A 57671-nucleotide genomic window follows, 5' to 3' on the forward strand; every position below is an offset into this window, starting at 1 on the left:
CCATCGGCAGCCAGGGTCTGGCCCCCAGGCGTCCGGTCTGCGCCATCGGCAGCCAGGGTCTGACCCCCAGGTGTCCGATCCGCGCCATCGGCAGCGAGAGTCTGCCCTCCAGGCGTCCGATCCGCACCATCAGCGGCCACAGGCTGCTGGTAATCGCTAGCCTGGGTAAAGAAGCGGTCTTGCTGCTGGCTCGGCAGGGCAAACGCACTGACGCTCAGGGCGAAGGTGGTAACGGCGATCAAGGTGTTGAACGTTTTCATGGTAAAGACTCCGGTCATATCAAGGGTTGAGTGCCGGGTCGTTCAGATGTCGTGATCTGCTGAACCCGTTGCAGCGGCGACGGTTGTCTTGCTGCATGGGTTCAGATTAGGGGCGAGGCGGGGGTGGGCGTTAGACGGATACTGTCCTGGTTTTGCCTGATCCTGTTTGTGTGCAGGATCAGGCGCTACTGGCTTGCAGCGCCTGGGCACGCAAACGAGCGATGTCCTTGCTCGGGGAGGCGCCAAATAGACGGCTGTATTCACGGCTGAACTGCGAGGGGCTTTCATACCCCATCTTGTAGCCGATTGACGAAACGTCGCTGTTCTCCGCCAACAGTAACCGTCGGGCTTCCTGCAAGCGCAGTTGTTTCTGGTATTGCAGCGGACTCATGGCGGTCACGGCTTTGAAGCGGTGGTGCAGCGCCGAAGGGCTGAGATTGATCATTTGTGCCAGGCTGTCGATGCTCAACGGCTCGGCGTAATGGGTATTGAGCCATTCGATGGCACGGCTGATGCGATGGGTCTGGGTGTCGGGAATGGCGATTTCGTGCAAGCGCTGGCCTTGGGCGCCACGCAGCAGCCGGTAGAAAATCTCCTGTTGGGCCAACGGCGCGAGGGTGGCGATATCGTCCGGGCTGTCCAACAGCCGCAGCAAGCGCAACACTGCGTCGAGCAATGGCGCATCAATGCGATCCAGGAACAGCCCGCGCCCGGTTCTTTCGGCCGGCACGCCGATAGGGCTGGCGTCGGCAATCAAACGGCAGATCTGTGCCGGGTCGATGTCGAGGCGGATGCACAGGTAGGGGCGCTCGGGGCTGGCTTCAATCACCTGGCCGGCCAGTGGCAGGGTCACCGAGACGACCAGATAGTTGAGCGGGTCATACACGTAGCATTCGTCCGCCAGGCGCACTTCCTTGCGCCCCTCGATAATCACGCATAAACCGGGTTTGTGCACGGTGTGCAGGGCTTCGGTTGGCTTGTCGCTACGGATCAGGTGCAAGGCCTCGATGGCCGTAGGGTGGACGCCGAATTCCGGGGCGAAGCGCTTCATCAGGCTCGCCAGTTCGGCGCGGCGCTGGCTGACGCCGTCGTCTGGCGCAATGTGGATGGACGTGGATACCGACATGCCGATCAATCTCCCTGGCCAAAATGAATAGACCGCGCTAGTAAAGCCGATTGCGCGGCTGTCGACCAGAGTCGGATCTATCGCTACAGGATCGTGCAAGTGCGCAGGAGGATCCGGCTAACCCAGGCCGTGGTCGGTTCCCTAATCTGGACCTGTCAAAACGCTCCCACCGGGGCGAACACATCCAGACGAGGAAACCATCATGTCCGACATTCAAAACAAAGTAGTGGTCATCACCGGCGCCAGCAGCGGAATTGGTGAAGCCGCGGCGCGGTTGCTCGCGGCTCGCGGTGCCCGTGTCGTGCTTGGCGCCCGGCGCATCGATCGTCTGCAAACACTGGTGCAGGAACTCGAAACCGCCGGCCAGCAGGCTGTTTGCAAAGCGGTGGACGTGACCCGCCGCGACGATGTCCAGAACCTGATCGACTTCGCTGTCCAGCGTTTCGGCAGGGTCGATGTGATCATCAATAACGCCGGGGTCATGCCGCTCTCCAAGCTCGAGGCGCTGAAAGTCGAGGAGTGGGACCGCATGATCGACGTCAACATCCGTGGCGTGCTCCACGGCATTGCCGCCGGCCTGCCGCTGATGCAGCGCCAGCGCAGCGGGCAGTTCATCAACATCGCGTCGATCGGTGCCTACACCGTCAGCCCGACTGCCGCCGTGTATTGCGCCACCAAGTTTGCCGTGCGGGCGATTTCCGAGGGCTTGCGCCAGGAGGTCGGAGGGGATGTGCGCGTGACGGTAATTTCCCCCGGCGTGACCGAATCGGAACTGGCCGAGAGCATTTCCGATGAAGGTGGACGTGCCGAAATGCGCGAGTTCCGCAGGATCGCCATTCCGGCCGAAGCCATCGCCCGGGCAATCGCCTACGCCATCGAACAACCAGCGGACGTAGACGTCAGCGAATTGATCGTGCGGCCCACCGCCAGTCCATTCTGATCGACTTGACCGACAGGAGGAGATGTCCCATGAGAAAGGCATTTGGAGACCAGGATAAATTCGTCGGCCTATGGGTGACGGCTGATGGCATGATTCGCCATCGGCTTCTGCCGGGCGGACGCTATGACGAAGCGCGAGGTGCACGTGAGAGCGCATATCAGGGCGACTACTGGCTGCAGGATGACCATATCGAATACCACGACGACACCGGTTTCACCGCCGATGGGGATTTTCGTGAAGGCGTGCTCTACCACGCGGGGATGGTGTTGTATCGCCAGGAGGGATGATGAACCGATAACCTTTGCGGTGAGGGGACAACTCCCCCTCACCACGGATTTCATTTCCATCGGGACTGATCGTTACGCCCGTTCCAAGCGCGCCGCAGCACGCTGGGTGATTTGCGAGCGCACCCGGAACGACTCGGCCGCACGCCGGTTCGCTTCTTCCAGCACGCGCGTCGGCGCGGTGTCCGGGCTGCCGGCGTTGAACGGCGGGGCAGGGGCGTACTCGAGTTGCAGTTGGACCAGCTCGGCGGTGTCCTGGTCGAACAGTTCGGCCGCCAGGGTCAAGGCGAAGTCGATTCCGGCCGTGATGCCGCCACCGGTGAGCAGGTTGCCGTCGCGGACCACGCGCTCCTTGATCGGCGTCGCGCCCAGGGTTTGCAGCAGGCTGTGATAGGCCCAATGGGTGGTGGCGCGCTTGCCTTGCAACAGGCCCGCGGCACCGAGCACCAGCGAACCGGTGCACACGGACGTGATGTATTTCGCCTCGGCGGCCTGCCGCTTGATGAAGGCCAGTGTCTGTTCGTCTTCCATCAGCGGCCCGACGCCGGTCCCGCCGGGAACGCAGATCACGTCGAGCTTCGGGCAGTCCTCGAACGTGGTGGTGGGCAGCAACACCAGCCCGGTGCTGGCAGTGACCGGCGCCAGGTCCTTCCAGACCAGATGGACCTTCACGTCTGGCAATGAGGCCAGTACGTCATAAGGGCCGGTCAGGTCCAACTGCTGGACTTGGGGGAATAACAGCAAACCGATCTGCAGCGTCATGTCGCGTGCTCCTTTGGATGATGCCCGAGGGGTGGACGGTTTTACTTTAGATCCGTAGGCTCTGGCGTATACGCCAATAAGCCCACGAATCACGCCAATATGCCCAACGCTCCGAAAACTGTTCATGTCCTGGCCTTCGCCAACGTGCAAGTGCTGGATGTCACCGGGCCCTTGCAGGTCTTCGCATCGGCCAACGACCTGGCTCGCCAGCAAGGCCTGCCGCTGCCGTACACGCCGACGGTCATCGCCGTGGGCGGTGGCGCGGTGATGTCCTCGGCAGGCTTGGCGCTGATGGCCGAGCCGCTGCCGAGTGAAGGCAGCGACACGCTGTTGATCGCCGGTGGCTGGGGCGTGTACGAAGCGGCGAAGGATCCGGCGCTGGTGGCCTGGGTCAAGGAGCACGGCCTGCGTTCGCGAAGGGTGGCGTCGGTGTGCACCGGGGCGTTCCTGTTGGCCGCCAGCGGCTGGCTGGACGGACGGCGCGTGGTGACGCACTGGACCCGCTGCGAACAACTGGCCGAGCAACATCCGCAATTGCGGGTGGAACCCAACCCGATTTTCATCAACGACGGCCCGGTCTGGACCTCGGCCGGGGTCACGGCCGGCATCGACCTGGCCCTGGCGCTGGTGGAGGAGGACCTGGGCCGTGCGGTGGCGCTGGAGGTCGCCCGGCACTTGGTGGTGTTCCTCAAGCGTCCCGGTGGGCAATCGCAGTTCAGCGTGACCTTGTCGCTGCAAAAGCAGGGCAGTCGGTTTGATGACCTGCATGCCTGGATCGCCGAAAACCTCACCCGCGACCTGGGCCTGTCGAGCCTGGCCGCCGAGGTCGGTATGAGCGAACGCAGCTTTGTGCGGCACTATCGCGCCGACACTGGCCAGACCCCGGCGCGGGCGGTGGAGTTGATTCGCGTGGAAACCGCTCGCCGCCTGCTGGCCGACACGGCGGTGTCGATCAAGCGGGTGGCGGTGCAATGTGGCTTCGGCAGCGAAGAAACCCTGCGTCGCAGTTTCCTGCGGGCCATGGGCGTGACACCCCAGGCCTATCGCGAGCGGTTCGCCGTCAGCCCTCAAGCAGATCCAGCAATGCCTTGAGCGTGGCCTCGGGGGCTTCCTGGGGAATGTTATGGCCAACACCGGGCAGCACTCGGCGCTCATAGAAACCCGTGAAATGTTCGACGTCTTCGTCGTGTTCCGACGCGGGCCCCACGCCGTCGTCGGCACCGCACAGGGAAATGCTCGGCACGCTGATGGCCGGTTGTGCCGCCAGCCGTTCCTCCATCCACTCCAGCGTCGGGTCGCCCGGTGCGTACATGAACCGATGACGGTAGGAGTGGATCACCACGTCGACGAAGTCCGGGTTGTCGAACGACGCAGCACTGAGGGGATACCGTTCGGCGCCACGTTTCCAGGTCGGTGACCACAGGCGCCAGAGCAATTCACACAGTTCACGTCGGTTCTGGGTCAGGCCCTCGACACCCCGCGCCGTGTGGAAATAGTACTGGTACCACAGGCGATGTTCGGTTTCCGGGGCCAGCGGCTGCGTGGAACGTGGAATGTCCTGCAGGTTGTAGCCGTCGCCGGTCACTAGGCAGCGAACGCGCTCGGGCCACAGCGCCGCGACGATACACGCCGCCCGACCGCCCCAGTCGTAGCCGCACAGCGCCGCCTGGGGGATGGAGAGTGCGTGCATCAGGTCCAGCAGGTCCTGGGCCAGCGCGGCTTGCTGGCCGGAGCGCAGGATGGCCGGGTTGTTGAACCGGGTCGGGCCGTAGCCGCGCAGGTAGGGCACGATGACCCAATATCCACGCTCGGCCAAGGCGGGCGCGACTTCATCGAAAGCCCTGGGGTCGTAAGGAAAACCGTGCAGCAGGATGACTGGCTCGCCGCTGGCGGGACCCTGTTCTTCGTAGGCGATGCGCAACAGCGGCGTCACTGCGAAGTTGACCTTGGGATCGAGGTTCATGTTGGCCTCCGGCATTGCTCGGTTGCGGTCAGGCGGGTTCCTGGTTCACGTATTTGGCCCGATCCGGCGTGAACGTCACGATCATGTTCGTGCTGGAACAGGTCAAGGTGCGCTCTTGGCTCATGTCGATGTCCAGGTCCTCACCGCGCAGCCCCTGCCATTGGGCGAGATACTTGAGACAGCCGAATTTTTCGTTTCTCTTCAGGCTGCGGCTGACGCCACCTTTCCAGCCCAGTACCGGCAACTCACCCTCCAGGCAGCGTTGCGCCAGTTCGGGAAACTTCATCGCGCGGTCGCGGCCGATTTCCCAGCATTTGATCAAGCCCCGGTCCTGGCCTTCCCAGAGGTCTTCGCGGGTCAGGCCTGTTCGGGGTGGGGTGGTGATGGGGCGTTTGATATGGGTCATGTCAGGTCCTTGAGTCGGGTTTTTATCGGGCAGCTCCGCTGCACCCGTGAGCATCGATCTTAGGAGGGGTTGGCGGGGCTGGCAACTTCTAACGGGACGTCACGATAAATGGGAAGCCGGTACTGCAATGCTCTTGTGGCGAGGGAGCTTGCTCCCGCTGGGTTGCGAAGCGACCCCACGATTTTTGCGCCTGCTACGCAGTCGAGCGGGAGCAAGCTCCCTCGCCACGGGGTTTGTGTCCTACAAAAAATTAGGTGAACCGGAATTTTCTGACGAGTCGTGTCGGTTGCCGGTTCGGAAGGGGCGGGGATAGGCTTTGCTCGTCGCTGCAAAATCAGCGACCGGGTTTGGTCACCCGTCCAATGTCAGGCGCACACGCGCCAACCTCAGCATGTCGGCGCTTTTTTGTGTGCTTGTCGGTATGCTTTGCGGTGGGCTGTGCGCGGGGCACTTTCGAGTGCGCCGGGTGCCTGACTTCCCGGTTGACCAACCTGCGTATAGCCCACCACCCTCGTTTGGTCACGAGGTGGGTGAGCTCAACTTCAAGTCAGGAGTTTCACAATGGTCAAGATCACCCCCAACCCTCCACGCGCCGAAGACCTTTCTGCCTACACCACCCTCGACACAAAAAAACTCCGCGAAGCCGCCGACCGGGCGCTGAACATTCACCTGTCTCCCACCCCAACCAAACCCGATACCCAGGACGGCCAGGTTTTCACCGTGGTCCCCGGGCTAAACACCGAATCGGTGCTGACCAGCCTCAGCGAAACCCTGGCCTCGGCCGATGCCATGGTCAGTGATCTGGCGTTCGAGCTGGAAGGGTCGCGGCGGCATGTGGCGTTGGGTATTCAGCAGTTGATCGAGCTGGCCAAGTTGCTGGCCAATCGAGCTTTGGATGACATCGAATTGGCCGACTCAACGCGATAGCCAGCGCACCGCTTTCCCTGTGGCGAGGGAGCTTGCTCCCGCTGGGTTGCGAAGCGACCCCCATACCAGACGCTGATTCTTTGGAGGCTGGAAGATTTTGCGCCTGCTGCGCAGTCGAGCGGGAGCAAGCTCCCTCGCCACAGGGACTGTGCCCAGTCTGAAGGGCTACTCAGTTCACGGCTGCCAATGAGTCTTCTCCCCACTCAATTTGCGATCCAGGAAGCTCGCCGCGCTGATCAGTGCCAGGTGGGTCAGGGCTTGGGGCGTGTTGCCCAAGTGGTAGCCGTGGCTGTCGAATTCTTCAGCGTACAGCCCCAGCGGGTTGGCGTAGCGCAGCAGTTGTTCGAATTCCAGCTGGGCTTTTTCCACGCGGCCGGCGCGGGCCAGGCATTCGACGTACCAGAACGAGCAGGCCGCGAATGAGCCTTCGATGCCGCGGAGGCCGTCGATGGGGCTGTCGTCGTTGCGGTAGCGATAGACCATGCCGTCGCGCACCAGGTTTTTTTCGATGGCATCGAGTGTCGAGAGCCAGCGCGGGTCGCGGGCGCTGACGAACCGCACCAGCGGCATCAACAGCATCGAGCCGTCCAGGGCGGTGCTGCCCAGGCGCTGGATGAAGTGCTGGTGTTCGTCGTTCCAGAAGTTCGTCCAGATGTCCTGGTAGATGGCCTGGCGCGTTTCGTCCCAGCGGGCGAACGGGGCGGGCAGGGAGCGTTTTTCGGCCAGGCGGATGGCGCGATCCACCGCGACCCAGCACATCAGCCGCGAATGCAGGAAATGCTGTTTGTCGCCGCGCATTTCCCAGATACCCACATCCTTGTTCTGCCAGACCTTGCACACTTGATCGACCACGTCGACGGTGTGTTTCCAGCCTTGATGGGAGATCGCCTCGCCGTATTTGTTGACCAGGTACACCGCGTCCATCAGTTCGCCGAAAATGTCCAACTGCACTTGTTTGTAGGCCAGGTTGCCGATGCGCACCGGTCGGGCATTGCCAAAGCCGCTCAGGTGCGGCAGCTCGGTTTCCGGCAGTTCCAGCCTGCCGTCCAGACCGTAGAGAATATTGAGTTTGGTCGGTTGATCACAGCAGTCACTGACCCGACTGCGCAGCCAGCGCATGTAGGCGTTGGCTTCTTCGACGAAGCCCAGGCGCATGAACGCATAGACGGTAAAGGAAGAGTCGCGGATCCAGGTGTAGCGATAATCCCAGTTGCGTTCGCCGCCGCGGGTTTCTGGCAGGCCGAAGGTGGCGGCGGCGAGGATGGCGCCGTGTTTGCGCGAGGTCAGCAGCTTCAGCGCCAGGGCCGAGCGGTTGACCACTTCCCGCCAGCGTCCGCGGTAGGTGGACTGGCCGATCCAGCCGCGCCAGAACGCCAGGGTGCGTTCCAGGCAAATCGCGCTGACATCGTCCTGAAGGCGCGGGTCGTCGATGCCACCCAGCAGGAATTCGGCGCTCTGGCCCTGCGCCAAGGTGAACTCGGCCACCGCCGCATTGCCGTCCAGCGTCATGGGCTGGTCGGAGCATAAGCGCAGGCTCGGTTGCCCCGGCGCCTCGAAACAGATGTGGGCAGCGTCCTGGCGCGCAGTGGTGGCGGCCCGGGCGTAGTCATGCCGTACGGCGCAGCGCATGCGAAACGTCGCGCTGCCGACGGTCATGTGCACTTTGCGCATCAGCACCGGTAAATCATCCTCGCTGTCACCGATGGGCAGCAGGTCGGTGACTTCCACCACGGCGCCGTCGCTCAGCCAGCGGGTTTGCAGCACGTTGGTGTCGGGCAGGTAGATCTGCTGGCGGCGGGCATTCGGCAGGTCCGGGGCCAATTGGAAAATGCCCGCTTCGGGCGTATCCAGCAGCGCACAGAAGATCGATGGGCTGTCGAATTCCGGCCAGCAGAAAAAATCTATGCTGCCTTGGTCATTGACCAGCGCGGCGCTGCGCATGTCGCCGATGATGCCGTGGTTCTCGATGGGGCTTTGCGGTTCGTCATGATCAGCCATTGCCGCGAAACCCCGGATAAAGGCTCATCCCGCCATCGATGAACAGCGTGGTGCCCACCACATAATCGGACAGGTCCGAGGCCAGCCAGACTACCGCGTTGGCGACGTCCTCCACAGCGCCGACGCGACCGTAAGGAATCAGCTCCAGCAGTTTCTGTTCCTGCTCGCCCTCGGTGGCGTCATGGTTGATGGGCGTGCGGATGGCGCCGGGGGCGATGCTGTTGATGCGGATGCGTTGGTGGCTGGTTTCCTGGGCCAGGCTCTGCATCAGCAGATCGACCCCGCCCTTGGACGCGGCGTAATTGGCGTGGCCCGCCCAGGGAATGCGCTGGTGCACCGAGCTCATGTGGATGATCTTGCCGGCGGCCCGGGACACGCCCTGGCGAATGCCCTGGCGGGTGAAAATCCGCAGGGCGGCGCGAGCGCAGAGGAACTGGCCGGTGAGGTTGGTGCCGATCACGGTGTTCCAGTCTTCCAGGCGCATGTCGACGGTGGCGGCGTCTTTTTGCAGGCCGGAGTTGGCGACCAGGATATCCAGCGCGCCAAACGCTTCAAGGGTCTGGGCGAACAGCCGCTCGACGTCCGGCTCCTTCGACACATCGGCCCCGACGGCGATGGCGCGGCCGCCGTTGGCGTTGATTTCACGGGCCAGGTCTTGCGCCGGGCCTTCGCTGGAGTGGTAGTTGAGTACCACCGCGGCACCCGCGTCTGCCAAGGCCCTGGCCGCGCCTGCGCCAATGCCGGAGCTGGCACCGGTGACTAGGGCAACCTGTCGGGCGAGGGATATCTGCATGGGCTTAGCACCTTGAGTGGAGGGCTTTACCTGCTGACTGGTGTGAGGTGGTTGGAGTTCACTTGGGTGAAGCGATCTTCACACTTCAGCCACGTACGGACGCTAAACCTGTGGCGAGGGAGCTTGCTCCCGCTGGGCTGCGAAGCAGCCCCAAAACCTGACACCTCGATCATTCAGGTAGATTGAGATTACCTTTGGAGGGCCTGCTGCGCAGCCCAGCGGGAGCAAGCTCCCTCGCCACAGGTCTGTGTTCACACAAGTAGTGTTTGACCGCTACCAACCCCGCCCCGAATTCACCCAGAAATTCACCGACAACGACGTGGACACTGACTCCACCTGATGGAACCAGCCTTCCGGCAAAAACAGCAAATCCCCAGCCTCCAATGTCACGCGCAGGAAGGTCACGTCGCGAGCGTGGGGGAAGCGTTGGTAGTCCGGCGCGTCCGGGTTGAAATCACAGCCGTCCAGCCCACCTTGGGGCGCCGTGGACCAGGTGCCCAGGGCCTCGCGGTGGTGAGGCGCGGCGAGGGTGAAGGTTTTCTGGCCCCAGACCTGGGCGAACAGGTTGTCGGTGTCGTCGCGGTGCAGCGGCGTCAGGGTGCCCTTGGGGCCGATCCAGATGCGCGGTGGGATGAACAGCGACGGGTCGAAATAGGGCGGGTATTGGATCTGCTCCATCAATTGCGCCGGCAGGATGTTGTTGCCCATGTAGGCCGGTGGTTCGCCGTCGGCGCCCTTGACCGCCGGGCTGTCGAGGGAGGCAATGAAGTCGGCCATGGACGTGGAGCGGAAGTCCCGTTCGGTAGAGAAGGTTTTCTTCACGTAGTCGCCGTGACGGGTGATGCCTTGCAGTTCGGCAAAATGCACCAGGGACTCCTCGCGGCTGAGCTTGAACAACGGCCAGTCCTGCAAGGCATCGCTGATAACCACCGGAATGCCATGGGGCAGATAGCGTGCTTGAAACTCCTGCACCGACAGCTCGCTGCGAGGACGACGCTCGACGCTGCGTTGAGTGGGCAGGCTGGCGGTGAGTTTTTCGCTGAAGCGCGACGGGGTGGGGTAGCGCTTGTTCATGTCGACCTTTTCCACCACGCCACCGCCATGCCGGGCATGGTCGATGATCTGCGGCAGCAACGTCGCCAGGCCCATGTTACCGCCGATCTTCAGGCGCCCGCTGGCGAACAGTTCTTCGACATTGGCCATGCCCGCCATGATCCCGAGAAAATCCTTTTCCGCCACCTCGATGGTGACGTCGGGGCTGCTGTGGCGGCCAACCTGGGTGCGACTGCTGGCCTTGACCTCGGACCAGTACGCCTGGTGCGGGCCGAACACGAATTGGAAGACGCCTTCGATACCAACGGCGCCGGCATTGGCGAACAGCTTGCCCAGGATGGTTTGCAGGTCCACGGCGGTCACTCTTGCGGGTTTTTGGTCTTAGTAGGTAACGAGGGCCTGGAGCAGAAATTTAGCCCCCATCGCTGCGTCATCGACCGTCGCCCTAGCGCGTCGCGACCATGAACACCCGGGGAAATGGCAGCAGCACGGTGCCATCGTCCAGGGCGGGATAAGCCTGTTCGATCGCCTTGAGGTACTGCGCCAGATACTGCTCGCGTTGCGCCTCATCCAGCGGTTCGAGAAACGGGCGCAAGCCGCTGCCCTTGAACCACTCCACCACGCCTGCGGCGCCACCGGCCAAGGGGTGATGGTAGGTGGTGCGCCACACATCGACGCGGCTGCAGTGGGGCTTGAGAATCGCGTAATAGGTGCTGGCGTCCTCTACCTCGGTCCGTGAATCAGCCGCCCCGGCCAGTTGACTGGCCCACGGGCCGTTGGCGGCGATTTCCCGCATCAGGCGGTGGGAGGGCTGGTGCAGGGTGTCGGGCATCTGGATCGCCAGGCTGCCACCGGGGGCGAGTTTGCCCACCAGCGAGGGCAGCAGGGTGGCGTGGTCGGGCAGCCATTGCAGCACGGCGTTGGCGAAGATCACGTCGTACGGCCCGGGTTCATCCCATTGGCTGATGTCGGCGGTGTCGAACGCCACGGCGGGCAGGCGTTTGCGTGCGGCCTCGACCATGTCGCTGGAACTGTCCAGGCCGCGCACCGTGGCGCCGCTGAAATGTTCCACCAACAGTTCGGTGGAATTGCCCGGGCCACACCCCAGGTCGATCACCGAACGGGCCTGTGTGGGGGGAATGGCGGCGAGCAGGTCCCGGGACGGACGGGTGCGTTCCTGTTCGAAGGTGACGTATTGCTTGGCGGACCAGCCCATGGCGTTCTCCTGTGCGGCGCAGTGAGTCGAGGTGCCGCCAGTATAAGGTCGGGCGAAGACGATGTAGCGAACGTAACGGTTTTGACTAATTCTGTAGGTTACGATTTCGTTATCCTTCCTACACGACCGATCGGAGAAAACCGCAGTGACCCAACTGACCCTGCTGTGCCTGCCTTATTCCGGCGCCAGCGCGATGGTGTACAGCCGTTGGCGGCGCACATTGCCGCAGTGGCTGCATGTGCAACCGGTGGAACTGCCGGGGCGCGGGGCGCGCTTCGACGAGCCGCTGCACACCGACATGGGCCCGTTGGCGATGCAACTGGCGCGGGAGCTGTCCGCGACGCTCCAGGCCCCTTACGCCTTGTTCGGTCACAGCCTGGGCGCGCTGCTGGCCTGCGAGATCGGCCATGCCCTGCGTGAGCTCGGCTGCCCGGAACCGGTAGCGCTGTTTGCGTCCGGCACCGCGGCACCGACGATGCGGGCCGACTACGACCGCGGTTTCGCCGAACCGAAAACCGACGCTGAACTGATCGAGCAACTGCGCACCCTCAACGGTACCAGCGAGGAAATATTGGCCAACGAAGAGCTGATGGCCCTGACCTTGCCGGTCCTGCGAGCCGACTTCCTGCTGTGCGGACGTTTCCAGTCGCGAATCCGACCGCCGCTCAACTGCCCGGTGCATGTGCTCGGTGGCACCGCCGACAAGGCCACCACGGAGCAACTGATTGGCTGGCGCCGGGAAACCACGGGCAGCTTTTCGGTGGACATGCTGGCCGGTGGGCACTTCTTCATTCATGAGCACGAGGCCAAGGTGTTGCGGCTGATCAAGGATCAGTTGAGCGTGCATCATCGGCGGCATGGGTTGGCCATCAGCGCCTGATCCACTGAGCCCGTGACGATCGTTCCCACGCTCCCGCGTGGGAACGCCGCCCGGGACGCTCCGCGTCCCCTGTGTGACGCAGAGCGTCACCGGATGCATTCCCACGCAGAGCGTGGGAACGATCAGAAATCCTCGTTCTATCCCTCTTCCTGATACAAATTCCCAAACGCTAATTTTTCCGGTCTGCATTCGTTTTATAGGGACGACTTGCCTTTGTGCCTTGTGCCCACTGATTCCGGATACCCCAGAAATGAATGCTGAAGACGCCTTGAAACTTGCTCGCCGGTTTATCGGGTTGCCCCTGGACAAGCGCCGGATGTTCCTCGCGGCGCTGGCCAAGGAGGGCGTGGAGTTCAGCGGTTTCCCCATCCCCCAGGGCGTCGAGGCCGAGGATCGCCAGGCCTTGTCCTATGCCCAGCAGCGCATGTGGTTCCTTTGGCAACTGGAGCCGGACAGTGGCGCCTACAACCTGCCTGGGGCGGTGCGGCTCAGCGGAGTGTTGAGCCTGCCGGCCCTGGAGCAAGCCTTCGCCAGCCTGGTGGCGCGGCATGAAACCCTGCGCACAGTGTTCCAGCGCCAGGCCGACGACCGCCTCCTGCAAGTGCCGGCCAGCGCGCCCCTGGTGATCGACCACGCGGACTTCAGTGCCATGCCGGCCGACGAGCGCGAGCAGGCGGTTCGCCTGGCTGCCGAGGCTCAGTCGATGCGGCCCTTCGACCTGGCCTGCGGCCCGTTGCTGCGGGTCGAATTGCTCAAGCTCGATGAGCAGGAGCACGTGCTGCTGCTGACCCTGCACCACATCGTTTCCGACGGTTGGTCCATGAACGTGTTGATCGATGAGTTCATCCGTTTCTACGACGCCCATGAGGCGGGCGTTGCACCGCAGTTGGCCGACTTGCCGATCCAGTACAGCGACTACGCCCTGTGGCAACGCCGTTGGCTGGAGGCCGGCGAGCTGCAGCGGCAACTCGATTACTGGCAAGCGCAACTGGGCGACGAGCATCCGGTGTTGGAGCTGCCCCTCGACTACCCACGCCCGATGCTGCCGAGCTATCGCGGTCGTCGCCTGGAACAGGTGGTGGAGGCCGAGCTGGTCGAGCAACTGCGCGGCGTGGCCCGGCAACAGGGGGTCACCTTGTTCATGCTGTTGCTGGGTACCTTCAGTATCCTGCTGCACCGTTACACCGGACAAGACGACCTGCGGGTCGGGGTTCCGGTCGCCAACCGCAACCGCCAGGAAATCGAAGGGCTGATCGGTTTCTTCGTCAACACCCAGGTGTTGCGGGTGCAAGTGGATGGCCAGGCCCGCCTTGGCGACCTGTTGCGTGACGTCAAGGAAACCGCCCTCGGCGCCCAGGCCCACCAGGACCTGCCCTTCGAACGACTGGTCGAGGCGCTGAAGCTTGAGCGCAGCCTGAGCTACAACCCATTGTTCCAGGTGATGTACAACCACCAGCCGGAGGTGGCCGACGTCACCACGCTGAAAGTCGGCAGCGGTCTGGAGCTGGGTGTCATCGAGTGGGAATCGCGCAGCACCCAGTTCGACTTGAGCCTGGACACCTACGAAAAGGGCGGCCAATTGCATGCCGCGTTCACCTACGCCAGTGATTTGTTCAACCCCGAAACCATCGAGCGCATGGCGCGGCACTGGACGCTGCTGTTGCGCAACATCGTCGCCGACCCACAGCAGCGGGTCGGCGAACTCGCGTTGCTGGCGCCGGCTGAATATCGCCAGTTGGTGACAGAGTGGGGACGCCACGACACGACCTGGCCGAGCGAGCGCCCGGTACACGAGCTGTTCGAGGCGCAAGCTGAACGCAGCCCGGACGTCATCGCCTTGATCTGCGACGGACAACGATTGACCTACGGCCAGCTCAACGCCCGATCCAATCGCCTGGCGCGCACGTTGGTGGCGGCGGGTGTCGGTCCTGATGTGCTGGTGGGCATTGCCGTCGACCGCAGCCTGGAACTGGTGGTCGCCATTCTTGCCGTGCTCAAGGCTGGTGGTGCGTACGTGCCGCTGGACCCTCAGTACCCGGTTGATCGCCTGCGGTTCATGATTCAAGACAGCGCCAGTCGCCTGCTCCTGACCCAAAGCCATTGGCTTGAACGTCTGCCTGTGCCCGAGGGCGTGCGTTGCTTGTGCCTGGATCAGAGCCCGTCTTGGGAAGACGCCGAGCCCGGCAATCTGCAACGCCAGGTGTGGGCCGACAGTCTGGCCTACGTCATGTTCACCTCCGGCTCGACCGGGCGCCCGAAAGGCGTCGGCATCAGTCATGGCGCGCTGAGCAAGCATGCGTTCGCCTCCCAGCACTATTACGGCTTGAGCAGTGCCGACTGCGTGCTGCAATTCGCCACGTTCAACTTCGATGCCTTTGGCGAGCAACTGTTCGGGCCGCTGACCTGCGGCGCCTCGGTGCTGCTGCGTGGCAACGAGGTGTGGGACAGCGAAACCCTGTACCGCCACATCGTCGAGCAGGGCATTACGGTCATGGACCTGACCACCGCCTACTGGAACATGATCGCCAAGGAGTTCGCCGCTGTCGGCCCACGTGACTACGCGGCGCTGCGCCAGGTGCACAGCGGTGGCGAGGCGATGCCGCCCGAAGGCGTGCAGGCCTGGCGCCGGGCCGGGCTCGATCAGGTCAAGCTGCTCAACACCTACGGCCCGACCGAAGCCACGGTCACCGCCACCACCCTTGATTGCAGCGATTACGTCTTCAATCGCCGTCCGCTGCCGCTGACCTTGCCCATTGGCCAACCGCTGCCAGGCCGGCACACTTATCTGCTCGATGCACACCTTGAGCCCACGCCGGTGGGCGTGGTCGGCGAGCTGCTGATTGGCGGCGAGCTGCTGGCGCGCGGTTACTTCCAGCGTCCGGGCTTGACCGCCGAACGGTTCACTCCCGATCCGTTCTCCACCACCGGCGCGCGTTTGTATCGTACGGGCGACCTGGCACGCTTCAACACCTTGGGCCAGATCGAATACGTCGGTCGCGTTGACCATCAAGTAAAGATCCGCGGTTTGCGCATCGAGCTGGGCGAAGTCGAAGCACGCCTGCTGGAACTGGACGCGGTAAACGCAGCCGTCGTGCTGGCGGTGCAGGGTGGCAGCAGCCTGCAACTGGTGGGCTACGTGGTGCCCCAGGATGCATCGCTGGTGTCGGCCTCGGCCGAGGTGCAGGGCGCGGTGCGGGACACCCTGAAGGCGCAGCTCAAGGATCACCTGCCGGATTACATGGTGCCCACGCAATGGCTGTTTCTGGCGCAATTGCCGCTGAGCCCCAACGGTAAGCTCGACCGCAAGGCCTTGCCTTCAGCCGATGCCAGCCAGCTGCAGCAAGCCTTCATCGCGCCCCGCAGTGAGCTGGAACGAGGCATCGCGGCCATTTGGCAGGACGTGCTCAAGCTTGAACAGGTCGGCCTGACCGACAACTTTTTCGAACTGGGCGGCGACTCGATCATCTCGATCCAGGTGGTCAGCCGTTCGCGACAGGCCGGGATCCATTTCACCCCCCGTGACCTGTTCCAGCATCAAACCGTACAAGGCCTGGCGAGTGTCGCGCAGCAGGGCGGCAGTGGCCTGCAGATCGATCAAGGGCCGGTCAGCGGCGAGCTGCCGTTGCTGCCCATCCAGCAGGTGTTTTTCGAGGACACCATTGCCCAGCGTCACCACTGGAACCAGGCTGTCCTGTTGCGCAGCCACCTGCCGTTGCAGGCGCCAGCGCTGACGCAGGCCCTCAACGCCTTGGTGGCGCATCACGATGCCTTGCGTTCGCGCTTCACCGAAACCCCGACGGGCTGGCGCGCCGACGTGGCGCCGGTGGCGATCGACCCCGAGTTGCTGTGGACCGCGGATAACCTGAGCGCCGCTGAGCTGCAAGACCTCTGTGCCAAGGCCCAGCGCAGCCTGGATTTGCAAAGGGGCCCGCTGCTGCGTGCAGTACTGGCGAACATGGCCGATGGCAGCCAGCGTCTGTTACTGGCCGTGCACCACCTGGCCGTGGACGGCGTGTCGTGGCGCATCCTGCTGGAAGACCTGCAACGGGCTTATCAACAGGCCAGCGCCGGAGCCGCCCTCCAGTTGCCGGCCAAGACCAGCGCCTACAAGGCCTGGGGCGAACATCTGCAGGCCTACGCGAGCACTGAAACGCTGCGCGCCGAATTGACCTTCTGGCAGCAACAACTGCAAGGCGCCATGATGGATCTGCCCTGGGACAATCCCCAAGGCAGCCGGCAAAGCCGATACGCAAAAGTGCTGCACAGCCGACTCGACAAAACCCTCACCCAGCAACTGCTGCAACAGGCCCCCGCGGCATATCGCACCCAGGTCAACGACCTGCTGCTGACCGCCCTGGCGCGAGTGATCTGCCGCTGGACCGGGCATGCCGACACGCTGATTCAACTGGAAGGCCATGGCCGCGAAGAGCTGTTCAGTGACGTCGATCTGACCCGTACGGTCGGCTGGTTCACCAGCCTGTTCCCGGTGCGGCTGACTCCTGCCGATAGCGTGGGCGCCGCGATCAAGCAGATCAAGGAGCAGTTGCGGGCGATCCCGAACAAGGGCATAGGTTTTGGTGTGCTGCGCTACCTGGGCGCCGACGCGGCACAAGCCTGTCTCAAGGCCTTGCCATTGCCGTGCATCACCTTCAATTACCTCGGTCAGTTCGACGGCAGTTTCGATGCCAGCGAGGGCGCGCTGTTCAGCCCGGCGGGCGAAAGCGCCGGGCTCGAGCAGAGCCTCGATGCGCCGCTGGACAACGGGCTGGGCATCGAGGGCCAGGTCTATGACGGCGAGCTCGACTTGCGTTGGACGTTCAGCAGTGAGCAATTCAACGAGGCGACCATCGCCCGTCTGGCCGATGACTATGCCCGCGAACTGGAAGCGCTGATCGGCCATTGTTGCCAGGCCCAATCCATGGGCACCACACCGTCGGACTTCCCGCTGGCGCGCATCACCCAGGCGCAGTTGGACGCGATCCCAGTGCCGGCTGCCGCTATCGAGGACATCTACCCACTGTCGCCGATGCAGCAAGGCATGCTGTTCCACACCTTGTACGAGCAGGGCACCGGCACCTACATCAACCAACTGTGCGTGGATGTCGATGGCCTCGACCCCGAACGTTTCCGCGCCGCGTGGCAGGCGACCCTGGACGCCCATGAGATCCTGCGCAGCGGCTTCATCTGGCAGGGCGAGTTGCAGGAGCAGTTGCAGATCATCCACCGCCGCCTGGTGCTGCCTTACACCTTGCTCGACTGGCGCGGGCGCCATGATGTCGCCCAGGCCCTCAGGGATTTCACCGCCGCTGACCTGGCCAAGGGGTTCGACATGACCCAGGCCGGGCTGCTGCGGGTCACGCTGATTCAGTTGAGCGATGAGCGTCATCACCTGATTTTCACCAACCATCACATTCTGATGGACGGCTGGAGCAGCGCGCAGATGCTTGGCGAAGTGCTGCAACGCTACGCCGGTCAACAGCCGCCGCGTCCGGTCAGCCGCTATGCCGATTACATCCAATGGTTGCAGCGCCAGGACACGGCCCTCAGCGAAACGTTCTGGCTGGGGCAACTGGCCGATCTCCAGGAGCCGACGCTGCTGGCGAACGCCGCCGCGGCGAGTGCTGAAGTGCGCAGCGAAAGCGCTCACGCGCTCAGGCATTACACGCTGGATGCGCCGCGCACGGGCCGTCTCAACGCATTCGCCCGTCAGCAGAAAGTCACCGTCAACACCTTGGTGCAAGCGGCGTGGTTGCTGCTGTTGCAGCGTTATACCGGCAGCGATTGCGTGGCGTTCGGCACCACCGTGGCCGGGCGACCGGCAGAACTGGTTGGCATCGAACAACAGGTCGGCCTGTTCATCAACACCTTGCCAGTGATCGCAGGCTCGCGTCCGGACCAGACGGTCGCTGCCTGGCTGGCCGCCGTGCAAGCCCGGAACCTGAGCCTGCGCGAATTCGAGCACACACCGCTGGCAAACATCCAGCGCTGGGCCGGGCAGGGCGGGGGAGCGCTGTTCGACAGCCTGCTGGTGTTCGAAAACTTCCCGATCTCCGCGGCGTTGCAACGTGGCACCGCCCAAGGCGTGGTGTTCGGCGAAGTCGCCAACCAGGATCAGACGCATTACCCGCTGACCCTGGGCGTGACCTTGGGCGAGACGCTGGCGCTGCACATGAGTTTTGACCAGGCGCATTTCAGCGTCGCGACCATCGAGCGCTTGAGTGCGCAATTGCTGCACCTGCTGGAACGGTTTGCCGAATCCGCCGAGCGTCGCCTCGGCGAGATCGCCCTGGCCAGCGCTGAGGAACACCAGGCGCAACAGGCTGCCAACCACCCGCAACCGTACCCGACCGACATCGCCGTGCATCAACGCATCGCCCATCTGGCGGCGCTGAAACCGCACAGCACCGCGGTGATCTTCGATGGACAACGTTTTAGCTACGGCGACATCGACCGTCGGGCCAACCAATTGGCTCATGCACTGGTCGCCCGTGGCGTGGGCCCGGAAACCCGCGTCGGCGTGGCCCTGCCGCGCAGCGAAGGGGTGATCGTCGCGCTGCTGGCGGTGCTCAAGGCCGGCGCTGCCTACGTGCCGCTGGACACCAGCTACCCCCGTGAACGCCTGGCGTACCTGATCGAGGATTCGGGGCTGGCGCTGTTGCTCACCGATTCTCGCGTGTCGGCGCAGTTGCCCCTGGAACGTGCCGCACAGGTGCTGGAACTCGATCGCCTGGACCTGAGCCTGCAACCCATTCATGCACCTGCGATCGAGGTCGATCCACAGAACCTTGCCTACGTGATCTACACCTCCGGTTCCACCGGCAATCCCAAGGGTGTGAGCGTGGCCCATGGACCGCTGGCGATGCACTGCCAGGCCATCGGCGAGCGCTATGAAATGCAGGGCAGCGATTGCGAATTCCATTTCATGTCCTTCGCCTTCGACGGTGCCCACGAACGCTGGCTCACCAGCCTGACCCACGGCGCCTCGCTGCTGATTCGCGACGACAGCCTGTGGACCCCGGAGCAAACCTACAACGCGATGCGCGAGCATGGCGTGACCGTGGTGGCGTTCCCGCCGGTGTACCTGCAACAACTGGCCGAACACGCCGAGCGCGAAGGCAACCCACCCAAGGTGCGCATCTATTGCTTCGGCGGCGATGCGGTGCCCAACGCCAGTTTCGAACGGGTCAAGCGCGCCCTCGATCCGGACTTCATCATCAACGGCTATGGCCCGACCGAAACCGTGGTCACGCCGCTGATCTGGAAGGCCGGCCGTGACGTGACGTGCGGCGCCGCGTATGCGCCCATCGGCAGCCGCATCGGCGACCGCAGCGCCTACGTGCTGGATGCTGACTTGAACCTGCTGCCCCAAGGCATGGCCGGCGAGTTGTACCTGGGCGGCAGCGGCCTGGCTCGGGGCTACCTGAACCGCTCGGGGCTGACGGCCGAGCGGTTTGTCGCTGATCCATTCAGTGCTGAAGGCGGCTTGCTGTACCGCACCGGCGACCTGGTGCGCCAACGCGCCGACGGCACCTTCGATTACCTGGACCGTATCGACAACCAAGTGAAGATCCGCGGTTTCCGCATCGAACTGGGCGAAGTCGAGGCCAGCCTGCAAGCCCTGGATGGCGTGCGCGAAACGGTCGTCGTGGCCCAGGAAGGCCCGGCTGGCAGTGGCAAGCGTCTGGTGGCCTATGTGGTGGCCGATGCGTCGGCGGCCCCGCGTGAGGCGTTCGCCGAGCACCTGCGCGAACAGCTCAAGGCGACCCTGCCAGCGCACATGGTCCCGGCCTATCTGCTGCTGCTTGAACGCTTGCCGCTGACCCCCAACGGCAAGCTCGACCGCAAGAACCTGCCCAAGCCCGACGTCAGCCAATTGCAGCAAACCTACGTGGCGCCGCGCAGCCCGCTGGAGCAGCAACTGGCGACCATCTGGCAGGACGTGCTCAAGCTTGGGCAAGTCGGCCTGCAGGACAATTTCTTCGAACTGGGCGGCGATTCCATCGTCTCGATCCAGGTGGTCAGTCGCGCCCGCCAGGCCGGTATCCAGTTCACGCCGAAGGATCTGTTCCAGCACCAGACCATCGAGGCCCTGGCCGCCGTGGTCCAGACGGGCGCGCCGCTGCAACCGATCGACCAGCAACCCGTGACCGGCGAAACCGCACTGCTGCCGATCCATCAATGGTTCTTCGCCCAACCGATCCCCGACCGTCATCACTGGAACCAATCGGTGATGCTCAAGCCGACGCAGGCGCTGGATGCACAGGCGCTGGAGCAGGCCTTGGGCGCGCTGATCGAGCACCACGACAGCTTGCGCCTGGACTTTATCGAGCAGGGCGAAGGCTGGACCGCGCGTTACCGTGACGTCGAGGCGCAGGCCGCTGGCACGCTGCTGTGGCAGGCCGACGTCGCCGATCTCGCTGAGCTGGAAGTGCTGGGCAACCGGGCCCAGCGCAGCCTGCAACTGGACGGCGGCCCGCTGCTGCGCGCGCTGCTGGCGAACCTCGCCGATGGCACGCAGCGGCTGTTGCTGATCGTGCATCACTTGGTGGTGGACGGGGTGTCCTGGCGGATTCTGTTCGAAGACCTGCAAAGCGCTTACCGGCAGATGCTCGCGGGCACGGCGGTGCAACTGCCGGGCAAGACCAGTGCGGTCCAAGCCTGGAGCGCCGCGTTGCAGGACTACGCGGCCAGCGCACCCTTGCAGGCCGAACTGGGCTTTTGGCAGCAACAGTTGCAAGGCGCTTCGGCGGGGTTGCCGTGGGATAATCCCCAGGGCGGGCAGCAACACAGCCAAGCCGTGACGATTCGCACGGCACTCGATAAAACCCTCACCCGGCAACTGTTGCAGCAGGCCCCGGCGGCCTACCGCACCCAGGTCAACGACCTGCTGCTGACCGCGCTGGCGCGGGTGATGGTGCGCTGGACCGGCGACGACAGCGTGTGGGTGCAACTCGAAGGCCACGGCCGCGAAGAGTTGTTCGCCCACGTCGACCTGACTCGTACCGTCGGCTGGTTCACCAGCCTGTTCCCCGCGAAGCTGACCCCGGCTGCCGATCTCGGCGCCTCGCTGAAGCAGATCAAGGAGCAACTGCGCGCCATTCCCAACAAGGGCATTGGCTTCGGCGCCTTGGCGCACCTGGGCGATGACTCTGCGCGCCAAACCCTGCAAGCCTTGCCGAAACCGCAACTGACCTTCAACTACCTCGGCCAGTTTGACGGCAGCTTCGATGGGGCCGACGAGGCCTTGTTCGTGCCGACCACCGAGCGCGGCGGCGAAGAAGTGAACCTGCAAGGCCCGCTGGGCAGCCCGCTGGCCCTCGACGGCCAAGTGTTCGGCGGCGAGCTGGACTTGAGCTGGACCTTCAGCGGCGACAGGTTCGACGCCGCGACCATCCAGCGCCTGGCCGATGACTATGTACAGGAACTCACCGCGCTCATCGCCCATTGCTGCGACGACAACAGCCGTGGCGTGACGCCGTCGGATTTCCCCTTGGCGCGGCTGACCCAGGCGCAGCTGGACACCCTGGTCCAACACCCCCAGGCCATCGACGACATCTACCCGCTGTCACCGATGCAGCAGGGCATGCTGTTTCATACCGTGCTCGAGCAGGGCAGTGGCGACTACATCAACCAGATGCGCCTCGACGTCGAGGGCATCGACCCACAGCGTTTCCGCGCCGCCTGGCAAGCCGTGGTCGATGCCCATGACGTCCTGCGCAGCGGCTTCTTCTGGCAGGGCGACCTGGCGCAGCCGGTGCAGATCGTGCAGCGTCAGGTCGAGGTGCCGTTCCGTGTGCTCGACTGGAACGGGCGCACTGATATTGATGACGCCCTGCAAACCCTCGCCGACGCAGAACGTGCCCAAGGCGTGGATCTGACCCGGGCGCCGCTGATGCGCCTGGTGCTGGTGCGCACCGCCTCCGACCGTCATCACCTGATCTACACCAACCATCACATCCTGATGGACGGCTGGAGCAGCGCGCAGTTGCTCGGCGAAGTCTTGCAGCATTACCGGGGTGACAGCGTGGCCCGTCCGGCCGGGCGTTATCGCGATTACATTGCCTGGCTGCAACGTCAGGACGAGGCCGCCAGCGAAGCGTTCTGGACGCCTGCGCTGCGACGCCTGGAAACCCCGACGCGCCTGGCCGACGTCATGGCGAAGCCGGCCCAGGCCCAGGCCGGTCATGGCGATCATGTCCAGGTGCTGGACGAAGCGCTGACCCGACGCCTGGAAGCCTTTGCCCGTGCCTCGAAAGTCACCGTCAACACCTTGGTGCAGGCGGCATGGTTGCTGCTGTTGCAGCGTTACACCGGTCGAGACACGGTGGCCTTCGGTGCGACGGTCGCCGGCCGCCCGGCGGATGTGCCCGGCATCGAGCAGCAGATCGGTCTGTTCATCAACACCTTGCCGGTGATCGCCAGCCCGCGGGCCGAGCAATCCCTGGACAGTTGGCTGCAGGCCGTGCAAGGGCAGAACCTGGCGCTGCGGGAGTTCGAGCACACCGCGTTGCTGGACATCCAGCGCTGGGCCGGGCAGGGCGGTGAAACGCTGTTCGACAGCCTGCTGGTGTTCGAGAACTACCCGATTGCCCAAGCCTTGGAGCAAGGCGCGCCAGACGGCCTACGCTTCGGCCCGGTGGCCACCCAGGAGCAGACCAACTACCCGCTGACGCTGTTGGTGGGCCTCGATCGGCAGTTGTCAGTGCACATGAGCTACCAGCGGGCCAGTTTTGAGCCCGCCAGCGTGGCACGGCTGGCGGCGCACCTGGCTCAACTGTTGGGGCAGATGACCGCCCATGGCGAGCGCTGCCTGGGTGAACTGTCGATGCTTGAGTTCGATGAGCATCAGCGTCTGACCCATGACTGGAACCCGGTGGACGCCCCGTTCGAGCAAACGCTGTGCATTCACCAGATGATCGCTCGTCAGGTCGAAGCCACGCCAGATGCCCTGGCGGTGACCTTCGCCAACACCCGTCTGAGCTACCGCGAATTGGACGGCCAGGCCAATCGCCTGGCCCATAGACTCATCGAACTGGGTGTGGGCCCGGAAGTGCGAGTGGGCGTGGCAATGCCGCGTTCCGAGCAGTTGCTGATTGCCTTGCTGGCGGTGCTCAAGGCCGGTGGCGCCTACGTCCCGCTGGACCCGGACTATCCGGCCGAACGTGTGGCCTACATGCTCGACGACAGCGGCGCGCGGGTGCTGCTGACCGAGCAAGCGGTGGCGGCGACGCTGACCGTTGCGACCGAGACCGCTGTGTTGATGCTGGATCAACTCGACCTGACGCACTACCCGCTGAGCACACCCCACACCCAGGTCATGCCAGACAACCTCGCCTACGTGATCTACACCTCCGGCTCCACCGGCCAGCCCAAGGGCGTGGCGATTGCCCATCGCAACGTGCTGGCGCTGATCGACTGGTCGAAATCGGTCTACAGCTGCGACGATATCCAAGGCGTGCTCGCATCGACTTCCGTGTGTTTCGACTTGTCGGTGTGGGAGCTGTTCGTGACCCTGGCCAATGGCGGCTCGCTGATCATCGCTCGTAACGCGTTGGAGTTGCCGCACCTGCCGGCCCGGGATCAGGTGCGCCTGGTCAACACCGTGCCATCGGCCATCGCCGCGTTGCAGCGCAGCGGTGAAATCCCGGCCAGCGTGCGCATCATCAACCTGGCCGGTGAGCCGTTGAAGCAGAGCCTGGTGGAAGCGCTGTACCAGTGTGGGAGCAAGCACGTCTACGACCTCTACGGCCCTTCGGAAGACACCACCTATTCCACCTGGACCCGCCGCACTTCCGGCGGCACGGCAAACATCGGCCGACCCCTCAAGCACACCGCCAGCTACCTGCTGGACGCTAACCTGCAAGCCGTGCCTCAAGGTGTCTCGGCCGAGCTGTACCTGAGCGGCGCGGGCATCACCCGTGGCTACCTCGGCCGTGCCGCGATGACCGCCGAGAAGTACGTGCCCAACCCGTTTTCCAGCAACGGCGAGCGCTTGTACCGCACCGGCGACCTGAGCCGTTATCGCGTCGATGGCGTGCTCGAATATCAGGGCCGGATCGACCATCAGGTGAAGATCCGCGGCTTCCGTATCGAGCTGGGGGAAATCGAAGCGCGGCTGCTGCAACAACCCGAGGTGCGTGAGGTGGCCGTCCTGGCCCAGGACGCGGCGGGAGGCCAGCAACTGGTGGCCTACGTGGTCGCCCCAGCGCTGAACCTGGACGCCACCGAAGCGCAGCGCGCCCTGCGCGATCAACTCAAGGCCGGTCTCAGGGAACACTTGCCCGACTACATGATCCCGGCGCACCTGCTGTTCCTCGATCAACTGCCGCTGACGCCCAACGGCAAACTCGACCGCAAGGCCTTGCCGGCCCCGGAGACCGGCTTGCTGCAAACCGGTTATGTCGCGCCGGCCAGTGAACTCGAGCAGCAGGTCGCGGCGATCTGGGCCCAGGTGCTCACGGTGGAACGCGTGGGTTTGAACGATCACTTCTTCGAGCTGGGCGGCCATTCGCTGCTGGCGGTCAATGCCGTCTCGCGTCTGGCCCTCGAATTGGGGCTGAGCCTGACCCCGCAACTGATTTTCCAGCATCCCGTCCTGGGGGATTTTGTCGCGCAACTGGACATCGGGGACGGGCCAATCAACGAACAGAAACTGAACAAGCTGGAAGCCCTGCTTGATGAAATGGAGGAAGTCTGATGGATAAGAGTGTTGCTTTGAGGATTGCCAAGCGCTTTATCACTCTGCCGCTGGACAAACGCCGGCTGTACCTGGAAAAAATGCTCGAAGAGGGCGTCTCGCCGGCCAACCTGCCGATCCCCGAGGTGCGCTCCGGGTTTGAACACATCGCGCTGTCCTATGCCCAGGAACGCCAGTGGTTCCTGTGGCAGATGGACCCGCACAGCTCGGCCTATCACATCCCCAGTGCCCTGCGCCTCAAGGGGCCGTTGGACGTGGCCGCCCTGGAGCGCAGCTTCAACGCCCTGGTCGAGCGCCACGAGAGCTTGCGCACCACTTTCATCGAGCATGGCGAGCAGGCCGTGCAGGTCATCCACCCGCACATGCCGCTGCGTATTGCGGTCCACGCGTTGCCCGCCGGTTCGCCAGCCAGCCAGGACGACAGCATCAAGGCCTTCGTCGAGGCGCAAAGCGCGCTCCCATTCGATCTGCGCCAAGGGCCGCTGCTGCGGGTTTCACTGTTGCAAATCGCCGAAGACGACCATGTGCTGGCGCTGATCCAGCACCACATCATCTCCGATGGCTGGTCGATGCAGGTGCTGGTGGATGAACTGGTGCGCTACTACGCCGCCGACACTGCCGGCCAGCCACTGGAACTCCCGGAACTGACCGTGCAGTACGCCGACTACGCCATCTGGCAGCGCCACTGGCTCGAGGCCGGTGAGCGCGAGCGGCAACTGGCCTATTGGCTCCAGACCCTGGGTAGCGAACAACCAGTTTTAGAGCTGCCCCTCGATCACCCACGCCCACCCGTGCAGAGTTTTCGCGGTGCGCGCCTGGACCTGAACCTGTCGCCGGAACTGGGCGCGGCGCTCAAGCAACTGGCCCAACGTGAAGGGGCCAGTTTGTTCATGGTGTTGCTGGCCTCGTTCCAAGCGTTGCTGCACCGCTACAGTGGCCAGCCACAGATCCGCGTCGGCGTGCCCGTGGCCAACCGCAACCGGGTCGAGACCGAGGGCCTGATCGGCTTTTTCGTCAACACCCAGGTGCTCAGTGCCGATGTCGATGGGCAGTTGCCGTTCGATCGTTTGCTCCATCAGGTCAAGCAGGCGGCCATGGCCGCCCAGGCTCATCAGGACTTGCCCTTCGAGCAGTTGATCGAAGCCCTGCAACCGGAACGCAGCCTGAGCCACAGCCCGATTTTCCAGGTCATGTTCAACCACCAGACAGCCGGCGATACCCAGGACCGGCAGTTGCAGCTGCCACGGCTGAGCATCGAGGACCTGGTGTGGGAAGGGCGCACCGCCCAGTTCGACCTGACCCTGGGCACCTATGAAACCGAGCAGGGTGTTGCCGCCGAGCTGACCTACGCCACCGACCTTTTCGAAGCGCAGACCATCGAACGCCTGGCCCATCACTGGCAGAACCTGCTGCAAGGCATTGTCGAGACGCCGCAACAACGTATCGGTGAGTTGCCGTTGCTTGACGCCGCCCAGCAGCGCCTGACGCAGCAAGACTGGTACCGCGTGGCCGACCACGGTGCCGGAACCGGATGCGTGCACTGGCGCATCGCCGAACAAGCGCGCCAGACCCCCGACGCGCTGGCGCTGACCATCGATGGACAGACCCTGACCCATGGGCAACTGGACGCGCGCGCCAACCAGCTCGCCCACCGCTTGATGGCCCTGGGCGTGACGCCTGACCAGCCAGTGGGCATCGCGGTGGAGCGCAGCGTCGAGATGATCGTCGGCCTGCTGGCGATCCTCAAGGCCGGTGGCGCCTACGTGCCCCTGGACCCGGCGTATCCCGAGGATCGCCTGGCCTACATGATCGAGGACAGCGGCATCGAACTGCTGTTGACCCAGGCCCGTTTGCAGGCGCTGCTGCCGATTCCGGCCACCCTGCAGACCCTGTTGCTGGACCAGCCCGACGCCGCGCTGCAGGCCGCACCGCGCAGCTGTCCGGTGGTGCCACTGAGCGCCGAACACCTGGCCTACGTCATCTACACCTCCGGTTCCACCGGCAAACCCAAGGGCGTGATGGTACGCCACGGTGCGCTGAGCAATTTCGTCGTCAGCATGATCGCCCAGCCAGGCCTTGTGGCCAGCGATCGCATGCTTTCCCTGACGACGTTTTCCTTCGACATTTTTGGCCTGGAAATCTACGGCCCGTTGTCGGCCGGGGCCAGCATCGTACTGACCGGCCAGAACGTCCACCAGGATCCGCAAGCGGTGCTGGCGCTGATCGAGCGCCATGACGTGACCGTATTGCAAGCCACCCCTTCGAGCTGGCGCATGCTGCTGGATCACGAGCAGTCTGCGCTGTTGGCCGGGCGCACGTTCCTGTGTGGCGGCGAGGCGTTGCCCCTGGAACTGGCGCAACGCTTGTTGGCCCTTTCGCCGAAGGTCTGGAACCTCTACGGTCCGACCGAAACCACGATCTGGTCGGCGGTGCATCCCTTGAGCCCGGAAAGCAGCCGTCCGTTCCTGGGCAAACCCCTGGACAACACGGCGCTGTACATCGTTGGCAGCGACCTGACGCTCAACCCACCCGGTGCGCCGGGTGAGCTGCTGATTGGCGGTGAAGGCCTGGCCCGCGGCTATTTCCAACGCCCGGCCCTGACCGCCGAACGTTTCGTGCCCGATCCGTTTTCGCGCACGGGCGAGCGGCTGTACCGCACTGGCGACTTGACCCGTTATCGGGCCGAAGGCGTGGTCGAGTACATCGGCCGTATCGACCATCAAGTGAAGATCCGTGGCTTGCGGATCGAACTGGGGGAAATCGAAGCGGCGTTGCTGGCCCAGGCGAGCGTGCGTGAAACCGTGGTGGTGGCCCATGAAGGCCCGACCGGGGCGCAACTGGTGGGCTATGTGGTGCCGGTCACGGCTGAGGTGTTGGACGCCGAGGCCGAGGCCGCGTTGCGCGCCTCGCTGAAAACCGCGCTCAAGGCGCAGTTGCCCGAGTACATGGTTCCGGCGCACCTGTTGTTCCTGGCGCAACTGCCGCTGACGCCCAACGGCAAGGTCGATCGCAAGGCGTTGCCGGCCCCGGATGCCAGCGAATTGCAACGTGCCTACGTGGCGCCCCGCAGCCAGCGCGAGCAGCAAGTGGCGCAGATCTGGCAGGAGGTCCTCAAGCTTGAGCGTGTCGGGCTGCACGACAACTTTTTCGAGTTGGGCGGACACTCGTTGCTGGTGACCCAAGTGGTCTCGCGGGTTCGTCGGCTGCTGGACATCGAGGTGCCGCTGCGCAGCCTGTTCGAATACAGCACGTTGCAGGATTTTGTCGCGGCCCTCGACGCCGGGCCGGGCGTACAGCCCCAGGCCATGGTCGCCGTGGCGCGGGACCAGCCGCTGGCGCTGTCGTTTGCCCAGGAGCGCCAGTGGTTCCTGTGGAAAATGGACCCGGACAGTGCCGCCTACAACATTCCCACGGCGCTGCGATTGCGCGGCACCCTGGACAAAGTCGCCCTGCGCCGCAGCTTTGAAGCGCTGGTGCAACGGCATGAAAGCTTACGCACCGTGTTCGTGGAGGACGATGGACGCACCTGCCAGGTGATTCGCCCGCAGGGGCAGGTCAGCTTCGTCGAACAACGTCTGAGCGCAGCGGATGAGGCCAGCATTCAGGCCTTCCTCGAGGAGCAGACACAACGCCCGTTCGACCTCTTGAACGATGCGCTGCTGCGCGTGGCATTGCTGGAGCTGGGTGAGCAGGACCACGTCCTGGCGCTGACCCTGCACCACATCGTTTCCGATGCGTGGTCGTTGCAGGTGATGGTCGACGACCTGATGAGCCTGTATTCGGCGTTCGCCCAGGGGCAGCCCGCGCAGTTGCCCGGGCTGGAAGTGCAATACGCCGACTATGCCGTCTGGCAGCGCCAATGGATGGCCGCCGGCGAACAGGATCGGCAACTGGCCTACTGGACCGCGCAACTGGGCAGCGAGCAACCCCTGCTGGAACTGCCCACCGACCATCCGCGCCCGGCCCAGCAAAGCCTGCGCGGGGCGCGGCTGCCGATTGTGCTGGATCCTGCGTTGAGCGATGCCCTCAAGGCCCTGGCCCGGCGGGAAAACGTCACGCTGTTCGTGCTGTTGCTCGGTTCCTTCCAGGCCCTGCTGCACCGCTACAGCGGCCAGGCCGACATCCGCGTCGGGGTGCCGATTGCCAACCGTCAACGCCTGGAAACCGAACGGTTGATCGGTTTCTTCGTCAATACCCAGGTGCTGCGCGCCGAGTTCCACAGCGATCTGACCGGTGCCGATTTGCTGCAACAACTCAAGCAGACGGCCATGGCGGCGCAGATGCATCAGGACCTGCCGTTCGAGCAATTGGTCGATGCCTTGCAGCCCCAGCGTAACCTGAGCCACAGCCCGTTGTTCCAGGCCATGTTCAACCACCGCAACGAAACCGCCTCGGTCTTTGAAGACGCATTGCCGGGCCTGGCGGTCGAACCCCTTGGCTGGGCGCAGCGCACCGCGCAGTTCGACCTGAGCCTGGAGACCACCGACAGCCCGCAGGGCCTGCACGCTGCGTTGATCTACGCGACGGACCTGTTCGAGCCGGCCACCCTCGAACGCATGGGCCAGCATTGGCTCAACCTGTTGCACGGCTTGGTGCAGGACCTGCATCGCCCGGTTGCGCAGTGGACGTTGCTGGACGCTGTCGAGCGTCGGCGCCTGCTCGTCGACTGGAATGCGACGGCGGTTGCGTATCCGCTCGATCGCAGTGTCCAGGGTTTGATCGAAGAACAGGTACGCCGGACCCCGGATGCCCCGGCGCTGGTGTTTGGCGAGCAACGCCTGAGCTACGGCGAACTCAACGCCCAGGCCAATCGCCTGGCTCACACCCTGATCGAGCATGGCGTCGGCCCGGATGTGTTGGTGGGCATCGCCGTGGAGCGTTCGGTGGAAATGGTCCTGGGGCTGTTGGCGATTCTCAAGGCCGGCGGTGCCTATGTGCCCCTGGACCCGGAATACCCCCGGGATCGCCTGGCCTACATGTTCGAGGACAGCGGCATCGGTTTGCTGCTGACCCAGCAGCATTTGCTCGATCAGTTGCCGATTCCGCAGGGGATCGACAGCCTGGTGCTGGACCTGCCTGATGGCGGGGTGTACGCAGGTTGCGACACGAATCCGGACGTGGTGGTCGACGGCGAGAACCTGGCCTACGTGATCTACACCTCCGGTTCCACCGGCAAGCCCAAGGGCGCGGGCAATCGTCATTCGGCGCTGGTCAACCGTCTGTGCTGGATGCAGCAGGCTTATGGGCTCGATGCCACCGACAGCGTGCTGCAAAAAACGCCGTTCAGTTTCGACGTGTCGGTGTGGGAGTTCTTCTGGCCGCTGCTGACCGGCGCGACCCTGGTGGTGGCCGCGCCGGGCGTGCATCGCGACCCGACGCAACTGATCGAGTTGATCACCGCACAGCGCATCACCACGCTGCACTTCGTGCCATCGATGTTGCAGGCTTTTGTGCAAGACCCCCACGTGGCCGAATGCACCAGCCTCAAACGCATCGTTTGCAGCGGTGAAGCCCTGCCGGTGGACGCCCAGCAGCAGGTGTTCGCCAAACTGCCGAACGCCGGCCTGTACAACCTCTATGGCCCGACCGAGGCGGCCATCGACGTGACTCATTGGACCTGTGTCGAGGAAGGTCGCGACAGCGTGCCGATCGGCCAGCCGATCGCCAACCTGGGCACCTACATCCTGGATGACGAGCTTTCGCCGGTTCCGGTGGGCGTGATCGGCGAGTTGTACCTGGCGGGCGAGGGACTGGCCCGTGGATACCACCGCCGCGCCGCGCTGACGGCCGAGCGGTTCGTGACCGGCCCCTTTGGCCACGGCCAGCGGCTGTACCGCACTGGCGACCTGGCGCGCTACCGCACCAACGGTGTGATCGAATACGCCGGGCGCATGGACCATCAGGTGAAAATCCGTGGCCTGCGCATCGAACTGGGGGAAATCGAAGCGCGCCTGGCCGAGCACGATGACGTGCGCGAAACCGTGGTGATCGCCCAGGGCGGTAGCCTGCTGGTGGCCTACGTGGTGCCGACACGCGCTGAATTACTGAGCGCCGAAGAGGCCGTGCGCCAGGCGCTGCAAGGCCGCCTCAAGGCGCATTTGAGCCAGTCCTTGCCCGACTACATGGTGCCGCAGCACTGGTTGTGGCTGGAAAAAATGCCGGTCAGCCCCAACGGCAAACTGGAGCGCAAGGCGCTGCCCCCAGCCGATCTCAGCGCCAGCCCCAAGGCTTACGTCGCAGCGCATACCGCCATGGAACAGGCACTGGCCGGTATCTGGCAAAGCGTGCTCGGGCAAGCGCAAGTGGGTGTCAGCGACAACTTCTTCGAACTGGGGGGCGATTCGATCATCTCCATCCAGGTGGTCAGCCGGGCCCGTCAGGCCGGGATCCATTTCAGCCCCAAGGATTTGTTCGTCCACCAGACCATCCAAGGCCTCGCCAGCGTGGCCACCCTGGATGACAGCCGCCCCGGCATCGACCAGGGCCCGGTGACGGGGAACGCGGTGTTGCTGCCGTTCCAGCAGTTGTTTTTCGAACAGGACATGGCCGAGCCTCACCACTGGAACCAGTCGGTACTGCTCAAGGGCTTGCGACCGATCCACGGCGGGCACCTGGAGCAGGCGCTCCAGGCCTTGGTGACCCACCACGATGCCTTGCGCCTGGCCTTCAAACGCGAAAATGGTAGCTGGACCGCGCACCATCAAACCCTCGCCGAGCAGCAGGCGGCTTGGCAACGTTCACCGCTGTTGTGGACCGCCGAAGTGGCCGATGCCCCGGCGCTCGAACGCTTGGCCGAACAAGCCCAGCGCAGCCTGGAACTGGAAAGTGGCCTGCTGTTGCGGGGGGTATTGGCAAACCTCGCCGATGGCAGTCAGCGGCTGTTGCTGGTGATTCATCATCTGGTGGTGGACGGGGTGTCCTGGCGCATTCTGCTGGAGGACCTGCAACAGGCTTACCAGCAGTTGCAAGCCGGCCAGGCCCTGGAACTGCCGGCCAAGACCAGTGCCACGCAGGCCTGGGCGCAACGCTTGAAGCTGCACGCCGACAGCGCGGCGTTGCAAGCGCAGATGGCTTACTGGCAAGCGCAACTGGCGGGCGCTCGTCACGATCTGCCTTGCGACCGACCTCAGGGCGAATTGCGCAGGTGCGATGGGGCGCAGGTCCAGACGCGGCTGGACAAAGAGCAGACCCGCCGGCTCTTGCAGCAAGCGCCGGCGGCCTATCGTACCCAGGTCAACGATCTGCTGTTGACCGCCCTGGCCCGGGTCATCGGTCGATGGACCGTAGAGGCCTCGACCTTGATTCAACTGGAAGGCCATGGCCGTGAAGCGCTGTTCGATGACGTGGACCTGAGCCGCAGCGTTGGCTGGTTCACCAGCCTGTTCCCGGTACGCTTGACACCGGCAGCGACCGCTGAAGATTCGATCAAGGCCATCAAAGAGCAATTGCGGGCGATACCCGACAAAGGCCTCGGATTCGGTGTGTTGCGCTACCTGGGCGATGAGCAGACGCGGCGCACCCTCCAAGCGCTGCCGAAGCCGCGGATCACCTTCAACTACCTGGGTCAGTTCGACAGCGGTTTTGCCGAGGAGGCCGACGGGCTGTTCAGCCCGGCCAGTGAAGCGGCTGGCGAGCCACAGAGTCCCCTGGCGCCGCTGGACAACTGGTTGACGCTCAACGGCAGCGTCTACGCGGGCGAGCTGAGCATCGACTGGACATTCAGCGCGCAGATGTTCGACGCCTCGACGATCCAGGCGCTGGCCGTGGACTACGGTCAAGAGTTGCAAGCGCTGATCGAGCACTGCTGCCAGGCGCAGCACCAGGGCTTCACGCCGTCGGACTTCCCCCTGGCCGGGTTGTCCCAGGCGCAACTGGACGCCTTGGCGCTAGCGCCGCGACAGGTCGAGGATATCTATCCGTTATCGCCCATGCAGCAGGGCATGTTGTTCCACACGTTGCTCGAGCAACAGGCCGGCAACTACATCAATCAGTTGCGGGTGGATGTCGAAGGCTTGGACGTCGAGCGCTTCCGCCAGGCCTGGCAGGCGGCCATGGACGCCCATGACGTGCTGCGCAGCAGTTTTGTCTGGGAAGGTGAATTCAAGCGCGCCTTGCAGGTGGTGCACAAACGCCTGGACGTTGCGTTTGTGTCCCATGACTGGCGCGCCAGGACGGACTTGGCCCAGGACCTTGAAACCCTTGCATCGGCACAGCGCCAGGGCTTTGCACTGGATGCGGCGCCGTTGCTGCGGCTGGTGGTGGCGCGCGTGGCGGAAGACCGCTATCACTTGATCTACACCAGCCATCACATCCTGATGGATGGCTGGAGCAACTCGCAGTTGCTCGGCGAAGTGCTGCAACGCTACAGCGGCCAAGTCCTGGCCCGACCATCCGGACGCTACCGCGACTACATCGAGTGGCTGTCGGCTCAAGACACACGGGCCAACGAGCAATTCTGGCAGGCGCAACTGGCCGAACTGGACGAACCGACGCTGCTGGCGGGGGCTTTTGCCCGGGACAACTGCACCGATGCCAGCCATGGCCACGGCGAACACGAGCAGTTGCTCGATGCCCAAGTCACGGCGCGGCTGCAGCGCTTTGCCCGTGAGCAGAAAGTCACGGTCAATACGCTGGTGCAAGCGGCCTGGCAATTGTTGCTGCAACGCTGTACCGGACATTCCAGCGTTGCCTTCGGCGCCACCGTGGCCGGACGTCCGGCACAGATTCCCGGCGTGGAGCAGCAGATCGGCCTGTTCATCAACACCTTGCCGGTCATCGGCCAGCCACGGGCCGAGCAGAGCGTCGGCCAATGGTTGCAGGAGGTCCAGGGGCGCAACCTGAGCCTGCGCGAACACGAACACACGCCGTTGTTCGATATCCAGCGCTGGGCCGGGCAGGGTGGTGCGGCGTTGTTCGACACGCTGCTGGTGTTCGAGAACTACCCGGTGTCCCAGGCGCTGCAAGAGGGCGCGCCGGCCACGTTGCGCTTCGGCGAGGTGGCCAATCACGAGCAAACCAACTACCCATTGACCCTGGCGGTGAACCTGGGGGAAACGCTGTCGTTGCTCTTGAGTTACAGCCACGACAGCTTCACGCCGGCCGACGTGAGCCGTATCGGCGGGCACCTGCGCCATCTGCTGGAGCAATTGACCCTGGGCGGCGAGCGTTCGGTCGGGCAATTGTCATTGCTCGATGCCGAACAGCAACAGGTCCAGCAGGGTTGGAACGCTACCGCGATGGATTACCCCCTCGATGGCAGTGTGCATCGACTGATTGAAGCGCAGGTGGATAAAACCCCCGACGCCTGTGCCCTGGTTTTTGCGTCCCAACGGCTGAGCTATGCCGACCTCAATGCCCAGGCCAACCGCCTGGCCCATGTGCTGATCGAGCACGGGGTCGGCCCGGATGTGCTGGTGGGCATCGCGGCAGAACGCTCGGTGGAAATGGTGGTTGGCCTGTTGGCGATCCTCAAGGCCGGCGGCGCTTACGTGCCACTGGACCCGGAATATCCCCAGGATCGCCTGGCCTATATGTTCGACGACAGCGGCATTGGTTTGCTGCTGACCCAGGGGCATTTGCTGGAGCGACTGCCGCTGCCCACCGGCCTGCGCAGTCTGGTATTGGACCAGCCCGGCGACTGGCTGGCCGGCCGCAGCGACAGCAATCCAGCGGTCGCGGTCGATGGCGAAAACCTCGCCTACGTCATCTACACGTCGGGCTCCACCGGTAAACCCAAGGGCGCGGGTAACCGTCACTCGGCGCTGGCCAACCGGTTGTTCTGGATGCAGGACGCCTATGGGCTGGAGGCGAGCGACCGTGTGCTGCAAAAAACGCCGTTCAGTTTCGACGTGTCGGTCTGGGAGTTCTTCTGGCCATTACTGACCGGTTCGACCCTGGTCATGGCGCCACCCGGTGCCCACCGCGACCCGACGCAGATGATCGAGTTGATCAGCGCGCAGCAGATCAGCACCTTGCACTTCGTCCCGTCGATGTTGCAGGTGTTCATGCAAGACCCGGCGGTCGGTCGTTGCCAGAGCCTGAAGCGGATCATTTGCAGTGGCGAAGCCTTGCCGGTGGATGCCCAGTTGCAGGTGTTCGCCAAACTGCCCGCTGCCGGCCTGTACAACTTGTACGGCCCCACCGAAGCGGCCATCGACGTGACGCATTGGACCTGTGTCGACGAAGGCCGGGACGCGGTGCCGATTGGCCAACCGATCGCCAACCTGAGCACGTTTATCCTCGACCCGGACCTGTCGCCGTTACCGGTAGGCGTCACTGGCGAGCTGTACCTGGGAGGCGAAGGCCTGGCGCGGGGTTACCACCGTCGCCCGGCGTTGACCGCCGAGCGCTTCGTCACCAGCCCGTTCGGTGACGGCGCGCGCCTGTACCGTACCGGCGACCTGGCGCGCTACCGGGCCGACGGTGTGATCGAGTACGCCGGGCGCCTGGATCATCAGGTGAAAATCCGTGGCCTGCGCATCGAACTGGGCGAGATCGAGGCGCGCCTGGCCGAACATGCCGAGGTCCGCGACAGTGTGGTGATCGCCCAGGACGGCACGCTGCTGGTGGGCTATGTGGTGCCGCAATCCTCGGCGCTGTTGAATGCCGAGGCCAGTATCGGCCTTGCCTTCGAGCAGGCCTTGAAGACCCACCTGAGCCAGCACCTGCCGGACTACATGGTCCCGCAGCATTGGGTATGGCTTGAGCGCATGCCGGTGAGCCCGAACGGCAAACTGGAGCGCAAGGCGCTGCCCCGATTCGACGCCAACCAGTCGCAGCAAGGCTTCGTGCCGCCCGAGGGTGAGCTGGAGCAACGGATTGCCTGCATCTGGCAAGAAGTACTGGAGGTAGAGCAGATCGGGCGCAACGATCATTTCTTCGAACGCGGCGGCCATTCGTTGCTGGCCACCCAGGCCGTCTCACGACTGCGCAAGCTGACGGACTATCCGCTGAGCCTGCGGGACCTGTTCAATCATCCGCAGCTCAAGGCGCTGGCGGCCCTGATGGCTGGGAGTGCGGATGGAGCGGTTCGGGCGGGCGACTCCAGTGGGATCCGGCTCAAGGCCCATGGGCCGCGGCGTTCGGCACCGTTGTCGCTGGTGCAGCGGCGCCTGTGGATCGCCGAACAATTGTCCGGCGGCACCTCGGCCTATGGCATGCCCCTGGCGTTGCGCTTGTCTGGCGAGTTGTCGGTGGAACACCTGTTGAGCAGCTTCGCCGAAGTGGTCCGCCGCCATGACGTGCTGCGCACGGCGTATACCCAGGACGACGAAGGCGATCCGCTGGCGCTGATTGCCGATGAGATCGAAGGGGACTTCCCGGTGATCGATTTGTCGGGCCTCTCGCCCAGCGCCCAGCAAGAACAGGTGGCCCGGGCGACGCTGGAAAACGCGCGCACGCCGATTGACCTGCAACAGGCTCCGCTGTGGCGCGGGCGGATCCTGCACCTGGGACCGACCGAGCATGTGTTGTTGTATGCCATGCACCACATCATCTCCGATGGCTGGTCGATGGGGTTGTTGATCAACGAGCTGGTGCAGGTCTACGAAGCGTCCCTCAACGGTCAGCCGATGCCGCTGCCGCCCCTGGACGTTCAGTACTACGACTTCGCGTTGTGGCAGCGGGCGCTGGAAGACCAGGGCGTGCTGGCGCGTCAGGCCGACTACTGGAAACACCGGCTCAGTGGCTATGACGGTCGCCTGAGCCTGCCACTGGAGAACCCTCGGGGGCAGACAGCCTCCTATGACGGCGATGCGTTGCAGTTCCACCTTTCCCCCGGGTTGACGGCGGCATTGCGGCGCTTGTCGAGCGAGGCCGGTGTCACGCTGTACAGCACGCTGCTGGCGTCATTCCAGGTGTTGTTGCACCGGGTCTGCGCGGCGCAAGACATCGTCGTGGGTGCCGACGTGGCCGGTCGTGAACAGCCTGAGCTTGAACGCCTGATCGGTTTCTTCGTCAACGTGTTGCCCCTGCGTTCGCGCTTTGACGCCGAACTCACGTTTGCGGCGTTCCTGGCCCACACCCAGGACCACCTGCTCGGTGCGCTGGAGCATCAGGACCTGCCATTCGACCAGATTGTCGAGGCGTCGGGCGTACCGCGACACAAGGGGATGAATCCGTTGCTCCAGGTGTTGTTCGTGATGAACAACGTACCGGTACGCAGCCGAACCGTGGCCGGATTGAACGTTGAGGCCCTGCCGGCCCTCGAGACCCATTCTAAATTCGACATGGCGTTGTTCGTTGACGAAGAAGAAGGGCAACTGCGCGGTAATTGGCAGTTCGCCACAACCTTGTTCGGACATGAGCGCATTCAGCACCTGATTCAGGCCTGGACAGCCCTGTTGGAACAGATCGTCGCTGACCAGGACATTCAATTGGGAGCTATCCGCATGCCAGTCAACCACTTGGCGGCAGCCGCCAGGCCTGCCACCGTCCCGGGCCCTAAGGCCGATAAGCTGGGCAAGTTTCTCAAGCGTTCCGCGACACTGGTCGCCGGGCCCCGGCCAACGCGGGTGCGCGAATCCCTGGTGGCGGCGCCGCAACGATTCCCGCTGATGCTGGAGCCGGGCGAGCCCCATCTGGATGTCATCGAGTGGATCCAGCAGAACCGGCCGTTCATCGAACAAAAGCTGGCCGAACATGCGGGCATCCTGTTTCGCGGTTTCGAGCTGGACGGCATCCAGGGCTTTGAAGCGTTCGCCGAAGCAATCCAACCGGGCCTTTATGGTCAGTACGGCGACCTGCCCAAAAAGGAAGGGGGCAAGAACACCTACCGTTCCACGCCGTACCCCGAGCGCAAGATGATCCTGTTCCACAACGAGAGCTCCCATCAGGACCGCTGGCCGCGCAAGCAGATGTTCTATTGCGAGCAAGCCGCGCCCGTGGGCGGCGCGACCCCGGTGGTGGATTGCCGCTTGATGTATGAAAAGCTGCCCGCGGACCTTCGCGAAAAGTTCGAGGACAAAGGCCTGCTCTACGTGCGCACCTTCACCGACAAACTCGATGTGTCGTGGCAGCACTTCTTCAAGACTGAAGATCGCCGCGAAGTGGAGGCCCGCTGTCGGGCGGGCGGCATCCAGTGGCGTTGGCTCGATAACGATGAGTTGCAAACCCGCACACCGGGCCCGGCGATCATCACCCACCCGATCACCGGCGAGAAGTCGTTCTTCAACCAGGTGCAGTTGCATCACATCTACTGGCTGGAGCCGGACGTACGGGAAGACCTGTTGTCGATGTTTGGCCTCGAGCGCATGCCACGGCAGGTGTATTACGGCGACGGCACGCCGATCGAAGACGAGGTGATGGCGCGTATCGGTGAGTTGTACGAAGCCTGTGCGGTGCGTTTCGACTGGCACAAAGGCGACGTGATCCTGCTGGACAACATGCTGGTGGCCCACGCCCGCGACCCGTTCGAGGGGCCCCGCAAGATCGTGGTGGCCATGGGCGATATGTACGACCACAGCAGTCTTGAGCACCGGCCTGCCGCCGGGCAAACCACCCAGGGCGCACTCAATACCGAGGAAACCGGAGCATGAACGAGGTCACGATGGACGCGCACGATTCGGGTTTCGCCCTGACGCCCGAGCAACAAACAGTGCTTGAGCAACTGTCGACCACGGCGACCTGTGGCGACGCCTTGCGCTGGCTGAACGTGGTCATTGACGGCGACCTCGATCCGCAGCGCTTGCAGGTGGCGTTCGATACGCTACTGGCGCAGCAGCCGATGCTGCTGGCGCAACTGGGCAAAGTCGCTGGGTTCCACGGTTTGCGTCAGGCCGCCGCCGGTGCCGGGCGCTTCCCATTGACGGTGCGGGGGGGCGAGCAAGGGGCCGAGGAGGTCCAGGCGCAGATCAAGGAATCGATGGGCCGCGCGTTTGTGGTCGGCGAATCGGCAAGCGTCCAGGCTGTGCTGTATCGCCTCGGGCCCCAGCAATGGCAACTGCTGCTGGGCATCGCCCGCTACAGTGCCGATGGGCAGTCGCTGAATCTGCTGCTTGAGCAAGTACAGCAGGCGTACGCCGGGGTTCTGGCATCGGAAGACGAAGCACCGGGCGAGTTTGCCCAGTACCTGGAGTGGCGCAGTGAAGTGGTTCTGGATGAGGATGCCGCCAGCGCGCGTACCTACTGGCAGCAGCACCTGCAAGGCCAGCAGACAGACATCGCCACGCCATGGTTGGCCGCCCGCAGCGCCAGCCGCGAGACCCGCGTCGCCGACGCGTGCGTGGCCCTGACACTGGAACCTGCCCAGCGTGAGGCTTTGCAACGTCTGGCTGCGCAGCTCGGGCAGCCGCTTGCCACGCTGCTGCAAGGCGCCTGGTGGGTGTTGCTGGGCCGTTTGAGTGGACGTGAGCAGGCGCTGGTCGGCGTGCGCCATGACAGCCGCAGCGACTACGAATACTTCGCCAATGCCGTGGGTGTGTTCGAGAAAAACCTGCCGCTGTGCATTTCATTGCCCGCCACCCAGTCGTTCAATGAGTGGCTGGTGACGCTGGCGGCTCGCCTCGAAGAACACCGCACCTGGCAGGAATACTGGACGCCGGAACTCAGCCCTGACGCGGCGCGCCCGGTCTACGGCTTTACGGTTGCCCAGGCGAGTCGTGCCCAGGACAGCAGCGGTCTGCACTGGGCGCCGGTGTCAGTACCCGTGCGGGACGATGGATTCGAGTGCTTGTTGCAGGTGCAATTGAACGGTGTCGAGCAGCTTGCCGGGATCGATCTGTATTACGCCAGCGCGCTGTATTCGCTAGCCTCGGCCAATGCCGTGCTGGAGCAGTACGGCGTGCTGCTGGCTTCGATCCTTGCGGCTGGGCACACCCCACTGGCGCAGCTCAACCTGTTGAGTCGTGCCGAAGAACAGCGCTTGCGAGCGATCAACCCGCCGATGCAGGCCTTGGTCGATAGCCGCTATCTGCCCCGGCGCATCGCCGATTGGGCGACTCATACGCCGGATGCCATCGCCCTGACCGACGCCCATCAGCAATTGAGCTATGGCCAGTTGCAAGCCCGGGTCGACAGCCTGGCCCAGGGCCTCAAGCAGCAAGGCCTGGGCGAGGGTTCGATTGTCGCGCTGGCGTTGCCGCGCTCGGCGGAGCTGGTGATTGCAATGCTGGCGAGCTGGCGCGTGGGGGCGGCGTATCTGCCCCTTGATGTGCAATGGCCCCAGGCGCGCCAGGCATTGATGCTGGAGCAGGCTGGCGCGGCTGTGTTGCTGACCGATGCGGCGCATCTGCCGGCCTGGCAGGATCAGCCGTACAAGGCGCTGACCGTGGCGCAGTTGAGTCAGTCGGCGGGGGCATTGCCAGACCTGGTCACTCAGGGCAACGACATGGCCTATGTGTTGTTTACATCCGGCTCCACCGGTGTGCCCAAGGGCGTGGTGATCGAGCATCGGCAATTGCTCAACTACACCGCCCAGGCCAGCCAGGCCCTGGGACTTGAGCAATGCAAGGACGTCGGTTTCACGTCCACTGTGGCGGCGGACCTGGGCAACACGACGTTGTTTGGCGCGTTGTTCAATGGCGCGACCCTGCATGTGGCCAGCGATGAGCAGATGCAGGACGGCGCGTTGTTTGCCGGGTACCTGCAGCAGCACCGGATCGACTGCCTGAAAATCGTACCGTCGCACCTTGCGGCACTGCTCGACAGTGATCAGGCGACCCTGCCGCGTACGCTGGTACTGGGTGGCGAGCCGATTCCGCCGCCGTTGATCGAGCGCATCGCCCGGTTGCGCAGCGATTGCCGGGTGTTTAACCACTATGGGCCGACCGAAGCCACGGTGGGGGTGATGATTCATCCGTTGTCACTGCACGGCGCGGTCGGCGATTGTTCGGCGCTGACTCAGGTGCTGGGCAACAACCAGGTTTACGTGCTGGACACCGATCTGCGCTTGGCGCCGGTGGGCGTGCTGGGTGAGGTGTACCTGGGCGGCGCGCAGTTGTGCCGGGGTTATCTGAATGCCACGGCGGATGAGCAGACGTTCATCCAGAGCCCGTTCGATCCGGCCCAGCGCTTGTATCGCAGCGGCGACCTGGCGCGTTATCGCGCGGACGGGGCGATCCAGTTGCACGGTCGGCGTGATCAGCAGGTCAAGGTGCGTGGGTTCCGTATTGAGCTGGCGGAGATCGAGGCCGAGCTGCTGCGTGTGCCGCAAGTGGCCGAAGCATTGGTGCTGTCGGCAACGTCGGCCGAGCAGGGACTGTTGGCCTTTGTCGTGGCGCAGCAGGGCAGGTCGGCGGGTCTGCTGGACGCCGTCCGTGCTGAGCTGAGCGCTCGCCTGCCCAGTGTGATGGTGCCGCAGCAGTTGCAACTGATCGAACGGTTCCCGCGGCTGGCGAACGGCAAGATCGATCGCAAGGCGTTGCAACAGTGGGCGGGTGCGGCGATGGCGGACGAAGACGCGGCCCCACGGGATGCACTGGAGCAATTGCTTGCCGCGCGCATGGCGCAATTGCTTGGGCTTGAGCGATTGGGCATCGACCGCGACTTCTTTGCCGCCGGTGGTCATTCGCTGCTGGTGATCAAGTTGGTGGCCGGTATTCGCAAGTTGTTGCAGTGCGACATCCACCCGGGGTTGGTCTTCGATCATCCGACCGTAGCGTCGTTGGCACTGGCCTTGCGGGCAGTGGAAAGCAGTCCGGGACAACTGGAGAAAATCGCCCAGGTGCGCCTGCGCATGGAAGCGATGAGCCCCGAGGAAAAGGCCCTCCTGACCGAACAGGCCCGCCAGCTACAAGCTGCCAGGACGGCGCCGCTGGGCTGATTCCGGGGCGGATCAAATCTTAAAAACCGAGCAGAACCCTGTGGTGAGGGGGATTTATCCCCTCGCCACAAAGGCCGAGTTGCCAATGAATAGGTCTGCCCGACGCTGACGAATCCGAATAACCCACCATCAATCCCGCCATACACCAACCCCCGTGGCGAGGGAGCTTGCTCCCGCTGGACTGCGTAGCAGTCCTGAAACCGGCTGCCGCTATTTGTCTGGCTCACCGCGTGAGGGCTTTTGGGGCTGCTGCGCAGCCCAGCGGGAGCAAGCTCCCTCGCCACAGGTGTGTTCACAGCTTTGGTATTGGCGGTGTTGGTAAAAAAAGCCGGCGCCCATCAGCGCCGGTTTTTTTTAACTTTTTACGCGAATGATAAATAAACTCATTCCGGTTTTTGGCAGGTGCTGCGTCTTACTTAGGTATGTGGGCAAATCGGGTCGGGCAGGACGCCCAGGCACCGGGTTTGTTCAGCAAAGATTTCGCCGTCGTCCAGCCAGATGACCGTGCCCGGGGAGGGGCCGGTCGGCCACGCACTGACATTGCCTTGGGGCAATCGACTGTGCGGGCTCACGTGTGCTGGCGAGCGGCGGGCCCTTCGGCCCCATGGACTTTTACTTCTACCAATAATAGAGAGCACGATGTCATCCATTCATGAGTTGAAACCTCTGTTCAAGGCACTCGTCATGTCCCGCGGCCTGCGTTCGCGGCGGGTGTTGGCCGGTCTGGGGTTGGTCTGCGTACTGCCCCTCAGCGCTCAGGTGATGGCGGAAGACGTCAGCATCAACATTCCTGCGCAACCGCTGCCGCAGGCACTGCAAGCGTTCGGTCAGCAGACCAACCAGCAAGTGATCTACAACGCCGACGAGATGGCCGACCTGAAGAGCACCCGCGTCAGCGGCAAGATGAGCCCGCAAGCGGCCATCGCCGAACTGCTCAAGGGCACTGGTGTGCGCTACAGCCTCGAGGGCAACACCCTGATGCTGATGCGCGGCCCTGCCACCGGAGGCCTCGAGCTGGGCGCGACCACCGTCAAGGCAACGGCCCTGGACGCGACGACCGAAGGCAGCCAGGCCTACACCAGTAACGCGGTGACCATCGGCAAGGGCACTCACACCCTCAAGGAAATTCCCCAGTCGATCACCGTGATGACGCGCAAGCAGATGGATGACCAGAACCTGGTCAGCCTCAAGGACGCCGTCAACCAGACCACCGGTATCGTTGGCCTGCAGGGCGTCGGCCAAGGCATGATCCTGTCGTCCCGCGGTTTCCAGATCGACGACTGGCAGTACGACGGTGTGCCGATCCTGCGGAACAACTATTCCCTGGGCAACTGGGCGACCCAGGACCTGATCTTCTTCGACCGCCTGGAAATCATGCGCGGCGCCGCCGGCCTGCTGCAAGGCACTGGCAGCCCCGGCGGTGCCGTCAACCTGGTGCGCAAGCGTGGCCAGAGCGCTCCGACCGTGACCCTGACCGGCAAGGCCGGCTCGTGGGATCACTACGGCCTGCAACTGGACGCTGGCGGCCCGCTGAATGACGCCGGCAACATCCGCGGCCGTATCGTCGCCGACGAAGACCAGAGCAATTCCTTCGTCGACCATGCGTGGAGCAAGACCCATTCGCTGTACGGCGCGCTGGACATCGACCTGAGCGAAGACACCACCCTGGGCTTCGCCGTCAGCCAATCCAACGGTGAATCGCGCGGCAACATCCGCGGCTTGCCACGCTACGCCGACGGGTCGATGCCCGACGTGTCGCGTTCGACCTACACCGGCGCGCGCTGGAACCGTTCCGACATCGATGTCACCACCTACTACACCGACCTGGAGCATCGCTTCAACGAGGACTGGGCATTCAAGGTGGGTGCCGTGTACATGACTGAAGACAACCAGGCGAAAAACCAGCGAGTGCAAAGGCTTGGCGGCCTCAACCCTGATGGCACCGGCGTGCAATATGCCGATTTCGTGACCGATTTCCAGTCCACGAAGTCCGGTCTCGACATGAACCTGACCGGCAAGTTCGAAGCATTGTCGATGGAGCAGGAAGTCATGTTCGGCGGCAATTTCTCGCAGTTGGAGACGGATGATAAATACGCCCGTACCTTCAACAGCACCAGCGACTCCATCTTCGACCTGAACAATGACCGACCGGACATCAGTTACGAAGACCTGATCAACGCTCCGCTCGGGCGGGGCGTCCTCAGCAAATACGATATCCGCCAGAAGGGCGTGTACGGCACCTGGCGCGTCAAACCGGTCGAAGACCTGACGCTGGTGCTGGGTTCCCGGGTCAGTTGGTATGACTTCAGCTACAAGGCGAAAACCGAAACCTCAGCCGGTATTACCCCCTACTCGGGAACCACCGGAACTGAAACCGGGGTGGTCACGCCCTACGGCGGTATCATCTATGACCTGAGCCGTGAGTGGGCGGTGTATGCCAGCTATACCGACATATTCCAGCCCCAGACCGAGGTCGATACCAGCGGTTCGGTGCTTAAGCCCATCGTCGGCATCAACTACGAAGTCGGCCTCAAGGGTGAGCTGATGGACGGTCGGGTCAATACCTCCCTGGCTATCTTCCGTTATGACCACGAGAACCGTGCCATCGAAGACACCGCCGGAGGGATGCTATGTGAGGGCGGGTATTGCTCGACAGCCTCGGGGAAAGTTCGCAGCCAGGGTTTCGATGCCGAAATCAGTGGTGAAGTGATAGACAACCTGCAGCTGTTCGCGGGCTACACCTACAACACTACCAAGTACCTGGAGGAGCCGGGGAAGGACGGTGTTGTCTTCAGTAGCTGGACGCCGAAACACATGCTGCGGGTGTGGGGCAACTACCAACTGACCGGCGACTGGAGCCGCGTCAGCACTGGCCTGGGCTTTACCACCCAAAGCCACACACTGGTTTACGAAGAAAAGACCCACATACCGGGTTATACCGTGTGGAATGCCCGTGTCGGCTACCAGATGACGCCGGAAATCGCTTTGGCGGTCAACGCCAACAACCTGTTCGACAAGACGTACATAACGCCCGCTTACAACCAGCTTGATGGCAACAACAACTTCGGTGACCCACGCAACCTGATGTTCACCGTGAAGTACACCCCGCAGTTCTGATTCACGCGCGCAGAAAAAACCGACCCGCCTTGTGCGGGTCGGTTTTTTTATGGGGTTTGCCAGGCCGTCCAGCCAGTTTTCAGGGGAATGCAAAACCTGTGGCGAGGGAGCTTGCTCCCGCTTGAGTGCGAAGCACTCACAAAAAAGGGCTGCTGCGCAGCCCAGCGGGAGCAAGCTCCCTCGCCACAATGACGGTGCCTGACGCTACTTATCGGGTGTCGTGCTGCTCAGAAAAGCCTCGATCAGCGAATCAAGCAACCCCTCATCAAAGATCATGCTGCGATGGCGCAACGGGGAATGCACCGAGCATTGCAGCTCGCCGGTCAGGCTGTAGCCCTTGATCAGGTTCTCGCAGAAGGCCAGTTCTTCCGGCGTTTTTTCCGCCTGGGTCCACCAGCAGCTCGGGCGTACCCGTACCGGTTTGAAGGTGAATGCGTCAAACGCTTCCAGCAACCGATCATGCACCGAGAACGCCTGGGCGTTCATGACTTCATCCTTGACGCTCTGCACGATTGACAACAAGTCGCCTCGCCCCGGCTCGATCTGGCTGGCGGCCCATTCGTGGAATGCCTGGACCGTGCTGTCGGGGTTCTGTTGCCGGTAAGCCGCCGTGCGCTCGGTGAGGGTTGGAAACAGCAGGTCGAAGTATTCGATGGCCCCAAGCAGATCCTGGGAGGCCGGGTCGGCTTGTTCATCGCCTGGCAAATGCCGATGACGCGATAGGGTTGCCGGGTACAGGTGTTCCGGAATCGTGCTGTCCACCAGGCCAAGGAAACTCACCGTATGGCCCTGGCTTTCCAGCGTCGCCGCAATGTCCAGGGCGATGGTCCCGCCCAAGGACCAGCCCATCAGGTAATACGGGCCCTGGGGCTGGGCGTTGACGATTTCCCGGCTGTAGTCGGCGATCATCTCGCGCCAGGCTTCAGGGCTCGCATGGGGCTCGCTGAAGCCACGGTGCATGACGCCAAAGGTGCGCGCCCGGTGTTGGAGTTTGCGCGCCAGTGGCTGATAGCAGAAGACGATGCCCCCACTGGGATGCAGGCAAAATAACTGCGGTGCGCTGGCGGGGGCGTTGTTCAATTCCACAAGGCATGGGGTCTGCTCCCGATGTTTTTGCGAAATGAACAGGGCCAACTCGGCGATGCTCGGGTGGGCCAGCAGCTCTTGCAGCCGCACCGTGATATTCAGGCGGGCCTTGAGGTTGGCGATCAGCTCGATGGCGAGGATCGAATGCCCGCCCAGTTCAAAGAAGCTGTCGTTGACACCCACGCGCTCAACCTTGAGGGACTGTTGCCAGAGCTGCGCCAGGGCCTCTTCCAACTGAGTGCGGGGCGCCACGTAGTTCGAATGCCGGAGGCTGGCGTCAGGCTCCGGCAAGGCCTTGCGGTCTAGTTTGCCGTTGGCGTTGAGAGGGAACCGGTCGATGAACAGCAGGTGGCTGGGCACCATGTAGTCCGGCAGATGCGCTTTGAGCGCGCTCAACAAACCTTCGCGTAACTCGGCGCTGGGCGGTTGCGTGGCAATCACGTAGGCGACCAGTTGCAGGCCGGTCGGGCCGTCATGGGTCAGCACCACACAATCCTGGACCGCCGGCAGCGTTTGCAAACGTGCCTGGATTTCGCCCAATTCAATGCGGAATCCGCGGATCTTGACCTGATGATCCAGGCGCCCGATGTACTCGATGCTGCCGTCGGTGCGGTAGCGCGCCAGGTCGCCGGTGCGATACAGGCGGCCACCCGGCAGCGGATCGAACGGATCGGGGATAAACCGGCTGGCGGTCAGGTCGGCGCGCTGGTGGTAGCCACGAGCCAGGCCGGCCCGGCCGACATACAGCTCACCGATGCACCCCTTGGGAACCGGGTTCAGGTGCGCGTCGAGCAAGTACCAGGACAGGTCGACGATGGGCTGGCCGATCGGGCTCGTGGTCTCGCTGTGCAAGTCGTCGATCGACAGCGGTCGCCAGGTGACATGGACCGTGGTTTCCGTGATGCCATACATGTTGATCAATTGCGGCGCCTCGTCGCCGAAACGTTCGAACCAGGGGCGCAGGCTCTGCACGTCAATCGCTTCGCCGCCAAAAATCACCTGCCGCAACCGATGAGCAAGCGGCTGGTGAGCTTCGCAGGCGACCTGCAACAACGACTTGAACGCCGAAGGTGTCTGGTTGAGCACCGTAACGCTTTCCTGGCAAAGCAGGGCGTAGAACTCCTGCGGCGAACGGCTCACGGCGTGGGGCACGATGACCAGTCGGCCGCCGTGCAGCAACGCGCCGAAAATCTCCCACACGGAAAAGTCGAAGGCATAGGAATGAAACAGGCACCAGACGTCCTGGTGATCGAAGCTGAACCAGTGCTCCGTGGCCTGGAACAAGCGGCTGACGTTGTGATGCGCGAGCAGTGCGCCCTTGGGCTTGCCGGTCGAGCCTGAAGTGTAGATCACGTACGCCAGGTTATCCGGGTGCATCGGCACATCCGGATTGTGTTCGGGATAGGCGCTATCGGCGTCGCCCGAATCCAGCAACAGGCAGTTTATGGTGGCGGGCAACGCCAGCGATTCACGCAGATGGGCCTGGGTCAGGATCTGGGTGACGCCGCTGTCCTCGATCATGTACGCCAGGCGGTCAGCCGGGTAGGCCGGGTCCAGTGGCACGTAGGCGCCACCGGCCTTGAGAATCGCCAGCAGGCCGATGAGCATCTGCGGCGACCGCTCGGCGGCGATGCCGACCAGCACGTCAGGCCCGACGCCTTGCTCGATCAGCCGATGGGCCAATGAGTTGGCTTGTCGGTTGAGCTCGGCATAACTCATGTGCTGCCCTTCAAAGGTCAGGGCGATGGCGTCACCCGTGGCGGCGGCATGGCTTTCGATCACCTGGTGCAGGCAACGCCCGCGGGGCAGTTGGGTCGGCTGGCGGTTCCAGTCGTGCAGGGTTAGCTGGCGTTCATCAGCACTGAGCAATGGCAGCTCGCCGAGGGCGCGTTCAGGTGTTTCGATCAGGCCCCGCAACAGGTTCTGCCAGTGCTCGGCCATGCGCTCGATGGTGTCAGTGCGATAGAGATCACGGCTGTATTCGAAGGTCGCCACTATCTGCTGTTGTGAATAGTCGACATCCAGCGACAGGTCGAACTTGGCCTGGCTGTCGCCTGTGTCGAGAAATTCCAGGGCCAGTTCGCCTTTGGGGGAGATCGGCAGGGCCGGTGAGCCGGTGCGCCAGTTGAACAAGACCTGGAACAAGCCCTGTGCGCCGGGGTGTTGCAGTTGATCGAGGATCAGCTCCAGCGGGTAGTCGGCATGTTCAAGGGCGGCGAGGGACTGCCCGCGCAGATCCCGCAGAAAATCCAGCCCGCTGCGGCTCGAGTCGATTCGCGTGCGATACACCTGGCTGCTGACGAAAAAACCTACCAGGTCTTGGCTTTCATGGCTGTTGCGGTTGGCGTTGGGGACGCCGACGGTGAAGTCGTCCTGGTTGCTGTACCGGCCCAGCAACATTTGCCAGGCCCCCAGCGCCACCACGAAAGGCGTCAGCCCCTGGCGTTGGCAGAACGTGTCCAGGGCCCGGGCCATTGCGGGGGCAAGTGACAGATGTACGCGTCCGGCCATATGTTGCTGGCCCGTGGCGCGGGGGAAATCCTGGGGCAGCTCCAACGTGGGCAGGTCCTGCCCCAAGTAGCGACTCCAGTATTCGCCACTGCGTTGGCAGGCCGTGCTTTGCAAGTACTCGCCTCGCTGGCGGGTGGCGTAGTCGGCGTATTGCATGGGCAACTGTGGCAGCGGTGTCGGATCGCCGATCACGGCCTGGGCATAGGCCTGGGTCATGTCCTGCATGAGGATCGTGTTGGACCAAGCATCGGAGACGATGTGATGCATGTTGAGCAACAGCACATGTTCGGCGCTGTCCAGCCTCAGGAGCGTGGCCCGCATCAGCGGCGCGCGGCTGAGATCGAACGGTTGCCGGGCGTGCAGCTCGATGCGCTGTGAGAGCGCCGTGGCACGCGCCTGGGGGGCGAGGTCGCCGAGGTCTTCCCGGTGCAGGACGAGGCAGGCGTCACGCTCGACCACCTGGACCGGCGCGCCGTCGATGTCATTGAACGCGGTACGCAGGATGTCGTGTCGGTCGATGACGCGATTCAGGGCCTGCTCCAGGGCGTCGGCATCGAGCTCACCGCTCAGGCGCAGGGCCCGTGGCAGGTTGTAGGCCGAACGGGCCGGGTCACGCTGGTGCTCCAACCACAAGCGTTGCTGGGCGAAAGACAGGGGGGCGCGGTCCAGTCGGCGGCGGCTGGAGCTGGCGTGCGTGTCGCCCGCCAGGTCATCGAGCAGCAGCGTCAGCAGATCATCATCTAGCAGTTCGTTCATGGTGTTCTCGCGGTAAACAGCATTGCGTCGGGCGGGTTCAGGCAAACGCCGCCGGAGCTTTTTCACTGACCACCTGACCGGCCTGCATCCGGACCAGTTGATCGGCGATGTCGAAATAGCGGTCGTCGTGGGAAATGACGATGATGGTTTTGCCCAGCGCCTTCAGTTCCGGCAGCAGTTCGGTATAGAACACCCGCCGGAACAGCGGATCCTGGTCGGCGGCCCATTCGTCGAACACCAGCACGGGACGCTCCTCGAGCCAGGCATTGAGCAACGCCAGGCGTTTGCGCTGGCCGGTGGACAGATCGGTGGTGCTGAAGGCACCGTCGCGGATACTGACCTTGTGGGCGATTTCCAGGCGCTCCAGGTAGCGGTTGGCGTCCTTGGGCACCTGTTGATCGCCCTGGACCAGCTCATCGAACAGGTAGTAATCGGCAAAAATCGTGGTGAACAACTGGCGATAATCGTCCCGTTGAGCGGCGCCTACCGGCGCGCCGTCGAGAAGAATTTCACCACCCTGGGGGAAATAGAGGCCCAGCAGCAGCTTGATCAGCGTGGTCTTGCCTCCACCGTTTTCGCCGACGATGAACACGATGTCACCTTGGGCGATGGACAGGTTGACCGGTCCCAGGGCGAAGGGTTGGCTGCCTTCGACCACCGGGAAGGCGTAGTGCACATCACGCAGTTCCAGCTGTTGGATCGTGGGCTTGCGCAGGTGCTTGTCGTTGAGCAGCAGGTGCGGCTCGGGTGAGGAGAATTGCTCGGCCAGTTCGGCAATGCGCTTGAAGGCGATGTTCGCCCGGCTGATCACCGGCAAGGTCATCACCAGGTATTCCAGCGGGCCCTTCATGTACAACAGCACCAGCACGAAGCCGCTGAGCACGGTTTTATCGATGCCCAGCCACAGTGATTGCAGGGCCAGGACCAGGCCAATGACCACAAAAAACAGCATCGAGCCGAAGGTCTTGGCCACCACGAACGTGTTGACCGAGCGGATGTTGGTCGCGCAGATGTAGTCGGCGGTCGCTTCGATGCGCTGGCTGAACATGCGCTGGCGGCGCGGGCGATGAATGCGCAGTTCCTTGGCCCCGGCGGCGATGGCGCCGTAGTGTTTCTGCAGCGCATCCTCGGCCTCACGGGCCGCTTCGAACCCCCGGATGCCACGGGCACGCGCCAGGTATTGCACGACCGTGCCGATCACCAGCGCCACCAGCAGCAGGAAAAACATCGGCAGTGACAAGTAGGCCAGGTAACCCAGGCAACCGAGGGTGACCGTGAAGGCGATGGCCAGCGGCGCGAAGGAAAACGCGAAGTCGCTGACGGTGTTGACGTCGTGGGTCAAGACCGGAATGAGCCGATGGCTGCGATAGCGTTCGATCTGTTCGATGGGCGCCAGCAGGACTTTCTTGCCCAGGGACTTACGCAGCTCGGCGATGATGTTCTGGCCGACATGGTTGGTGCCGATGTCCGACAGAATCGAGGCCAGCAGCGCCGCCGCACAAAGCCCGGCGAACGTCGCCAGCAGCCGGGGCGTGGGCGTTGTGGCGGCGTTCAGGGCGTCGTTGATGGTCGCCAGCAGGGCGGTGATGCTCAGGCCGCCCAGCATGCCCAAGAGAATGGAACCTACGACAATCAGCCGGAAGGGTTTGAGCAGGCTGAACATTTCATTGATCACCCCGCGGGTTGGTTGGCTCATGGAGGTTTCCCTGCTTGATGAAAGGGCGAAGGCCAGCGCGGGCATTCACCGCATGGGCTGGAGGACGGCGGCACGCCGGTTGGGGCGCGCCCACCTGTAGAACGATTGGTAGGGGAGGGGATTTAACGAGGAATCGCCTGACACACATTATTGTGGCGAGGGAGCTTGCTCCCGCTGGGCTGCGCAGCAGCCCCAAAAGCCCTCACGCGGTGAGCCAGACAAATAGCGGCAGCCGGTTTCAGGACTGCTGCGCAGCCCAGCGGGAGCAAGCTCCCTCGCCACAAAAGCGGATCTTCAGGCGGGCAGTTGATTACAAATCCCGCGCCACCCGAAAACCAATCCAGTCCCCCCGATCGCTGGGCACCAATGCGTTGCGGTTGCCGGAGCGGGAGAACACCGGGGCTTCGCCCCAGTCATTGCCACGGATACGCTTGAACTCGCACTTTTGTGGCAGGGGATTTAACGAGGAATCGTCTGACACACATTATTGTGGCGAGGGAGCTTGCTCCCGCTCGGTTGCGCAGCGACCGCAAAATCTGGGGCCGCTACGCAGCCCAGCGGGAGCAAGCTCCCTCGCCACAAAAGCGGGTCTTCAGGCGGGCAGTTGATTACATATCCCGCGCCACCCGAAAACCAATCCAGTCCCCCCGATCGCTGGGCACCAGCGCGTTGCGGTTGCCCGAGCGGGAGAACACCGGTGCTTCGCCCCAGTCGTTGCCACGGATGCGCTTGAACTCGCACTTGCCGGTCAGCCAGGCGCTGCCATCGCTCGGTGCGCCGACGTAGCTGTCGTTATAGCAATCGGCCGTCCACTCGTAGACGTTGCCGTGCATGTCGTAGACGCCGAAGGCATTGGGCGCGTAGCTGCCGGCCGGTGCGGTGAAGTTGTAGCCGTCGGCCGCGCCGTAGGTGTTGGCATGTTGGGCGATGCTGTATTCCTTGCCTGCATCGAACGGAAAGGGGAACGGGCCGGCGCTGCCGCCGCGCGCTGCGTACTCGCGCAGGGATTCGCTGACCAGTCGGTACTGTTTGCCGGTTTTTTTCGACAGCCAGGCCACGTAAGCGTTGGCCTCGGCGAAGTCCATGCACACCGCCGGGTGTCGGTCGGTGTATTGCTTGCGTGGGTCGCTGCCCTGGTAATCCGGGATGCCGGCCTTGCAGGCGCGACCGGGACGCTTGTCGCCGTCGGGCATCGTGTAGCCGGTGTCGCGCAGGTAGGCGAACCATTCGCCCTTGAGCACCTGGAAGCGGCTGATCGCCAGGGGCTTGGCAAACGTCACCGGGTGCATCGGACCTTCGTCGGGTTCGCGGCCCACTTCATCTTCCGGGGTACCCATCTGGAAGGTGCCGGTGGGCAGCACGACCATTTCCGGGCAGTCCTTGCAGTCGCGAAAGACCTGACCCGGTTGCGAGGCCTGGGCGCCGGAGGGCAGCAGGGCGGCGAGGGTCAATGCCGGGAGTAGCTTCAACGAAAAACTGTTCATCCGTCTCTCTCGATAAGTCAGGTTCAGAGTGTCTTGTCCAACAAGCCCATGAAGCGATCGATCTCGGCTTCGCTGTTGAGCAACCCCGGCGCGGTGCGGATTACCGGTCCTGCGTCGCGATGCACGGCGTCGGCAATCACTCGGTTCTTCATCAGGTAGGCGGCCACCTCGTCGCTCTCGCGGCCTTTGACCCGGAAGAAGGTGAAACCGGCGGACAGGTCCGGGCTCAGCGGCGTGACCAGCTCGATTTGCGGCAGTGCCACCAGCTGTTTTTTCAAGTAGCTGTTGAGGGTATGAATGCGCGCCTGCACCTCGGCCTTGCCCAGTTGCAAGTGCAGCTTGAACGCTTCGTCCGCCGCCCAGCGATGCTCGAAGGCGTGGTAGCCGCCCGGCGTCATGGTGGTGGAAAACGCCGTGGCTTCGGAGAAGGTCGGGATGATCGGCGTGACGTACTTGAGCTCTTCGCTGCGGCTGCACACCAGGCCCGTGCCGCGCGGGCCGAACATCCACTTGTGGGTCCCGGCGATGAAAAAGTCGCAATTCATCTTGGGGAAACTGAGGTCTTCGACGCCGAAACCGTGCACGCCATCCACCACATAAATGATCCGCTGCTCGTCGCTGCGGCCCTGGTTGTGCTTGTCCACCAGGGCGCCGATCTTGTCGATCGGCAGCTTCACGCCGCTGCCCGAATGCACCCAGGTCATGCCCAGCACCCGCGTCTCCGGGCGGATGTTGCGGTCGATGGCTATGAGGATTTGTTCGTGACTGGCGTCGTGGGCGTTGTCGAACAGCTTGATCTTGCGCACCCGGGTGCCGCTGCGTTGGGTGCGCAGGTCGAGAATGGTGTGGGTGGCGTAGTGTTCGTGGGCGGTGGTGAGGATTTCCTGGTCGGCCGCCACATGGACGCCGCCGTAGATCATCGCCAGGCCCTCGGTGGTGCTGCCGGTGAGGGCGATTTGCTTCGAGCTTGCTTGCAGGTAACGGCCGGCCCAGATGCGCACGTTTTCCTCACGCTCTTCGGTGACGCCCAGGTCCCAGTCCATCAACAGCCCCGGGTTTTTATCCAGGGCCGCGCGGTGCTTTTCGATGGCCTCGCGCACCGGGCGCGGGTGAGTGGTGACCAGGAAATTGGAGAAGTGCAGGTAGTCCGGGTCCTGGTCGAACAGCGAGCGCAGTTGTGCCCATTTATTCTTGGGCAGCGGCGGCAGAGGATCGGCACTGGCCGTGGCGGACAGGCTGGTGGCCAGGGGCAGGCCGGCGGCGAGGATCCCGGCCTGCTTCAGGAAGGTGCGACGTTCATTCATGGCTGGACGGTCTTCTGGGTCGAGGCGATGGCGGGGCGTGCGGCTTTCTGGACCTGATCCCAGACCCGCAGGAAATTGCCGCCCCACAGTTTGGCGATGTCGGCTTCGGAGTAGCCGCGGGTCAGCAGTTCGGCGGTGACGTTGCGAATGTCGCCGACGTTTTCCCAGCCTTTGACGCCGCCGCCTTCATTGAAGTCGGAGCTGATGCCGACGTGGTCGATGCCGATCTTGCGCACGGTGTAGTCGATGGCGTCCCCCAGGTCCTTGAGGCTGGCCTTGGGTTCTTCTTCCAGAATGGCGTAGAGCTGGCTGGCGTACTGGCCGAACTTCTGCTCGGGCCAGGCGGCGATGATGGGGTCGCCGGGCATCAGTGCCATCGCCAGGTTGGGCAGCGGTTGCAGACCAAAACGCTCGCGCAAGGCGTTGAGTTTGTCCTGGGTTTTTTGTGTCAGGGGGCGCAGGTATTGGGAGAAGCCGACGATCTGCACCACGCCGCCGCTGGCCTTGATCAGCTGCATTTCCTTGTCGCTGAGGTTGCGCGGGATGTCCACCATCGCCCGTGGCGCCGAATGGGAAGCCACCAGCGGCGTGCGGCTCAGTTGCGCGACTTGCTCCAGGGCCAGGGTCGACATCTGCGACACGTCGATGATCACGCCCAGGTCGTTCAGGCGCGACACCGCTTGCTTGCCGATGTCCGACAGGCCGCCGAGGGCGTCGGGGGAATCGTTGAAGAACGGCAGCGGACGCGAGGAGTCGGCCCAGTCGTTATTGCCGATGTAGCTGAAGCCGAACATGCGCATGCCCCGCGCCGTCCACAGGTCCAGCAGGCTCAGGTCGTGGCCCAGGGGATAGGCGTTGAGCATGCTGATGAAAATCGCGAACTTGCCTTCGCCGTGCAGGCGGCGGAAATCATCCGGGGTGTAGGCAATGGCGACCTGGTTGGGAAAGTCCCGGACCAGGCCGGTGATGATCTTGTAGCGCACTTCCTGTTGGTTGCGCGCTTCCTCGACGAAACCGGCAGTAGGCTTGTGCGGCGCGTTGTCACCGTTCCACAGCTCGGGCCAGCCGAACACCGTCAGGGCCGCGCCGGACAGCTGCCCGCGGTTGGCTTTGACCAGGTCGAACTGACCGTTGCCGTCCTTGTCGGCTTCGTTACCAGCAGTGCCGAAATCCAGCGGCACGGTGATGTGGCTGTCAAAGGACAGCAGGCGTTCGTGCAGTTCCCGGGCTTCTTTCATCACCTTGACCGGGTAGCCGGGATTGTCCCGCCACCAGTGGTCCCAGGCTGCCAGACCGCCACCGACGGCCAGCGCCAGGGCCAATGGCAGGCCGATGAAAAGAGCCTTTTTCGAACGTCGTGTTGTCATTGCCGATCTCAGTCAGGTTCGCCTTGGAAGGACAGGCGCGGGGGCCTTTGCTATCTGGGGAGAACGAGTGATCGGTGGGGAAATTTAGGCGGCTTCGAGGGCCTCTATAAATTTGTTGGCCCACCCATCGTTCTAGCTTGGATAAAGCCCGTTCCAGGGCTGGACACAGGTAAGGCAATGACGATTTCTCGACGATGGTTCATGGCAGGCCTGGCGCTGACCGGTGCCGCCGTGCCTGCGGTGTATTACGGGCATCGCGAACTGACCCGACCGGACCCGACCATCACCCCCGGCGAGGCCTCGTTCGACGTGGCGGACGTGGCGGGCCAGCGTCGGGCCGATACGTTGCGGGGCATCTGGACAATCCGCTTCACTGGCCGCGATGCTGGCCTCGATGGCTTGCCCCAGGACGGTCTCCAGGTGTTCCTCGATATCGGCCACAAGGGCCGTGGCCTGGTGGGTTACCTCGACACCGCCGAGCGGCTACGCGCCGGGGACGAACCGCGTTATCGGGTGTTGGGCGATTTGGCCGGCACCGACCCCAAGCAACTGAGCTGGCGACTGATCGGCGCCCAGGCCCCGGGCGGCGCGCCGGACTATGAATTCACCATGACCCTGGACGAAGTCTGGGCCGGCTTCGGCAATGCCGGCTCCGCGACGCTCAGCGGTCGTGTGTTGCGGTTGGATCGTCCGCTGGGCCTGCTGGAACTCGACAATCAGTTCATCGCCCGCAAGCAACCATTCCCCGAAGCCCGCGAACGTACGCCGCTGAGTCCGGCGCTGCTGGCTTGGCTGGTGTCGCCAGAACATCGGCTGTTCCACCAGCTCTGGCACGCTTCGCGGGACAAATGGCACACCCTGGACGAAGACAAGCGTAACGCCCTGCGCGGCATCGGTTGGCAGCCCGGCCCACGAGATCAGGAGCGCGACGCCCGCGGCCCGCGCAAGGATCGCAACGGCTCGGGCATCGACTTCTTTTTCATGCACCGGCACATGCTGGGCACGGCGCGTTCGTTCCAGGCGCTGCCGTCGTGGCCACGCTTCCCCTTGCCGCAACCGGAGCTGGAGCGCGATCGCCCGGGCTTCGCCCGCTATTTCGATAACCTCGACGGCACTGCGTTGCCGCCGACCTGGCTGGCCGACGGCGATGATCAGTACGCCCAGTGGGTGAGCGACATCAAGACCGCCGAGACCTACCACAGCAATTTCCAGGTGTGGGAATCGCGCTATCGCGACCCGCGTTATCTGTCGAAACTGACCCTGGGCCAGTTTGGCTCGGAAGTGGAACTGGGCCTGCACGACTGGCTGCACATGCGCTGGGCCTCGGTGCCGCGTGACCCGTCCAACGGCCACCCGGTTCCGTTCGCCCGCGACCCGGACGACTTCGCCCAGCGCTGGTACGCGCCGGAAAACGACTTCCTCGGTGATCCGTTCTCTTCCCATGTCAATCCGGTGTTCTGGGCCTTCCACGGCTGGATCGACGACCGCCTCGAAGACTGGTTCCGTGCCCACGAACGTTTCCACCCGGGGGAAGTGAGCCGGCTCGAAGTCAGCGGCGTACCTTGGTTCGCCCCCGGCCGCTGGGTCGAAATCGCCGACCCCTGGCTGGGCCCGGACACCCACGGTTGCAACACCACGCCTGGGCTGCAGGCCGGACGCTCGGTGGAGATGGACCCGGAAACCATGAAACTGGCCCTGCGCATCACCTTCGGCAGCGATGACAAAAAGCTCACCGAACTGTTCCGCCGCGTGCCGCAACGGCCGTGGTATGCGCGCAATCTCAAGAGCAAGCCGGTGTAAACCCCGCCCGCCCAAAAAACTGAAGCGAACGCTGTTGTGGCGAGGGAGCTTGCTCCCGCTGGGCTGCGAAGCAGCCCCCAAACCAGCCCCCTCAAAAATATCTGACCCACCGAGGTGCCGGTCATTGGGGCTGCTGCGCAGCCCAGCGGGAGCAAGCTCCCTCGCCACAGGTGTCACTTGGCTTGAGTGCGTTTAGCGCGGCGCGGCGATGTCCAGTGCGCGGTTCGCCAGCAGTTCTGCCAACTCGATCATTTGCTGGATGCCCAGCGCAAAATGGCGCCGCGAGCCGTCCAGTTCAAAAGCCTGCTCGCTTGCCATGACGTTGACCGAAGCCAGGGTTTCGCTGAGGTTGGCCAATAGACATTCCATGTCCGCGCCTTCCGCAACAGTGAACAACTGGCCCGGTGGCGGATTGGGTTTTTCAGGCTTGGGATCGAGGTAAAAGGCGAGGGCGCGGTCGGCGGCTTCGTTGAGTTTTTTCGAATC

General features: G+C 63.7%; 25 protein-coding genes and 1 pseudogene (1 of these 26 cut by a window edge). 10 read left to right on the plus strand and 16 right to left on the minus strand.

The features are described 5' to 3' along the window. Together BLT00_RS24540 and BLT00_RS24545 are read right to left on the minus strand one after the other, a co-directional pair. Positions 1 to 278 (minus strand): hypothetical protein (locus BLT00_RS24540; protein WP_371914687.1); only part of this gene is annotated, 278 nt, incomplete at its 3' end. Between the two features lie 160 nt (positions 279 to 438). Then, complete coding sequence (locus BLT00_RS24545) at positions 439 to 1386, minus strand: AraC family transcriptional regulator (protein ID WP_092150319.1); 948 nt, start codon at positions 1384 to 1386, stop codon at positions 439 to 441. Positions 1387 to 1588: 202 nt separating this feature from the next. Here BLT00_RS24545 and BLT00_RS24550 point away from each other — a divergent pair, with 202 nt between their 5' ends. Continuing rightward, the gene (locus BLT00_RS24550; RefSeq protein ID WP_092150322.1) at positions 1589 to 2326 is read left to right on the plus strand and encodes an SDR family oxidoreductase; all 738 of its coding nucleotides are present in this window, start codon (positions 1589 to 1591) and stop codon (positions 2324 to 2326) included. Between the two features lie 29 nt (positions 2327 to 2355). After that, positions 2356 to 2613, plus strand: a complete 258-nt coding sequence (locus BLT00_RS24555; RefSeq protein WP_092150325.1) for an Atu4866 domain-containing protein — start codon at positions 2356 to 2358, stop codon at positions 2611 to 2613. A gap of 72 nt (positions 2614 to 2685) precedes the next feature. On the opposite strand, the gene inhA is transcribed toward BLT00_RS24555, so the two are convergent. Further along, positions 2686 to 3372 (minus strand): isonitrile hydratase, encoded by a 687-nt coding sequence (gene inhA / locus BLT00_RS24560; protein WP_092150328.1) that lies wholly within the window; start codon positions 3370 to 3372, stop codon positions 2686 to 2688. 99 nt (positions 3373 to 3471) lie between these two features. Between inhA and BLT00_RS24565 the strand changes: the two genes are divergently transcribed. Further along, positions 3472 to 4464: a GlxA family transcriptional regulator gene (locus BLT00_RS24565; protein WP_092150331.1), complete on the plus strand. Its 993-nt coding sequence runs from the start codon at positions 3472 to 3474 to the stop codon at positions 4462 to 4464. On the opposite strand, the gene BLT00_RS24570 is transcribed toward BLT00_RS24565, so the two are convergent. Next, a complete protein-coding gene (locus tag BLT00_RS24570; protein WP_092150393.1) occupies positions 4433 to 5335 on the minus strand; it encodes an alpha/beta fold hydrolase in 903 nt (300 codons plus the stop codon). The genes BLT00_RS24565 and BLT00_RS24570 overlap by 32 nt on opposite strands. A gap of 28 nt (positions 5336 to 5363) precedes the next feature. Next, entirely contained in the window at positions 5364 to 5741 is a 378-nt protein-coding gene (locus tag BLT00_RS24575) for a hypothetical protein (RefSeq protein WP_092150334.1), read from the minus strand. A gap of 561 nt (positions 5742 to 6302) precedes the next feature. Between BLT00_RS24575 and BLT00_RS24580 the strand changes: the two genes are divergently transcribed. After that, entirely contained in the window at positions 6303 to 6668 is a 366-nt protein-coding gene (locus tag BLT00_RS24580) for a DUF6124 family protein (RefSeq protein ID WP_092150337.1), read from the plus strand. Between the two features lie 174 nt (positions 6669 to 6842). On the opposite strand, the gene BLT00_RS24585 is transcribed toward BLT00_RS24580, so the two are convergent. From BLT00_RS24585 to tam, 4 genes are all read right to left on the minus strand, one after another. After that, entirely contained in the window at positions 6843 to 8666 is a 1824-nt protein-coding gene (locus tag BLT00_RS24585) for a glycoside hydrolase family 15 protein (protein ID WP_092150340.1), read from the minus strand. Further along, positions 8659 to 9459, minus strand: coding sequence for an SDR family oxidoreductase (locus BLT00_RS24590; protein WP_092150343.1), 801 nt, complete (start codon positions 9457 to 9459; stop codon positions 8659 to 8661). The genes BLT00_RS24585 and BLT00_RS24590 overlap by 8 nt, the downstream gene beginning before the upstream one ends. A gap of 273 nt (positions 9460 to 9732) precedes the next feature. Then, positions 9733 to 10866 (minus strand): cupin-like domain-containing protein, encoded by a 1134-nt coding sequence (locus tag BLT00_RS24595; RefSeq protein ID WP_092150346.1) that lies wholly within the window; start codon positions 10864 to 10866, stop codon positions 9733 to 9735. Positions 10867 to 10957: 91 nt separating this feature from the next. Then, positions 10958 to 11728, minus strand: coding sequence for a trans-aconitate 2-methyltransferase (tam, locus tag BLT00_RS24600; RefSeq protein ID WP_092150349.1), 771 nt, complete (start codon positions 11726 to 11728; stop codon positions 10958 to 10960). Between the two features lie 145 nt (positions 11729 to 11873). Here tam and BLT00_RS24605 point away from each other — a divergent pair, with 145 nt between their 5' ends. The 5 genes from BLT00_RS24605 to BLT00_RS24625 all read left to right on the plus strand — a co-directional run bounded on the left by BLT00_RS24605 (position 11874) and on the right by BLT00_RS24625 (position 45181). Next, entirely contained in the window at positions 11874 to 12608 is a 735-nt protein-coding gene (locus BLT00_RS24605) for a thioesterase II family protein (RefSeq protein ID WP_092150352.1), read from the plus strand. A gap of 250 nt (positions 12609 to 12858) precedes the next feature. After that, entirely contained in the window at positions 12859 to 25305 is a 12447-nt protein-coding gene (locus tag BLT00_RS24610; protein ID WP_092150355.1) for a non-ribosomal peptide synthetase, read from the plus strand. Continuing rightward, positions 25305 to 38840 (plus strand): non-ribosomal peptide synthetase, encoded by a 13536-nt coding sequence (locus BLT00_RS24615; RefSeq protein WP_092150358.1) that lies wholly within the window; start codon positions 25305 to 25307, stop codon positions 38838 to 38840. Before BLT00_RS24610 ends, BLT00_RS24615 begins: the two co-directional genes overlap by 1 nt. Then, positions 38837 to 42064 carry a non-ribosomal peptide synthetase gene (locus BLT00_RS24620; RefSeq protein ID WP_092150361.1) on the plus strand — a complete coding sequence of 1076 codons (3228 nt, stop codon included), beginning with the start codon at positions 38837 to 38839 and terminating at the stop codon, positions 42062 to 42064. The genes BLT00_RS24615 and BLT00_RS24620 overlap by 4 nt, the downstream gene beginning before the upstream one ends. Positions 42065 to 42703: 639 nt before the next feature. Beyond that, positions 42704 to 45181, plus strand: coding sequence for a TonB-dependent siderophore receptor (locus BLT00_RS24625; protein ID WP_092150364.1), 2478 nt, complete (start codon positions 42704 to 42706; stop codon positions 45179 to 45181). Between the two features lie 204 nt (positions 45182 to 45385). On the opposite strand, the gene BLT00_RS24630 is transcribed toward BLT00_RS24625, so the two are convergent. The 6 genes and pseudogenes from BLT00_RS24630 to pvdM all read right to left on the minus strand — a co-directional run bounded on the left by BLT00_RS24630 (position 45386) and on the right by pvdM (position 55385). Next, the gene (locus tag BLT00_RS24630; protein ID WP_092150367.1) at positions 45386 to 49534 is read right to left on the minus strand and encodes a non-ribosomal peptide synthetase; all 4149 of its coding nucleotides are present in this window, start codon (positions 49532 to 49534) and stop codon (positions 45386 to 45388) included. 37 nt (positions 49535 to 49571) lie between these two features. Next, complete coding sequence (locus BLT00_RS24635; protein ID WP_063320267.1) at positions 49572 to 51230, minus strand: cyclic peptide export ABC transporter; 1659 nt, start codon at positions 51228 to 51230, stop codon at positions 49572 to 49574. 310 nt (positions 51231 to 51540) lie between these two features. Further along, positions 51541 to 51678 (minus strand): annotated as a pseudogene (locus BLT00_RS31520) (formylglycine-generating enzyme family protein); the annotation flags it as partial. Positions 51679 to 51838: 160 nt separating this feature from the next. Further along, complete coding sequence (locus BLT00_RS24640; protein WP_092150370.1) at positions 51839 to 52714, minus strand: dihydropyoverdine dehydrogenase; 876 nt, start codon at positions 52712 to 52714, stop codon at positions 51839 to 51841. A 23-nt stretch (positions 52715 to 52737) separates the two neighbouring features. Beyond that, positions 52738 to 54018 (minus strand): pyoverdine-tailoring periplasmic protein PvdN, encoded by a 1281-nt coding sequence (locus BLT00_RS24645; protein WP_092150373.1) that lies wholly within the window; start codon positions 54016 to 54018, stop codon positions 52738 to 52740. Next, positions 54015 to 55385 (minus strand): pyoverdine-tailoring dipeptidase-like protein PvdM, encoded by a 1371-nt coding sequence (pvdM, locus tag BLT00_RS24650; RefSeq protein WP_092150376.1) that lies wholly within the window; start codon positions 55383 to 55385, stop codon positions 54015 to 54017. The genes BLT00_RS24645 and pvdM overlap by 4 nt, the downstream gene beginning before the upstream one ends. Positions 55386 to 55562: 177 nt before the next feature. Between pvdM and BLT00_RS24655 the strand changes: the two genes are divergently transcribed. Then, positions 55563 to 57185 carry a pyoverdine maturation tyrosinase PvdP gene (locus tag BLT00_RS24655; RefSeq protein WP_092150379.1) on the plus strand — a complete coding sequence of 541 codons (1623 nt, stop codon included), beginning with the start codon at positions 55563 to 55565 and terminating at the stop codon, positions 57183 to 57185. Between the two features lie 192 nt (positions 57186 to 57377). On the opposite strand, the gene BLT00_RS24660 is transcribed toward BLT00_RS24655, so the two are convergent. Further along, positions 57378 to 57671: the 3' portion of a DUF6124 family protein gene (locus tag BLT00_RS24660; RefSeq protein WP_092152579.1), read on the minus strand. It continues 33 nt past the right edge of the window; the window shows 294 of its 327 coding nt (coding positions 34–327); its start codon lies off the right edge, out of view; it ends in the stop codon at positions 57378 to 57380.

The organism is Pseudomonas sp. NFACC51 (assembly GCF_900103575.1).
Taxonomy (GTDB): domain Bacteria; phylum Pseudomonadota; class Gammaproteobacteria; order Pseudomonadales; family Pseudomonadaceae; genus Aquipseudomonas; species Aquipseudomonas fluorescens_Q.

What these genes read in the sequence shown, in the direction of transcription:
- tam (WP_092150349.1), bottom strand. Translation starts at nt 11,728, where the DNA reads ATGGGCTGGTCCGCCAAGCAATACGTCACCTTCGAACAGGAACGCACC.
- BLT00_RS24645 (WP_092150373.1), bottom strand. Translation starts at nt 54,018, where the DNA reads ATGAATGAACGTCGCACCTTCCTGAAGCAGGCCGGGATCCTCGCCGCC.
- BLT00_RS24655 (WP_092150379.1), top strand. Translation starts at nt 55,563, where the DNA reads ATGACGATTTCTCGACGATGGTTCATGGCAGGCCTGGCGCTGACCGGT.
- BLT00_RS24615 (WP_092150358.1), top strand. Translation starts at nt 25,305, where the DNA reads ATGGATAAGAGTGTTGCTTTGAGGATTGCCAAGCGCTTTATCACTCTG.
- BLT00_RS24585 (WP_092150340.1), bottom strand. Translation starts at nt 8,666, where the DNA reads ATGGCTGATCATGACGAACCGCAAAGCCCCATCGAGAACCACGGCATC.
- inhA (WP_092150328.1), bottom strand. Translation starts at nt 3,372, where the DNA reads ATGACGCTGCAGATCGGTTTGCTGTTATTCCCCCAAGTCCAGCAGTTG.
- BLT00_RS24545 (WP_092150319.1), bottom strand. Translation starts at nt 1,386, where the DNA reads ATGTCGGTATCCACGTCCATCCACATTGCGCCAGACGACGGCGTCAGC.
- BLT00_RS24610 (WP_092150355.1), top strand. Translation starts at nt 12,859, where the DNA reads ATGAATGCTGAAGACGCCTTGAAACTTGCTCGCCGGTTTATCGGGTTG.
- BLT00_RS24565 (WP_092150331.1), top strand. Translation starts at nt 3,472, where the DNA reads ATGCCCAACGCTCCGAAAACTGTTCATGTCCTGGCCTTCGCCAACGTG.
- BLT00_RS24620 (WP_092150361.1), top strand. Translation starts at nt 38,837, where the DNA reads ATGAACGAGGTCACGATGGACGCGCACGATTCGGGTTTCGCCCTGACG.
- pvdM (WP_092150376.1), bottom strand. Translation starts at nt 55,385, where the DNA reads ATGACAACACGACGTTCGAAAAAGGCTCTTTTCATCGGCCTGCCATTG.
- BLT00_RS24630 (WP_092150367.1), bottom strand. Translation starts at nt 49,534, where the DNA reads ATGAACGAACTGCTAGATGATGATCTGCTGACGCTGCTGCTCGATGAC.
- BLT00_RS24590 (WP_092150343.1), bottom strand. Translation starts at nt 9,459, where the DNA reads ATGCAGATATCCCTCGCCCGACAGGTTGCCCTAGTCACCGGTGCCAGC.
- BLT00_RS24635 (WP_063320267.1), bottom strand. Translation starts at nt 51,230, where the DNA reads ATGAGCCAACCAACCCGCGGGGTGATCAATGAAATGTTCAGCCTGCTC.
- BLT00_RS24550 (WP_092150322.1), top strand. Translation starts at nt 1,589, where the DNA reads ATGTCCGACATTCAAAACAAAGTAGTGGTCATCACCGGCGCCAGCAGC.
- BLT00_RS24570 (WP_092150393.1), bottom strand. Translation starts at nt 5,335, where the DNA reads ATGAACCTCGATCCCAAGGTCAACTTCGCAGTGACGCCGCTGTTGCGC.
- BLT00_RS24575 (WP_092150334.1), bottom strand. Translation starts at nt 5,741, where the DNA reads ATGACCCATATCAAACGCCCCATCACCACCCCACCCCGAACAGGCCTG.
- BLT00_RS24580 (WP_092150337.1), top strand. Translation starts at nt 6,303, where the DNA reads ATGGTCAAGATCACCCCCAACCCTCCACGCGCCGAAGACCTTTCTGCC.
- BLT00_RS24555 (WP_092150325.1), top strand. Translation starts at nt 2,356, where the DNA reads ATGAGAAAGGCATTTGGAGACCAGGATAAATTCGTCGGCCTATGGGTG.
- BLT00_RS24640 (WP_092150370.1), bottom strand. Translation starts at nt 52,714, where the DNA reads ATGAACAGTTTTTCGTTGAAGCTACTCCCGGCATTGACCCTCGCCGCC.
- BLT00_RS24625 (WP_092150364.1), top strand. Translation starts at nt 42,704, where the DNA reads ATGTCATCCATTCATGAGTTGAAACCTCTGTTCAAGGCACTCGTCATG.